The sequence below is a fragment of the Gemmiger formicilis genome, from assembly GCF_018784445.1.
Taxonomy (GTDB): Bacteria; Bacillota; Clostridia; order Oscillospirales; family Ruminococcaceae; genus Gemmiger.
Genome location: NZ_WQOH01000017.1, coordinates 1 through 56,979, shown reverse-complemented (window position 1 = coordinate 56,979; position 56,979 = coordinate 1). Strand labels below are relative to the sequence as shown.

Annotated in this window: 50 protein-coding genes and 5 tRNA genes (1 of these 55 only partly in view); 19 read left to right on the top strand and 36 right to left on the bottom strand. The window is 59.1% G+C overall.

Annotated elements, in window-relative coordinates; all coding sequences use genetic code 11:
• Together GPK89_RS07445 and GPK89_RS07440 are read right to left on the bottom strand one after the other, a co-directional pair.
• Window positions 1-726, bottom strand: the 5' portion of a protein-coding gene (locus tag GPK89_RS07445) for a sensor histidine kinase (protein WP_215692253.1). Its footprint begins 651 nt before the window's first position; only the first 726 of its 1,377 coding nucleotides appear in the window; its start codon is at window positions 724-726; its stop codon lies beyond the left edge, outside the window.
• Window positions 727-728: 2 nt separating this feature from the next.
• Window positions 729-1,433, bottom strand: coding sequence for a response regulator transcription factor (locus GPK89_RS07440; protein WP_215692252.1), 705 nt, complete (start codon window positions 1,431-1,433; stop codon window positions 729-731).
• A gap of 249 nt (window positions 1,434-1,682) precedes the next feature.
• Between GPK89_RS07440 and GPK89_RS07435 the strand changes: the two genes are divergently transcribed.
• The 4 genes from GPK89_RS07435 to GPK89_RS07420 all read left to right on the top strand — a co-directional run bounded on the left by GPK89_RS07435 (window position 1,683) and on the right by GPK89_RS07420 (window position 4,615).
• Window positions 1,683-2,591 carry an ABC transporter ATP-binding protein gene (locus tag GPK89_RS07435; RefSeq protein ID WP_215692251.1) on the top strand — a complete coding sequence of 303 codons (909 nt, stop codon included), beginning with the start codon at window positions 1,683-1,685 and terminating at the stop codon, window positions 2,589-2,591.
• Between the two features lies 1 nt (window position 2,592).
• Window positions 2,593-3,345 (top strand): ABC transporter permease, encoded by a 753-nt coding sequence (locus GPK89_RS07430; RefSeq protein ID WP_215692250.1) that lies wholly within the window; start codon window positions 2,593-2,595, stop codon window positions 3,343-3,345.
• 3 nt (window positions 3,346-3,348) lie between these two features.
• A complete protein-coding gene (locus GPK89_RS07425) occupies window positions 3,349-4,083 on the top strand; it encodes an ABC transporter permease (RefSeq protein WP_215692249.1) in 735 nt (244 codons plus the stop codon).
• Window positions 4,084-4,222: 139 nt separating this feature from the next.
• Window positions 4,223-4,615, top strand: coding sequence for a hypothetical protein (locus tag GPK89_RS07420; protein WP_215692248.1), 393 nt, complete (start codon window positions 4,223-4,225; stop codon window positions 4,613-4,615).
• A gap of 145 nt (window positions 4,616-4,760) precedes the next feature.
• Here the strand turns inward: GPK89_RS07420 and GPK89_RS07415 are convergent, their stop codons facing one another.
• From GPK89_RS07415 to deoD, 8 genes are all read right to left on the bottom strand, one after another.
• Window positions 4,761-6,083, bottom strand: a complete 1,323-nt coding sequence (locus tag GPK89_RS07415; protein WP_215692247.1) for a pyrimidine-nucleoside phosphorylase — start codon at window positions 6,081-6,083, stop codon at window positions 4,761-4,763.
• A gap of 69 nt (window positions 6,084-6,152) precedes the next feature.
• Complete coding sequence (locus tag GPK89_RS07410; protein ID WP_215692246.1) at window positions 6,153-7,145, bottom strand: ABC transporter permease; 993 nt, start codon at window positions 7,143-7,145, stop codon at window positions 6,153-6,155.
• Window positions 7,142-8,257, bottom strand: a complete 1,116-nt coding sequence (locus tag GPK89_RS07405; RefSeq protein ID WP_215692245.1) for an ABC transporter permease — start codon at window positions 8,255-8,257, stop codon at window positions 7,142-7,144. Before GPK89_RS07405 ends, GPK89_RS07410 begins: the two co-directional genes overlap by 4 nt.
• Window positions 8,254-9,768 (bottom strand): ABC transporter ATP-binding protein, encoded by a 1,515-nt coding sequence (locus tag GPK89_RS07400; RefSeq protein ID WP_215692316.1) that lies wholly within the window; start codon window positions 9,766-9,768, stop codon window positions 8,254-8,256. Before GPK89_RS07400 ends, GPK89_RS07405 begins: the two co-directional genes overlap by 4 nt.
• A gap of 219 nt (window positions 9,769-9,987) precedes the next feature.
• The gene (locus GPK89_RS07395; protein ID WP_215692244.1) at window positions 9,988-11,124 is read right to left on the bottom strand and encodes a BMP family lipoprotein; all 1,137 of its coding nucleotides are present in this window, start codon (window positions 11,122-11,124) and stop codon (window positions 9,988-9,990) included.
• Between the two features lie 139 nt (window positions 11,125-11,263).
• A complete protein-coding gene (locus GPK89_RS07390) occupies window positions 11,264-12,427 on the bottom strand; it encodes a BMP family ABC transporter substrate-binding protein (protein WP_215692243.1) in 1,164 nt (387 codons plus the stop codon).
• 62 nt (window positions 12,428-12,489) lie between these two features.
• Window positions 12,490-12,909, bottom strand: a complete 420-nt coding sequence (locus GPK89_RS07385; RefSeq protein WP_215692242.1) for a cytidine deaminase — start codon at window positions 12,907-12,909, stop codon at window positions 12,490-12,492.
• A gap of 1 nt (window position 12,910) precedes the next feature.
• Entirely contained in the window at window positions 12,911-13,642 is a 732-nt protein-coding gene (gene deoD, locus GPK89_RS07380; RefSeq protein WP_215692241.1) for a purine-nucleoside phosphorylase, read from the bottom strand.
• Window positions 13,643-13,746: 104 nt separating this feature from the next.
• On the opposite strand from deoD, the gene GPK89_RS07375 reads away from it, so the two are divergent.
• Both GPK89_RS07375 and GPK89_RS07370 read left to right on the top strand, forming a co-directional pair.
• Window positions 13,747-14,661, top strand: a complete 915-nt coding sequence (locus GPK89_RS07375; RefSeq protein WP_215692240.1) for a 4Fe-4S cluster-binding domain-containing protein — start codon at window positions 13,747-13,749, stop codon at window positions 14,659-14,661.
• 2 nt (window positions 14,662-14,663) lie between these two features.
• Window positions 14,664-16,541 carry a hypothetical protein gene (locus tag GPK89_RS07370; protein WP_215692239.1) on the top strand — a complete coding sequence of 626 codons (1,878 nt, stop codon included), beginning with the start codon at window positions 14,664-14,666 and terminating at the stop codon, window positions 16,539-16,541.
• Window positions 16,542-16,580: 39 nt separating this feature from the next.
• On the opposite strand, the gene GPK89_RS07365 is transcribed toward GPK89_RS07370, so the two are convergent.
• Window positions 16,581-16,970 carry an MmcQ/YjbR family DNA-binding protein gene (locus GPK89_RS07365; RefSeq protein WP_215692238.1) on the bottom strand — a complete coding sequence of 130 codons (390 nt, stop codon included), beginning with the start codon at window positions 16,968-16,970 and terminating at the stop codon, window positions 16,581-16,583.
• A 92-nt stretch (window positions 16,971-17,062) separates the two neighbouring features.
• Between GPK89_RS07365 and GPK89_RS07360 the strand changes: the two genes are divergently transcribed.
• Genes GPK89_RS07360 through udk form a run of 3 tightly spaced genes read left to right on the top strand, consistent with a single transcriptional unit; the run spans window position 17,063 to window position 18,484 of the window.
• Entirely contained in the window at window positions 17,063-17,338 is a 276-nt protein-coding gene (locus GPK89_RS07360; RefSeq protein WP_215692237.1) for a sporulation transcriptional regulator SpoIIID, read from the top strand.
• Between the two features lie 30 nt (window positions 17,339-17,368).
• Entirely contained in the window at window positions 17,369-17,848 is a 480-nt protein-coding gene (locus tag GPK89_RS07355) for a deoxycytidylate deaminase (RefSeq protein ID WP_215692236.1), read from the top strand.
• A 12-nt stretch (window positions 17,849-17,860) separates the two neighbouring features.
• Window positions 17,861-18,484: a uridine kinase gene (udk, locus tag GPK89_RS07350; protein WP_215692235.1), complete on the top strand. Its 624-nt coding sequence runs from the start codon at window positions 17,861-17,863 to the stop codon at window positions 18,482-18,484.
• Window positions 18,485-18,684: 200 nt separating this feature from the next.
• Here the strand turns inward: udk and GPK89_RS07345 are convergent, their stop codons facing one another.
• Window positions 18,685-19,881: a cation:proton antiporter gene (locus tag GPK89_RS07345; RefSeq protein ID WP_215692234.1), complete on the bottom strand. Its 1,197-nt coding sequence runs from the start codon at window positions 19,879-19,881 to the stop codon at window positions 18,685-18,687.
• A 317-nt stretch (window positions 19,882-20,198) separates the two neighbouring features.
• Here GPK89_RS07345 and GPK89_RS07340 point away from each other — a divergent pair.
• From GPK89_RS07340 to GPK89_RS07315, 6 genes are all read left to right on the top strand, one after another.
• A tRNA-Ser gene (locus GPK89_RS07340) sits at window positions 20,199-20,287 on the top strand.
• 173 nt (window positions 20,288-20,460) lie between these two features.
• Window positions 20,461-20,838, top strand: coding sequence for a BlaI/MecI/CopY family transcriptional regulator (locus GPK89_RS07335; protein WP_215692233.1), 378 nt, complete (start codon window positions 20,461-20,463; stop codon window positions 20,836-20,838).
• 2 nt (window positions 20,839-20,840) lie between these two features.
• On the top strand, window positions 20,841-22,748 hold the full coding sequence (locus tag GPK89_RS07330; RefSeq protein ID WP_215692232.1) for a M23/M56 family metallopeptidase: 1,908 nt from the start codon (window positions 20,841-20,843) through the stop codon (window positions 22,746-22,748).
• 4 nt (window positions 22,749-22,752) lie between these two features.
• Window positions 22,753-23,982, top strand: a complete 1,230-nt coding sequence (locus GPK89_RS07325; RefSeq protein ID WP_215692231.1) for a murein hydrolase activator EnvC family protein — start codon at window positions 22,753-22,755, stop codon at window positions 23,980-23,982.
• Window positions 23,983-23,996: 14 nt separating this feature from the next.
• On the top strand, window positions 23,997-25,352 hold the full coding sequence (locus GPK89_RS07320) for a M23 family metallopeptidase (protein ID WP_215692230.1): 1,356 nt from the start codon (window positions 23,997-23,999) through the stop codon (window positions 25,350-25,352).
• Window positions 25,353-25,725: 373 nt separating this feature from the next.
• On the top strand, window positions 25,726-26,172 hold the full coding sequence (locus GPK89_RS07315; RefSeq protein WP_215692229.1) for an Lrp/AsnC family transcriptional regulator: 447 nt from the start codon (window positions 25,726-25,728) through the stop codon (window positions 26,170-26,172).
• A 42-nt stretch (window positions 26,173-26,214) separates the two neighbouring features.
• Here the strand turns inward: GPK89_RS07315 and GPK89_RS07310 are convergent, their stop codons facing one another.
• From GPK89_RS07310 to GPK89_RS07220, 19 genes are all read right to left on the bottom strand, one after another.
• Window positions 26,215-27,156, bottom strand: a complete 942-nt coding sequence (locus tag GPK89_RS07310) for an AEC family transporter (protein ID WP_215692228.1) — start codon at window positions 27,154-27,156, stop codon at window positions 26,215-26,217.
• A gap of 63 nt (window positions 27,157-27,219) precedes the next feature.
• Window positions 27,220-27,303 (bottom strand) — tRNA-Leu (locus GPK89_RS07305).
• Window positions 27,304-27,483: 180 nt separating this feature from the next.
• The gene (locus GPK89_RS07300; RefSeq protein ID WP_215692227.1) at window positions 27,484-29,046 is read right to left on the bottom strand and encodes an MFS transporter; all 1,563 of its coding nucleotides are present in this window, start codon (window positions 29,044-29,046) and stop codon (window positions 27,484-27,486) included.
• 72 nt (window positions 29,047-29,118) lie between these two features.
• The gene (locus GPK89_RS07295) at window positions 29,119-32,118 is read right to left on the bottom strand and encodes a glycoside hydrolase family 3 N-terminal domain-containing protein (protein ID WP_215692226.1); all 3,000 of its coding nucleotides are present in this window, start codon (window positions 32,116-32,118) and stop codon (window positions 29,119-29,121) included.
• Between the two features lie 62 nt (window positions 32,119-32,180).
• The gene (locus GPK89_RS07290; RefSeq protein ID WP_215692225.1) at window positions 32,181-34,100 is read right to left on the bottom strand and encodes a glycoside hydrolase family 2 protein; all 1,920 of its coding nucleotides are present in this window, start codon (window positions 34,098-34,100) and stop codon (window positions 32,181-32,183) included.
• A gap of 173 nt (window positions 34,101-34,273) precedes the next feature.
• Window positions 34,274-35,557 (bottom strand): ATP-binding protein, encoded by a 1,284-nt coding sequence (locus GPK89_RS16595; RefSeq protein WP_215692224.1) that lies wholly within the window; start codon window positions 35,555-35,557, stop codon window positions 34,274-34,276.
• A complete protein-coding gene (locus tag GPK89_RS07280) occupies window positions 35,558-36,265 on the bottom strand; it encodes a LytR/AlgR family response regulator transcription factor (protein WP_215692223.1) in 708 nt (235 codons plus the stop codon). It abuts the gene before it with no gap.
• Between the two features lie 99 nt (window positions 36,266-36,364).
• Window positions 36,365-36,697: a hypothetical protein gene (locus GPK89_RS07275; RefSeq protein ID WP_215692222.1), complete on the bottom strand. Its 333-nt coding sequence runs from the start codon at window positions 36,695-36,697 to the stop codon at window positions 36,365-36,367.
• A gap of 52 nt (window positions 36,698-36,749) precedes the next feature.
• Window positions 36,750-36,825, bottom strand: a tRNA-Gly gene (locus GPK89_RS07270).
• 82 nt (window positions 36,826-36,907) lie between these two features.
• The gene (locus GPK89_RS07265) at window positions 36,908-40,951 is read right to left on the bottom strand and encodes a PolC-type DNA polymerase III (RefSeq protein ID WP_430750600.1); all 4,044 of its coding nucleotides are present in this window, start codon (window positions 40,949-40,951) and stop codon (window positions 36,908-36,910) included.
• A 506-nt stretch (window positions 40,952-41,457) separates the two neighbouring features.
• Window positions 41,458-42,510, bottom strand: a complete 1,053-nt coding sequence (ispG, locus tag GPK89_RS07260; protein ID WP_215692221.1) for a flavodoxin-dependent (E)-4-hydroxy-3-methylbut-2-enyl-diphosphate synthase — start codon at window positions 42,508-42,510, stop codon at window positions 41,458-41,460.
• A gap of 13 nt (window positions 42,511-42,523) precedes the next feature.
• Window positions 42,524-43,615 carry a M50 family metallopeptidase gene (locus GPK89_RS07255; protein ID WP_215692220.1) on the bottom strand — a complete coding sequence of 364 codons (1,092 nt, stop codon included), beginning with the start codon at window positions 43,613-43,615 and terminating at the stop codon, window positions 42,524-42,526.
• A gap of 134 nt (window positions 43,616-43,749) precedes the next feature.
• On the bottom strand, window positions 43,750-44,901 hold the full coding sequence (gene dxr, locus GPK89_RS07250; RefSeq protein ID WP_215692219.1) for a 1-deoxy-D-xylulose-5-phosphate reductoisomerase: 1,152 nt from the start codon (window positions 44,899-44,901) through the stop codon (window positions 43,750-43,752).
• Between the two features lie 11 nt (window positions 44,902-44,912).
• A complete protein-coding gene (locus tag GPK89_RS07245; protein WP_215692218.1) occupies window positions 44,913-45,773 on the bottom strand; it encodes a phosphatidate cytidylyltransferase in 861 nt (286 codons plus the stop codon).
• A gap of 99 nt (window positions 45,774-45,872) precedes the next feature.
• The gene (frr, locus tag GPK89_RS07240) at window positions 45,873-46,427 is read right to left on the bottom strand and encodes a ribosome recycling factor (protein ID WP_215692217.1); all 555 of its coding nucleotides are present in this window, start codon (window positions 46,425-46,427) and stop codon (window positions 45,873-45,875) included.
• 63 nt (window positions 46,428-46,490) lie between these two features.
• Window positions 46,491-47,198, bottom strand: coding sequence for a UMP kinase (pyrH, locus tag GPK89_RS07235; RefSeq protein ID WP_215692216.1), 708 nt, complete (start codon window positions 47,196-47,198; stop codon window positions 46,491-46,493).
• A 207-nt stretch (window positions 47,199-47,405) separates the two neighbouring features.
• Complete coding sequence (locus tag GPK89_RS07230) at window positions 47,406-48,200, bottom strand: sensor histidine kinase (protein WP_215692215.1); 795 nt, start codon at window positions 48,198-48,200, stop codon at window positions 47,406-47,408.
• 94 nt (window positions 48,201-48,294) lie between these two features.
• A complete protein-coding gene (locus tag GPK89_RS07225; protein WP_215692214.1) occupies window positions 48,295-49,116 on the bottom strand; it encodes a hypothetical protein in 822 nt (273 codons plus the stop codon).
• On the bottom strand, window positions 49,116-49,388 hold the full coding sequence (locus GPK89_RS07220; RefSeq protein ID WP_215692213.1) for a hypothetical protein: 273 nt from the start codon (window positions 49,386-49,388) through the stop codon (window positions 49,116-49,118). The genes GPK89_RS07225 and GPK89_RS07220 overlap by 1 nt, the downstream gene beginning before the upstream one ends.
• Window positions 49,389-49,684: 296 nt before the next feature.
• On the opposite strand from GPK89_RS07220, the gene GPK89_RS07215 reads away from it, so the two are divergent.
• The 3 genes from GPK89_RS07215 to GPK89_RS07205 all read left to right on the top strand — a co-directional run bounded on the left by GPK89_RS07215 (window position 49,685) and on the right by GPK89_RS07205 (window position 51,170).
• A tRNA-Ala gene (locus GPK89_RS07215) sits at window positions 49,685-49,760 on the top strand.
• Between the two features lie 200 nt (window positions 49,761-49,960).
• Window positions 49,961-50,392 carry a MarR family winged helix-turn-helix transcriptional regulator gene (locus GPK89_RS07210; RefSeq protein ID WP_215692212.1) on the top strand — a complete coding sequence of 144 codons (432 nt, stop codon included), beginning with the start codon at window positions 49,961-49,963 and terminating at the stop codon, window positions 50,390-50,392.
• Window positions 50,393-50,396: 4 nt separating this feature from the next.
• Window positions 50,397-51,170 carry a sulfite exporter TauE/SafE family protein gene (locus GPK89_RS07205; protein WP_215692211.1) on the top strand — a complete coding sequence of 258 codons (774 nt, stop codon included), beginning with the start codon at window positions 50,397-50,399 and terminating at the stop codon, window positions 51,168-51,170.
• Window positions 51,171-51,241: 71 nt separating this feature from the next.
• On the opposite strand, the gene GPK89_RS07200 is transcribed toward GPK89_RS07205, so the two are convergent.
• Genes GPK89_RS07200 through GPK89_RS07185 form a run of 4 tightly spaced genes read right to left on the bottom strand, consistent with a single transcriptional unit; the run spans window position 51,242 to window position 55,584 of the window.
• Complete coding sequence (locus tag GPK89_RS07200; RefSeq protein WP_215692210.1) at window positions 51,242-52,516, bottom strand: ATP-binding protein; 1,275 nt, start codon at window positions 52,514-52,516, stop codon at window positions 51,242-51,244.
• Window positions 52,513-53,223, bottom strand: coding sequence for a LytR/AlgR family response regulator transcription factor (locus GPK89_RS07195; protein WP_215692209.1), 711 nt, complete (start codon window positions 53,221-53,223; stop codon window positions 52,513-52,515). The genes GPK89_RS07200 and GPK89_RS07195 overlap by 4 nt, the downstream gene beginning before the upstream one ends.
• Complete coding sequence (gene glf, locus GPK89_RS07190) at window positions 53,220-54,332, bottom strand: UDP-galactopyranose mutase (protein ID WP_215692208.1); 1,113 nt, start codon at window positions 54,330-54,332, stop codon at window positions 53,220-53,222. Before glf ends, GPK89_RS07195 begins: the two co-directional genes overlap by 4 nt.
• A 13-nt stretch (window positions 54,333-54,345) precedes the next feature.
• Window positions 54,346-55,584, bottom strand: coding sequence for a nucleotide sugar dehydrogenase (locus tag GPK89_RS07185; RefSeq protein ID WP_215692314.1), 1,239 nt, complete (start codon window positions 55,582-55,584; stop codon window positions 54,346-54,348).
• A 224-nt stretch (window positions 55,585-55,808) separates the two neighbouring features.
• Between GPK89_RS07185 and GPK89_RS07180 the strand changes: the two genes are divergently transcribed.
• Window positions 55,809-56,363 (top strand): type II secretion system protein, encoded by a 555-nt coding sequence (locus tag GPK89_RS07180; protein WP_215692207.1) that lies wholly within the window; start codon window positions 55,809-55,811, stop codon window positions 56,361-56,363.
• A 456-nt stretch (window positions 56,364-56,819) separates the two neighbouring features.
• On the opposite strand, the gene GPK89_RS07175 is transcribed toward GPK89_RS07180, so the two are convergent.
• A tRNA-Lys gene (locus GPK89_RS07175) sits at window positions 56,820-56,895 on the bottom strand.
• Window positions 56,896-56,979: the final 84 nt, after the last annotated feature.

Sequence of the window (56,979 nt, the reverse complement as noted above, 5' to 3'; positions counted from 1 at the left end):
CCCGGCGATCCAGTTCGTCCGCGCGTCGTCCCGCCGGGCAATGATTTCCTTGCGGCGGCGCAGCTGCTCACTGGCGCGGTTGACCGCGTCGGCCAGCTCGCCCGCATAGCCGGTGGTGGGTAGTTCCACCGTGCCGCCGTCGGCAATGGTGTCCAGCCCTGCCGCAATGGCCCGCAGCTGCCGCGCCCCCCGCCAGCTGAAAAAGACGCAGCACCCCACCACAGCGGCCAGCAGCACCCCCAGCGTAGGCAGCAGGCCCGCTGCCGCAGCGTACATCAGGGCGGCACTGCTGTAAATGTTGTACTTCCAGACCGAGCCGCGGGGCTGCGCCGCCACAAACAAACCGTAGTCCGGCGTCCAGCAGAACACCGGCCAATCGTCGAGATACCAGCGGGAGAAGGACGCGATTTCCGACGCTGTGTAGCGTTTATTTAAATTTTTCGGCAGGTCGTACTGCCAGATGACTGTGCCGTTCCCATCCAGCACCATGGCCCAGGCGTAGCCCTGCATCCACTGGGCAGGCGTTTGGGCGGGGTCAAATTGCAGGCCGTCGGCGGTGGGGGTCAGGGCCTCGGCCAGTGTGCCGATGCGGGCACGGTCGTCGGATGTTTCGCCGTAATGCAGGCCCAGATAGACCGTCAGCCCCAGCAGCAGGCTCACCACCAGCAACACCACCGCTGCCGTGGCCAGCACATAGCGGCGTATCATGCGTGTAAAGGTTTTCAACTTCACATCTCCCCTGCCAGTTTGTAGCCGATGCCCCGGGCGGTCACAAGCCACTGCGGGCGGCCGGGATCGGCCTCGATTTTCTCCCGCAAATGGCGGATGTGTACGTTCAGGCTGTTCTCATAGCCGTAGTAGTCCGCGCCCCAGACGGCCTCACACAGAGCGTCGTAGGTCACGATATGCCCGCGCTCATCGGCCAGCTTTTGCAGAATGGCCCGCTCGGTGGCGGTCAGCGCGGCAGTGCCCTCCGCGCGGTGAACAGCGGCGTCCTGCAGGTCCACCGTGACACTGCCCAGCGCTACTGTGCGGGGGCGGCACAGTTCGGCCCGGTAGGCGCGCTGCAAAATATGCTGGACGCGCAGGAGCAGTTCCTGCATCAGAAACGGTTTTGTCAGGTAGTCGTCCGCGCCGAGGCCTAAGCCGAACAGCCGATCGGCGTCGGCATCCCGGGCCGAGAGAAACAGCGCCGGCACATCGGATCCTGCGTGCAGGTCGCGGAACAGCCCGAAGCCGTCGCCGTCGGGCAGGTTGATGTCCAAAATCATCAATTCGGGGCGGCGGCGGGCAAAGGCGGTTTTGGCATCGGCACAGCTGGCGGCGGTGCGCACGGTTTTGTAGCCCGCCGTGTGGAGGTTATCCGCCACAAGGGCGAGCAGGTCGGGGTTATCATCGACAAGGAGAATATCAGCGTCGTAGATGGTGGTCATGGTTGCATCCCTTTACATTGGTGTTGAGAATGTAGGGGCCGCACATATGCGGCCCACGGCTTTTCCTGAAACGGTCATCTGCCATGCGGCTGCGGGCCGGGTATGCCCGGCCCCTACCTATCATACAACGATTCAATCAGCTCCACCATAACACGCCCCCAAATTTAAGTCAAAATTAAGCTGCCCTTACAGCTCCTTTAAGGTCGGCAGTGTATGCTGAAACCACCGAAACAAAAAGGAGCGTTGACAATGCAAACGGTAATTGAGACAAAATCCCTGTGCAAGCAGTACGGTACGCGGATGGCCGTTGACCATGTGGAGCTGCACGTGCCCCAGGGCTGCGTGTATGGGTTCATCGGGCCGAACGGTGCTGGCAAATCCACGACAATGAAGATGCTGCTGGGGCTGATCCACCCGACGTCCGGCAGCGTGCGGCTGCTGGGCCAGCCGCTGACCCGCGAAAGCCGCCTGGCTCTGCTGCGCCAGACCGGCAGCCTGATTGAAAACCCGGCTGGCTACCTGCACCTGACCGCGCAGGAAAACCTGGAAATCGTCGCCGACTTAAAGGGCGTGCCCCACAAAGACATTGGCCGCGTCCTGGATATCGTCCACCTGGCGCAGGACCGCAGCCGCAAGGTGGGGCAGTATTCGCTGGGCATGAAACAGCGGCTCGGTATCGCCATGGCACTGCTGGGCAGCCCGAAGCTGCTGATCTTGGACGAGCCGACGAACGGTCTGGACCCCGCGGGCATCCAGGAAATGCGGGCGCTCATCCAGGATATGCCCGCCGCTACCGGGGCAACGGTGCTGATCTCGAGCCACCTTTTGGGCGAGATGGAGCAGATGGTCGAGCAGGTGGGCATCATCGACCATGGCCATATGCTGTTTGAGGGGCCGCTGGCCGAATTGCAGCGTCACAGCCGGGGCAGCGTGACGCTGCGGCTGCTGGACCCCGCCAAGGCCGCGCCGATTTTGAGGGCGCACGGCATCGCGGCAGACGGCGGCTGCGTTACCCTGCCGCCGCTGCGGGATGACCTGCTGGCCGCGCTGGTGCAGCAGCTGGCCATGAACGGCGCGGGTGTGGTGGAACTGACGCCCCACACCAAGACGCTGGAAGAAATTTTCCTGAGCCTGACGGCCAACGAGGAGGCGGACTGATATGCTAAGCGCATTGCACGCGGAATTTCAAAAGGCGCACCGCCGCCACGATTTAGCGATTTGTCTGGTTGTGCCGGTGGTCGTGTTCCTCTGGACTGGGCGGCTTACTTCCAACGACCCGGAGGAATTGGCCAACGCGTACAGCGCCCTGCTGTACGCCCTGCCGGTGCTCAACGCGATTTTGATGCCAGTGGTCATGGCACTGCTGGCAAGCCGGTTGTGGGATATTGAGGTCAAGGGCAGCACGACAAAGCTCCTGTACACGCTGCAAAGCCGCCGCAGCCTGTTTGCGGCCAAGGCGGCGTTCGGCATCGGCGAGGTCGTTTTGATGGTCGCGCTGGAAATGGGCGCGGCGGTTTTGCTGGGGCGCACGCAGCACTACACCGAGGCGCTGCCGGTGGGGCAGCTGTTTTATCTGGGCGGCTGCACGCTGGCCGTGGATGTGATGCTGTATTTATCCGAGCTGCTGCTGATGCTGGCGTGGGAAAATCCGCTGCCTGCGCTCTGCGTCAGCATTGTAGGGGCGTTGGTAGGGCTGTTCTCGGCGTTTATGCCGCCCATCGTCAGCTATTTTGTGCCGTGGGGATATTTTGTCCCGCTGAGCAGTTACGAGGTCGCCGTCTGGGACCAGGAGACGCACACGGTCCTGTACGGCACACGGCCCTTCAACTGGGGGCTGCTGGCGTTCACCGCGGCGCTGGCGGCAGTGCTGTTTGCAGCGGTCTGGCGCATGATGCGCGACAAGGAGGTATAACGAATGCTGAAACGTTGTATTGTTGCGGAAAACCGCAAGCTGCACGCCTCGCCGATTTGGGCCATGTTTGTGGTGCTTCCGCTGATTTCTGCCGGGTATGGGACCTTCAATTATCTGCAAAATCTCGAGATTCTGACCGAGCAGTGGTACAGTTTATGGACACAGCACACGCTGTTTTATTCGATGCTGTTCTTCCCGGCGATGGTGTCGGCGTATGCTGCCTACCTGTGGCGGCTGGAACATATGGGGCACAACTGGAATTTGATTATGGCCGTGCCGGTGCGGCCGTTTGATTTGTTCCTGGCGAAGTTTTTGGTTGTTGTAAAGCTGATGTGCTTTACACAGGTGTTTGTGTATATTTTGTATCTGGTCTGCGGGCGGCTGTTTGCCGGGTTTACCGATTGGCCGCCTGTCTCCACGTTATTCTTTATGCTGCGCGGCGTTTTGGGCGGGCTGGCCGTGGCGGCGGCGCAGCTTGTGCTGGCAATGCTGATCCGCAGTTTTGCGGTGCCGATTTTCTTAGGGCTGGTCGGCGGCATTATGGGGATGCTGCTGGGCAGCAAAGGCTTTTCCCTGCTGTGGCCCTACTGCCTGATGCAGCAGGGCATGAACGCCAACCGCAGCGAGGATATGCTGGCCGGGAATGCCGTGCCGTTTTTGCTGGCGTGCGCGGGATGGCTGGCGGCGGTGTTTGTGATTGCGGGGGTCGTGTTGGAGAAGCGGGATGTGAAGGCGTAAAGTTTGCCGCCATGCAGGGGCCGCAAGTGGGCGTCTGCCTTACACGCGCGGGCCGGGCATGCCCGGCCCCTACAACTGTGCTTGCCATTTTATCTGCCCTGCTGTATAATGAAACCATCAACAAACAGGAGGGCACGCCATGACTGCCAATGCTGCCGATTTTGCCGGTACCGGATGCGGACGCCGCTATGAAAAAGAGTTGGAAACACATTTCCGCGATTGTATGCTGTTTTATCTGGATGGCCGCATCCGGTTTGAGCGCTACTGCTATGGCGAGGCCGCCTGCCTGGTGTTCAGCGTATGGGCGCACGGCTTTGACGCTGACGGTAAAATTTTGTGGGACCGCGAGCCGGAGTTTGAGAGCCAGCAGACCGCCATCCCCCGCTATCTGACCGACGTGCAGGAAAGTGGAAATGCTTTACAGTTTGATAATGCCCGCAAACGGTACGTGCTGACCGAGGAATTTGACGCGGACAAGGCGAATGGGTACAGCAAATTCAAGGTGTTCTGGCTGAAACGGAAGAAGAAATAAAAAGAGCCTTGCAGCGTGTTGATGCGTTGCAAGGCTCTTTTGTTGTAAAGACCGCGCGGGCGGCATATATGCCGCCTCTACAAGGCTTTTCCGGGCAGGCTTGTAGGGGCCGGGCATGCCCGGCCCCTACGGAGCAGTTAAGGAATCAGAACCGCTCCACACCGTCTGCGGTCACGCGGGCGTAAATCAGCGGCGGGACGGTCGGCTTTTCGGCACGGATGATGAGGCCGCCGCGGTACATTTCCTCGGCTGCGTCAAACAGGCTCTCGTCGTCAGCGTAGAACGTGCAGATGCTCTCCCCCGCTTTGACGTAATCGCCAAGCTTTTTGTGCATCGTGATACCGGCGGCAAAGTCGATGCTGTCCTCTTTCTTGATGCGGCCCGCGCCCAGCAGCACGCTGGCGTTGCCGATCTTCTCAACGTCATTCTTATAGATATAGCCGTCAGCCTGGGCGGTCAGCTCATAGCTGTACTTGGCTTTCCGGAACTTGTCGGCGTCTTTCAGCACGCTGATATCGCCGCCCTGGGCCGCAAACATCCGGCAGCATTTTTCAAAGGCCGTGCCGTCGGCAATGACGCTCTCGGCCAGTTTGCGGCAGGTGGGCATATCGCCCTTGCCCGCCAGCACCAGCATATTGCTGGCCAGCTGCAGGCAGACCTCGGTCAAATCGACCGGGCCTTTGCCCTGCAAAACGGCCATGCTCTCGGCCACTTCCAGCGAGTTGCCGATGTTGTAGCCGAGGGGCTTGTCCATATCGGTGATGAGCGCCGCAACCTTGCGGCCATGGGCCGTGCCGATGGCAACCATCTGGCGGGCCAGCTCCAGGGCACCGTCCAGATCCTTCATGAACGCGCCGTCGCCCATCGTGACGTCCAGCAAAATGGCGTCGGAACCGGCGGCCAGCTTTTTGGACATGATGGAGGAGGCAATCAGCGGAATGCAGCCGACTGTGGCGGTCACATCGCGCAGGGCGTACATTTTTTTGTCGGCCACAGCAATTTTGCCGCTCTGGCCGATAACCGAAATGCCAATCTCGTTGACCTGCTTGAAGAACTCCTCCTGGGTCAGGCTCGTGCGGGTGCCGGGCACAGACTCCATCTTATCGATCGTGCCGCCGGTGTGGCCGAGGCCACGGCCGCTCATCTTGGCAATCTTCACGCCGCAGGCTGCGACGATGGGCGCAATGACCAGCGTCGTCTTGTCGCCGACGCCGCCGGTGGAGTGCTTGTCTGCCTTGATGCCCGCGATGGCGGACAGATCGACCATATCGCCGGAGTGGGCCATGACGTCGGTCAGCATGGCGGTCTCCTCGTCAGTCATGCCGCGCAGGTAAATCGCCATGAGCAGCGCCGACATCTGGTAGTCGGGCACGTCCCCTGCCACATAGCCGTTGACGGCAAAGGCAAGCTCGTCATGGTTCAGCGTACCGCCGTCGCGTTTCTTGGCGATAACATCGTACATTCGCATAATTTTTCTCCTTTTAAAAAGCAGAGGCCACCCGGCAGTTCAACCGGGCGGCCCTGCGTACTGTTGTGATTAACGGCTGCCCTTGTCGTAAGGAATGCCCTCGGCCTTGGGGGCCTGGGAGTTCTTGGAGGTGAAGATCAGCACGATCATCGTGACGATATACGGCAGCATCTGGTAGAAGTTGGAAATTTCCTTGACACCCTCAAACTTCGGCAGGAAACTCAGGGTGGAGTTCAGCGCGGCAATGACCTTGAACAGCGCGAAGAACAGCGACGCGCCCAGGATCGGCAGCGGTTTCCAGTTGCCGAAAATCATAACGGCCAACGCCAGGAAGCCGTAGCCGCCGACGTCGGAGTTGAAGCCGGAACCGGCTGCCACCGTGTAGGCCAGGCCGCCGATGCCGCCCAGGAGGCCGGAAATCAGCACACCTGCATAGCGCATCTTGTAAACGTTAATGCCGACGGAATCCGCCGCCTGGGGATGCTCGCCGCAGGCGCGCAGACGCAGGCCAAAGCGAGTCTTGTACAGCACGATGTAGGCTGCAATGAACAGGACGATGGCGACCGGAGTCGTCAGGTAGAAATACTTGAAGATCAGGTTGTTCCAGAAGCTGGGGCCGTCCACCGGGGCAAGGCCGAAGGTCTCGCGGGTGATGCGCACCCAGTTGGGAATGAAGATGGTGGTCAGGCCCTGGCCCTGAATGGCCCAGGTCATGACGACCGCGAATGCGGGGGCAAACTGGTTCAGCGCTGTGCCGCCGATGGTCTGGTCAGCCTTCAGGTTGATAGCCGCGAACGCCAAGAACAGCGAGAAGATCATGCCGGTAATGCCCGCCACCAGAATGGCAATGAACATCGACAGCTGCGGGTGCGCGGGGCCGAAACCGCTCTGGTCCAGGCCTTGCAGCGTAAAGCAGGCAAACAGTGCGCCAATGATCATCATACCTTCCAGCGCGATGTTGATAACGCCGGAGTGTTCACTGAACATACCGCCCATAGCGACGAGCAGCAGCGGCACTGCGAACAGGATTGTCATACTGATAATGTTAGCAGCGATCATCATTTCGCAGCACCTCCCTTTTCTTTACGGCCGGAGACCGCCTTGGCAATGACGCCGCGCATCAGCAGGGCGAAAGCCGCCAGGTAGATGATAACGGCAATGACGATATCGATCGTTTCGGAGGAGTATGCAGGCTGCATGGCGGCACCGCCGACCTGAATGTAGCTGATGAACAGCGCGGCAAAAATCGTGCCGATGGGGTTGGAGCTGGCCAGCAGGGCGACCGGGATGCCGTTGAAGCCCATGCCGAGGATGGACTTTTCCAGCACGTACTGGCCGGTACCGGCCAGGTAGTAGATGGCGCCGCCAATGCCGGACAGCGCACCGGAAATGACCATGGAAAGCACGATGTTACGCTTGGAATTGATGCCTGCATACTGGGCGGCATCACGGCTGAGGCCGCAGGCTTTCAACTCATAGCCGAAGGTCGTCTTTTGCAGGATGACCCAGACGAGGATGGCAAAAAGAATCGTGATAATGATGGAAATGTTGATCCAGCTGGAATTGCCGAACAGCGCGGCAAACGGCCCCTTGGGCAGGATAGACCCTGGGTTGGCAGCGCTCAGCGCGGCGGTACGGTCCGAGTTGGACGCGCCCCAGCCGGAAGCCAGCATATTGGGCATATTCGCCAGCAGCAAGTTCACCAGATACATACCGATCCAGTTGAACATGATGGCGGTGATGACCTCATTGACGTTGAAATACGCCTTGAACAGGCCCGGGAAAACGCCCCAGATGGCACCGCCCACAGCGCCCGCCAGCAGGCAGACGTACCACGGCATCTGGAACTGAATGGCGCACAGCAGCGAGAAAAATGCACCCATGGTGTACTGACCGGAAGCGCCGATGTTGAACAGGCCAGTCTTGAAGGCAAAGCCGACGGACAGGCCGCACATCATCAACGGCGCTGCCTGATACAGCACCTTGCCCAGCTTGTCCATGCTGGAAAAACCAGTGGTCAGCATGGCTTTCATGCCGCCCAGGGATGCCGAGGGATTCAGCAAGACCAGAAGCACAAAGCCCAGCACCAGACCGATGACGATGGACAAAAGGCTTGCCAGTACGCCTACGACGGCGGGACGCTGCAAAAGCGGCTGTTTATTTTGTTTGCTCATGCTTTCGCCTCCCCTTGCTTTTTGGCGCCTGCCATGTACAGGCCCAATTCTTCCACGGTGGTCTTGCGTGGGTCAAACTCGCCCACGATCTCGCCTTCATAAATGACCAGGATGCGGTCAGACAGGTTCATGACCTCGTCCAGTTCAAGGCTGACGAGCAGGACCGCGCGGCCCTTGTCGCGCTCGGCCACGATCTGCTTGTGGATATACTCAATCGCGCCGACGTCCAGGCCGCGGGTGGGCTGGACTGCGACCAGCAGCTCCGGCTCCTTATCGACCTCGCGGGCGATGATGGCCTTCTGCTGGTTGCCGCCAGACATACTGCGGGCGATGGTGGCAGGGCCTTGGCCGCTGCGCACGTCATACTGCTTGATAAGGCGCTCGGCGTATTCCTGCACGGCGGCCTTTTTGATGAAGCCGTGGTTCTGGAACTCGGGCTGCCAATAGCGCTGCAAAACCATATTGTCCGCCAACGTGTAATCCAGCACCAGACCGTGCTTGTGGCGGTCCTCCGGGATATGGCTCATACCCGCCTTGCTGCGCTCGCGGATAGGGGCGTTGGTGATGTCCTTGCCTTCCAGCTTGATGGTACCGGCGGTGGGCTTTTCCAGACCGGTAATGCCGTAGATCAGTTCACTCTGGCCGTTGCCGTCGATACCGGCGACGCAGACGATCTCGCCCGCGCGGACATTGAAGCTGACGCCGCGCACGGCGTTGTTCTTGTGTACCTTGCTGGGCACAACGAGGTTTTCCACTTCCAGAATCGGCTTGCCCGGCTCGCAGGGCTTTTTCTCGACGGCAAACTGCACGTCGCGGCCAACCATCATCTTGGACAGTTCCTCTTTGGTGGTATCCTTGATATCCACCGTACCGATGTACTTGCCCTTGCGCAGGACCGTGCAGCGGTCGGAAACGGCCATGATCTCGTTGAGCTTATGGGTGATGAACAGGATGCTCTTGCCCTCGGCCTTGAAGCCGCGCATGATATCCATGAGCTCGTCAATCTCCTGCGGGGTAAGAACCGCCGTAGGTTCGTCGAAAATTAGGATTTCATTGTCGCGGTACAGCATCTTCAGGATCTCGACACGCTGCTGCATACCGACGGAAATGTCGCTGACCAGCGCGTCCGGGTCGACCTTCAGGCCGTACTTTTCGCTCAGGGCCATGACCTTTTTGCGGGCCTCGTCCTTCTGCAAAAAGCCGTGCTTCGTATCCTCGACGCCGAGGATGATGTTATCGAGCACCGTGAAGCACTCGACCAGTTTGAAGTGCTGATGCACCATGCCTATGCCCAGTGCGTTGGCATCGTTCGGGTTGTTGATCTTGACTTCTTTTCCGTTTTTCTTGATCGTACCCTGCTCCGGCTGGTACAGACCAAAGAGCACGCTCATCAAGGTAGATTTACCGGCACCGTTCTCGCCCAGCAGGGCATGGATCTCGCCCTTGCGCAGCTGCAGGGTGATATCGTCGTTGGCTTTGATACCGGGGAATTCCTTGGTGATGTGCAGCATTTCGATGACATAATTATCTGCCAATCGTTGCACGCCCCTTTCAATGTGTACGGGCTTGTACACAAATTCTTACTCTATATTATACAGAAAAACTCCGCTGTGCACAAGAGAATCTGCGCAAAAAGTCGTCAGAATTTGTAGAAAACCAACAAAAACCACCCTGCGCGGGGTGCGCAGGGTGGTCAAAAGTCACGCCTTTACAGCATCTGCCGTATCAGATCAGCTCTGGTAGTCCACGGTGATGGTGGTGACAGCGGGCTTGACATCAGCATCGAAGCTGTCGTCGATGGCCAGAGAGCCGTCCACGATAGCAGCGTACATGGTGTCGTACTGCTCCTGGGTGAAGCTGGTGAACTTGCTGGTCGCCATGGGCAGACCAACACAGTTCTCAGCAGCGCCGAGCTTGGTCTCCTTGCCGGAGTAGGTCTCACTGAACTTCCAGCCGTTGTTCAGGGCATCGGTCAGGGCCTCGTTGACAGATTCGGCCAGACCCTTCATGGCGGAGGTGATAACGGTGTCGAACTGACCGGACTGGTCAACGTCAACGCCGATCATCTTGCCGCCGTTGGCCTGAGCAGCAGCGTCGCAGCTCTGGCAGACAGGGCCGCCGCAGGCAAAGACGACTTCGGTACCCTCAGAGTACCAGCCATCCATCTTGTTCTTGACTTCATCGGTAGCAGCGAAGCCGCCGGAGTACCAGTACTTAATGTTGACATCCGCAGCACCGATCTCCTTGGCAGCAGCGTCAGCGCCCTGCACGAAGCCGTAGCCGTAACGGATAACAGCGGGAACGGCCATGCCGCCCAGGAAGCCCAGCTCCTTGTAGCCGTCGTAAACAGCGGCGTAGCCGGCCAGGTAACCAGCCTGCTCTTCCTTATAGGTGATCAGAGCGGTGTTGGCCGTGGGGGTCTTGTCGCCCAGGTCGGCGGTGGAAACGTCCAGGGCCAGGAACTGCACATCGGGGTACTTCTCCTGAGCCTCGGCAATGGCGGAACCGAACAGGTAGCCAGCCACGACGATGGACTTAGCGCCGTCGTTGACAGCGTTGTCCATCTGCTCCAGACGGGCAGCGTCAGAGTCCTCAGTGGGACGATAGTAGTTGGCGCTCAGGTTGTTTGCAGAGCAGAAGTCCTGCACGCCCTGCCAGGTGTACTGGTTGAAGGACTGGTCATCGATGTTGCCAACGTCGGTAACGAAGGCGACATCGGTCTTGCTGCCGGAAGTGCTGGCGGCAGAAGCGGCCTCAGAGGTAGCCTCCGTCGTGGTGCTCGTGGCGGTGCTGGCGGAAGAACCGCCGCAGGCAGCCAGAGAGAGCGCCATGCTGGCAGCCATTACAAAAGCAAGAAACTTTTTCATGGTTTTGATCTCCTTAGGTTGTTTTTCAGTTGCGCAGCGGGGCGAGTTCCCCGCCGCAGTACCTTCAGTATACCGCATCTGCGGCGGCAATTCAATGAAAAAAGATGACAAAAAGAATTACAAAAGCATAACAAAGGGTTTACATGGTCCGATTCACCGTCACATTGGGGGTGTCGGGCAGGGTGTCCAGGTCGGCGTAGGCATCCACTTTGCGCACGCTGGTACGCAGATCCTCGTACAGTTTTCGGTAATCGTCCTGGGTGAAGGTGTCAAACCGCCAAGGCGCACCCGCTTCCAGCGCGACCGCGCCGGTGGTGTAGCCGACCTTCTCGGTCTGGCCCGCGCTCTGGGTGTCCCAGCTGCCATTCGTGAAGAAGCTGTACAGCTCCCGCTGAACGGCGGCGTTATAGCACTTGACCGCGCTTGCCAGCACGCGGCCGCTCAGGGCGGTGTTGTCCACATCGGTGGTGACAGCCTTACCGCCGGTCTGGTTGACTGCGGAGACCGCACCCTCGTACAGGTTGCCGCCGCTGACCACAATGAGCGCTGTACCGTTATTGTACCAGTCCACCATACGCTGGGTGATGGCATCGCTGTTCTCGTCGGTGTCAGTGAACCAGGTCTGTAAGGTCACGTCCTCGCCCTGTAATTCTGCGGCGGCCTCTGCCCCCTGCAAAAAGCCGGTGGCGTACCGCACAATGCCGGGCACCTCCCGCGTGCCAATGAAGCCGAGGGCGGTGTACCCTTCGGTCACGACGGCGTAGCCCGCCAGATACCCGGCCTGTTCTTCCTGGAAGAGGACGCAGTGGACGAGTTCGGCAGTCTTGTAGGCGCTGTAATCGGCGTTGTGGGGTTCATCGTCGAACAGCAGGTAGTGTACATCGGGGTAGTTGTCCTGGATGCGGTAGAGTGCTTCGCCCGCAGCCTCGCCCTGGCAGACGACAAGCCTTGCGCCGCTCTCGGCGGCGGCACGCAGGGCAGTCTCGGCATCATCGGCCGTATTCCCCGCGGCGGCATAGGTATCGGCGGTGTAGCCGTACGTGTTGGCGAAGGTCTGCACGCCCTGCCACAGCATGGCGTCTGCCCCGTTCTCTGTGCCGGAGGGGCCTGTCACCAGTGCAATGGTCTGTCCGCCTGCCGGGATCAGCGTCGGGTCATCGGGTTGGTAGACGAACGTTGCGTCGTTGGTGGGGGCGGTCACGGTATTCTGTTCCTGCGCCGGGTCGGCGGCGTCAGCCGCCTTGCAGGCGGTCAGCCCTGCCAGCAGTACCAGCGTCAGGAACAGTGCTAAGAATTTCTTCATGGGTTAAGGGAACTCCTTTGGTTTTCTGAAAAGCCGCCCCTCAAAGGGGAGCCAAAGAATTTTCACTCCAGATTCGCCGGGCCGAAGCCGTAGGGCAGCAGGTCGCCGAGGGTGGTCACGATGTAATCGTTCTCGTCTTTCGCCATAATGACGGTCAGTTTCGGCCCGCCGAACTCATAGAGCGCCTGGCGGCAGACACCGCAGGGGCCAGTGACGAGGGTGTTCTTCTCCCCCACTTTGCTGCCCACAATGGCGATAGCGTCAAACTCGCGCACCCCTTCGCTGACTGCCTTGAACAGGGCCGTGCGCTCGGCGCAGTTCGTGGGGGTGTAACCTGCGTTCTCGATGTTGCAGCCCTTGAACACGCGGCCATCCCTGGCCCGCAGCGCCGCGCCCACATGGAAGCGGGAGTACGGCACATAGGCAAACTTCTGGCCCTCAAAGGCTTCGCGGATCAGGGCCTGGATCTCAGCTTTTTCCATCTTACTTCTCCAAAAAGGCGTCCACGCCCAGCGCGACCTTCATCATGGCGGTAAAGCTGGTTTGGCGCTGTTCGGCGGTGGTGATCTCCGGCGAGACAAAGCTGTCGGAGATGGTCAGCAGGCAGGCGGCGCGCTTGCCCAGCACCTTCGCGTTGTGGAACAGCGCGAAGCTTTCCATCTCAACGGCCAGGCAGCCCTTTTCGTCGCGCAGTTTTTCCCAGTAGGTGGGCTTGGCGTCGCTGGGCTGGCGGTAGAACACGTCGGAAGAATGGATGTTGCCCTCGATGAGAGGGATGTTCGCAGCCTTGGCGCTGGCACGCAGGGCGTCGTTCAGCTCGGCGCTGGGGGTCTGGATATCGTCGGTGTCGCCGCTCTGGGTCACGGCGTAGTTGCTCTCGGAGTAAGCACCGGTAGCCAGCACAACGTCAAACAGCTTGGCCTTGTCGGTGTAAGAGCCTGCGGAACCGATGCGGATGATGTTCTCAACGCCGTACTGGCTGAACAGCTCATAAGAATAAATACCGATGGACGGCATACCCATACCGCTGCCCATCACGCTGATGGGGCGGCCCTGGTAGGTGCCGGTATAGCCGAGCATACCGCGCACATCGGTGACGACGCGCGGGTTTTCGAGGAAAGTCTCGGCAATGAATTTAGCGCGCAGCGGGTCGCCGGGCATCAGCACGGTCTTGGCAAAATCGCCCTTTTCGGCGCGGTTATGAGGGGTAGACATAAGAGCACACTCCTTTATTTTAGGTTATTTGTAGGTATAGTATACCACACTTTCGCAGTTTGTGGTAAAATTAAATGAAAGATTTTTGTGAAAGAGGGATTCTTATGCAGCTGCCGCACCATTGCACCCTTTGCCCCCGGGCCTGCGGGGCCGACCGCGCCGCCGGGCAGCGGGGCCTTTGCGGGGCCGACGATACCCTGCGGGTAGCCCGCGCCGCCCTGCACCACTGGGAAGAGCCGTGTTTAAGCGGCGACCCCAGCGCCGAAACCGGCAGCGGCACGGTGTTTTTCAGCGGGTGTACGCTGCGGTGCTGCTACTGCCAGAACTACCCCATCAGCCAGGGTGAGGTTGGCAAAGCGATTTCCGTAGAGCGGCTGGCCGAGATTTTTATGAATCTGCAAAACAGCGGGGCGAAAAATCTGAACCTCGTCACGGCATCGCAATACCTGCCCTGGGTCACAGCGGCGCTGGATCAGGCAAGGACCGCCGGATTCTGCCTGCCAGTCGTTTACAACACCGGCGGGTATGAAACGGTGGAGGCCGTCAAGGCGCTGGCCGGGTATGTGGATATCTGGCTGGCGGACTACAAGTATGCGGACGGTGCGCTGGCTGCCGAGCTTTCCGCCGCGCAGAACTACCCTGCCGTGGCCGACGCCGCCCTTCGCCAGATGCTTTTGCAGACCGGTGCGCCGGTGTACGATGCGGACGGCTATTTACAGAAGGGTGTCATTGTGCGGCATCTGGCGCTGCCCGGCCATGCGGCGGACAGCAAGGCCGTTTTGCAGCGGCTGGCCGCACTGCGGGCGGAAACGGGCGTCGCATTTATCCCGAGTTTGATGAGCCAGTTTACCCCTTTTTATAAGGCGGCCGAGCACGGTTTAGGGCGGCGCATCACGACCTATGAGTACCGGCAGGTCATTGACGAGGCCGTGCGCCTGGGCCTGACCGACGGCTATATGCAGGAAAAAAGCAGCGCCCGCGAGGAATACACGCCGCCGTTTGATTTGGAAGGAGTGTAAAGATGCTGCTTTCGATTCTCTATCTTGCTTTATTCATATATGTTGGCCTGCTCTTGGCCCGCCGGGCGGTGCCGGATGGGAGCGCTGCCGTTATTCTGCCGCTGGGCTGCGGGTTTGGCGTGTCGCTGCTGGCGGTGCTGCCTGCGGTGCTTGCGCTGGCGCTGGGCTTCACGCTGCCCGCCGTTCTGCTGGCGGCTGCAGCCGCAGGCGTTCTGGGCGGCGTGCTGCTGCACCGGGGTGTGCGGCTGCGCGGCATGGCAAAAGACGCCGATTGCGGCGCACTGTGGGCCTGCATCCTGCCGGTCGCGCTCATCACGCTGTACCTGCTGCACACCCATGTGCTGCACATGGTAAACGGCGCGTACCACACCGGGCAGAGTTGCTACGGCGATATGCCAATGCACCTGGGGTTCATTAAATATATCGCGCAGAGTGGTGAATTTTTACCGTGCTATCCCCTATTGGGCGGCGAGCACCGGTTCGGGTATCCGTTCTTGTGCGAGACTGTCTCCAGCGTATTTTTGGTGCTGGGGGCGGACCTGCGCACGGCATATCTTCTGCCGATGCTGCCCGCATTTTTGTCGGTGTACGGTATGTTCTGGCAGCTAGCCCACCGGATGACGGACAGCGCCGCCAAGGCGAGCCTTGCGTTTTACCTGTTCTTTATGGGCAGCGGGTTCGGCTTTGTGTATTTTCTCGGCAGTGCTGAAAAGTTTGCGGGCATCTTCACCGGGTTCTACACCACACCGACGAATTTTGTGGAGCAAAACATCGAGTGGGTCAACCCCATCGTCGATCTGCTCATCCCCCAGCGGGCAACGCTGTTCGGCTGGTGCGTGCTCTTTCCCGCCGTGTACCTGCTGTGGCGGTTCTGCTATGAGGGCAAGCGCCGCCTTTGGCCGTGGCTGGCCCTGCTGGCGCTGCCCCTGCCGCTTTTGCATACCCACAGTGCGCTGGCGCTAGTGTTTTTGTGCCTTGTGGGCGGCGTATACACTCTGGCGCAGGGCGCACGGCGGGAGACGCTTTTGCCATGGCTGGGGCTGGCGGCGGTGTGCGGCGCAGCGTGGCTGGCGCAGATGCTGCCCACCGTGCTGGCCCAAAGCCTGGACGGTCAGCACATGCTGCGGCTGCACTTTAACTGGATCAACGGCCAGGACGACGGCACGCTGAAGGACAATTATTTCTGGTTTTACATCAAAAATATCGGGCTTGTGTATCTGCTGCTGGTTCCGGCGTTTATCCACGCCAAGCCCAAACAGCGGTGGCTCTACGGCGGCGGGCTGGCAATTTTGGCGCTGGCGGAGTTTGTTGTGTTCCAGCCCAACAATTACGACAATAACAAACTGCTTTACGTCTGGCATATGCTGGGGTGCATTTTAGCGGCGCAGCTGTTGGTCGATTTGTTTGCCAAGGTTCGTGCCCTGCCCTGGCGGGCGTTGGGGCTGGCGGCGTGCTGTTTTGCAGCCATGTTCGGCAGTGTGCTGACCGTCGGGCGGGAGATTTTCAGCGACTACCAGCATTGGAGCGCGAATGACATTGCACTGGCCGACTATATTGATGCGAACGCCGAGAGCGACGCGCTGTTTTTGACAAGCGACAGCCATGTCACGCCGGTATTTGCGCTGGCCGGGCGGCGGATACTCTGCGGGTCGGGCAGTTATGTCTATTACCACGGCATGGATTACGCCGACGAGTACAGCGCCATGGCAGCGCTGTACGAGCATCCCAACGAGGGCACACTGGCGGCGTGGGATGTGGGGTATGTGCTGTTTGATTCCTCCGTCTACGGCAAATTTGCCGATGCAGACGAGAGTTGGTACGCCGCGCAGTATCCCATCTGGTACGAAAATGACGGATGCCGCGTGTATAAAATTGTATAAACAAGATCCGCGCCGGATGTTTTCCTGCGCAGGCCTTGCCTATTCCCCAAAAATTTCTTTCTGCATTTTCTTTGTCAGCTTGGCAAAAATCAGTGCATACCCGCTTTTGCACAGGCGCATGACCTCTTCCTGCGGCACGGCCCCATCCAGCCGCACGCTGATCCAGTGCCGCTTGTTCATGTAATACCCAGGCAGGATATCCGGGTACTGTCGCTGCAGGAAGTTTCCCTCCTCCGGTGCGACTTTCACCGTCAGCATCGGATGGTTTTGGTATTCCGGGGCACAGTCGCCTGCCGTAGTCAGCAGTGCGGCGAACATTTTGCCGCCCACCATATAGCGATCCCAGCCCCACTCGGGTTTATAATCCCGCACTGCGCCGGGATTTGCCAGCAGCAGGGTATCCAATTCCAGGTAACGCTCAAATGTCATAGGGTTTCCCTCCTTTGTAAAAACAGTATAGCATACTCCGCCCCTCTTTCACATAGGATTTGACAGAAATTCCTATGTGAGGAGGTCAGGCTATGAAGGGCGACCTTGAGGAGCGCGCGGCCGCGGTGGGACGGTATATTGTGGAGAGCGGCGCAACCGTGCGGGCGGCGGCAGCCGTGTTCGGCGTGAGCAAATCCACGATCTGGAAGGACCAGCATCGGCTGCGCCGCCAGAACCCCGGCTTGTGGGCCGAGGTGCAGGCCGTCGTGCAGAAAAACAAAGCCGAGCGTCACCTGCGCGGCGGCGAGGCCACGCGGCGGAAATATTTGCGCGAACCATCTTGCACCGCGCCGCACGGCACAGTATAATAAAGAAAAAGCCAAAAGGACGGTGTACCTATGAAACGGCAGGATTACATCAGCTGGGACGAATATTTTATGGGCATTGCCATGCTTTCGGCCATGCGGTCGAAGGACAACAACAGCCAGGTCGGCGCTTGTATCGTCAGCCCCGAGAATAAGATTTTGTCTTTGGGCTACAACGGTATGCCCATCGGCTGCAGCGACGACGATATGCCGTGGGAGCGCGAGGGCGAGGATCTGGACACAAAATATATGTATGTCTGCCACTCGGAGCTGAACGCAATTTTGAACAGTCCCAACCACGATTTGCGCGGTTCGCGGATGTATGTGACGCTCTTTCCCTGCAACGAGTGCGCCAAGGCCATCATCCAGAGTGGCATCAAGGAATTGATCTATTTATCGGATAAATATCACGACACGCACGCCAGTATTGCCAGCCGCCGGATGTTCAACATGACCGGCGTGAAATACCGCGCGTATGAGCCCACCGGGCGCGAGATCAAATTGGACGTATAAGGAGCTGTGGATATGAAAACCATCATCATCGGCATTGCAGGCGGCACCGGCAGCGGCAAGACGACCCTGACCGAGAAGCTGCGGGATCATTTCGGTGCGAATGAGGTCAGCGTCATCAACCATGACAGTTACTACAAGCGCCACGACGAACTCCCCTACGAGGAGCGCTGCAAGCTGAACTACGACCACCCGGACAGCTTTGACACGCCGCTGATGGTCGCCCACCTGCGGGAGCTGCGCGCTGGCCACCCGGTGCAGGTGCCGGTGTATGACTACACCATCCACAACCGCAGCGACAAGGTCGTTCTCGTGCAGCCCGCGCCGGTCATCATTGTCGAGGGTATTTTGATCTTCGACTCCCCCGAGTTGTGCGACTTGATGGATATGAAGGTGTTCGTGGACACCGACGCCGATGTGCGCATTCTGCGCCGCATCGTCCGCGACGTCAAGGAGCGCGGCCGCACGCTGGACAGCGTGGTCAACCAGTATTTGACCACCGTCAAGCCGATGCACGAGCAGTTCGTCGAGCCGAGCAAGCGCAAAGCCGATTTGATTGTGCCCGAGGGCGGGCACAACCTGGTGGCACTGGAGCTGCTGATCAAATGGGTGGACAATCATCTGCATAATGCAGAATAAAAAATGAAAAGGCAGGCGCAAAGCAGCGTCTGCCTTTTTAGTTCCTCTTTGATGGGAGTTCCCACCGCAGCGGGTGAGGAGTGGGCCGCAGCCTCGCGGCATAAACAGTCAGCTCCCGGCCGCCGCTCCCCTTCTGGCGCTATGCGCCACCTCCCCCGTATCGGGGGAGGCTGTCCTCAAAGGGGAGGCTTTTACTCGAATTACGCCTTTGCCTGGCTCGGATGCGGGACGGGCGGCATTTTTGTAAACAGGGCTTTCAGCGCCAGCGGTGTGGCGACGCTGGACACAACAATCAGCAGGATGACCGCCGTAAAGTAGACCGGGTCAACGACTCCGACTTCCAGGCCCTTCTGGGCAACAATCAGCGCGACCTCACCGCGGGTCATCATGCCGACACCGACCTTGAGAGCATCGCCCCAATTAAAGCGGCAGATTTTGGCCGCCAGGCCGCAGCCGATAATCTTGGTTGCCAGCGCCACAATGACAAAGCAGACGCAGAACAGGAAGATTTCCGGCGTAAGACCGCTGATATCGGTTTTCAGGCCGATGGACGCAAAGAACACCGGTGCAAAGATGACATAGTTGCTGATGTCCACGCGGCGCTCGACGTAGGAGGCGTCGTTCATCGTGCACAGGACGATGCCCGCAATGTACGCGCCGGTGATATCGGCAATGCCGAAGTACTGCTCGGCAATGTAGGCCATAGCGAAGCAGAACGCCAGGCTGACAACGGTGATGCGCTGGGTGTGGGGGTTGCGGGCGTCCAGCCACTTCATGGCGTAGTGGATGATGACGCCCACACCGATGGCGACAAGGAAGAACAGCACAGTCTGGATCAGCACGCCGCCGATGCCGGTGCCCTCGCCGGAGCTGGCACCCAGCACGCAGGTCAATACGATGATACCGATGACGTCATCAATGACCGCCGCGCTGACGATGGTCGTGCCGAGGAAGCTCTTCAAATGACCAAGCTCCTGCAGCGTTGCCACTGTGATGGAAACGCTGGTGGCTGTCATAATGGTGCCGATGAACAGCGCACGGTAAAACTCCGGGCTGCCCACTGCCGCAAAGCCGTAGAACGCGCCATACAGCAGCGTGCCGCCCACCAGCGGCACAAACACGCCCACGCAGGCGATCAGCGTAGCGATGGGGCCGGCACGCATCAGCTCTTTCAGGTTCGTGCCCAGGCCGGTGGTGAACATCAGCAGCACGACGCCGATTTCGGCGAAGATGGAAATGGAATCGCTGGTCTGTACCAAGTTCAGCAGGCACGGCCCGATGAGCAGACCGGCGATAATCTCGCCCACGACCTGCGGGGCCTTGCACTTGCGGGCGACCAGCGCAAAGAATTTGGCGCTCAGAATAATGATCGCCAGGTCACGAAAAATGGAATACATGAAATATCCTCTCCTTTTGTCCGGGTGAAATCGTGCACCCACAGAAATTGGGAAGTCGTACATCCCCGATGCACGCATTTTTGATCTGCAGGGAGGCGCAATGCCCGGAAGATGTTTCACACCTATATAGTTTTAGCACCTTGCACGGCGGTTTGCAAGAGGATAAAACGTACAAAATATGCAGTTCGAGCGCATATTTTGCGTGCATTTCGCCCATCGGGAAAATTTTCGAGAATTTTCTGCAATTTTTGCTTGACATTTGCCGCACCGATTGCTATAATAGCTCATGCAGTCAGGCGCTGCACAACTGAATATGTGGAAAGATGGCTGAGCTGGTCTAAGGCGCACGACTGGAAATCGTGTAGGGCCCCTAAAGCCCTCAAGGGTTCGAATCCCTTTCTTTCCGCTTATGAACCGCCCTCGTGAGTTTTCATGAGGGCGGTTTTTCTGTTGCCCCTATGCCCCAAGTTCCCTGCCTCCTATCTGCGGCGGGGAATTTTTATTGACATTTTTGGTCTATTGTAGTAGACTATAAGCAAGGACAGGTCTATTGCAATAAACCAGGAAGGAGCTTTTCCTATGCTAAACCATGAACCGCTGCGCCTTGCCGAAGGTGAATACCGTTTTGCCTGCCTTGTGTGGGACCATGAGCCGCTGCCCAGCGGGCAGCTGGTGACGCTGGCCGCCGACGCGCTGGGCTGGAAAAAGAGCACGACCTATACCGTGCTGAAAAAGCTCTGCGAACGGGGCGTTCTGCAAAACGCCGACGGCCAGGTGACGAGCCTTATTAAAAATGAAGATGTCCAGCAGGCCGAGAGTGCCGCCGTGGTGGATAAGACCTTTGGCGGCAGCCTGCCGCGCTTTGTGGCTGCCTTTTTGAACACCCAGCCCATCAGCGACGCCGAGGCCGCCGAGATTCGCGCACTGCTCGACGCCGCCCACCGCGAGGAGGGATAGTTATGCGCAGTACCGTGTTCGCGTTTTTGCTGCTCAGCGCCCGGGGCGGCGCTGCCGCGCTGGCGGCCTGGGCCGTCTGTAAGCTGCTGCGCCGCGCCCACGCGCCCAGCCGCCTTTTGTGCTGGCTGTGGCTTGCCGTGGGGCTGCGGTTCGTGCTGCCCTGGGGCATCCCACTTTCCCTGCCCCGCCCGCAGAACACCCAGCTGGCCGCAGCTGCTGACACCGTGCAGGAGTTAGGCGAACTGCCGCTGGTCGCGCCCCCGCCCGCTGTCTCCGCGCCCGCCGCGGCGCTGCCGTGGTACGCCCGGCTGACGCCCTGGCACGCGCTGGCCGCCGTGTGGGCGGTTGGCGTAGCGGTGCTGGCCGTGCGCGGTATCGTTGGGTACATAAAATTGAAATGCCATGTGGCGCTGGCCTGCAAAACATCGGACGGCTGCTACAGCGGGGCCTGCGTGACTGCGCCGTTTACCTTAGGTATTCTGCGCCCGCGCGTCTACCTGCCCGACGATTTGCAGGGAACCGCCCGGCAGGCCGTGCTGCTGCACGAGCAGACCCACATCCGCCGCCGCGACCCGCTGACCAAGCCGCTGTTCTACGCCGTGGCCTGCCTGCACTGGTTCAACCCGCTGGTCTGGCTGGCGTTTTGCACCTTTGAGCGCGACATGGAGGCGGCCTGCGACGAGGCCGCCGTGCGGGGCCGTCCCCTGCCCGAGCGCAACGCCTACTGTGAGAGCCTTCTGCATTTTGCCGTGCAGGGCCGCAGCATACCGGGCAGCCTGGCTTTCGGCCAGGGCAGCGTGAAGGAGCGCATTGTCCATTTGCTGCATTACCGCCGTTTGGGTGCCGGGGCATTGGCCGTCTGCGCCGCCGTGGTGGGTTTGAGCGTAACGGCCTGCATGGTGCGCCCGCAGGTCGAGGATGCCCCCGCCACCGCTGCGCCGCCCGCCACCGCCGAGACGGCAGAGCCGACCCCCACACCCGCACCGACCAGCGTGCCCGCTGTGGCTGCCGCTGCCCTGCCGACATTGGATAACGCTGCGAACAGCCCGCGCTTTATCTGCCCTGTCAAGTACAAATATATTTCCCGCTTTGCCACGAACGGCCACCGGGGCGACGATCTATGCGCTGCCGAAGGCACCGAAATTTACGCCGCCGCGGACGGTGTTGTGCTGGCCGCGCAGGAGCATTACAGCTGGGGCAATTTTGTCGAGATCGACCACGGCGCCGACGCCAACGGTCTGCGCTGGTCCACGCTGTACGCCCACATGCAGTCCTGCGCCGTGCAGGTCGGGCAGACCGTGACCGCCGGTCAGGTCATCGGGTACGTGGGCAGCACCGGCAATGCTACCGGCAACGCCTGCCATTTTGAGATGCAGGTCAATGGCACGCTGGTGGAGCCGCGGTATTTTACCGCCTACGGCGGCAGCGATGCCGCCGAACTGACACAGGAAAAGGCGGATGAAATCTTGGCCGAGGCCGTGCGCCGTGCCGCTTCCGACCAGGTGACTGCCGCCGATGGAGCCGCCCTTTCCGGCGTGGATCTCTTTACCCTGCCGGTCGCGCCCCCGCCGCAGGTCAGCGGCTATGACCCCGAAAACGGCCACCCCGGCATTGACTTTGCCGCCGAGGAAGGCGCGGAGGTTTACGCCGTTGCCGGTGGCATCGTGACCGCCGCCGACTACGATGTTGAAAAGGGCAACTATGTCGTGCTTGACCACGGCGGCGGGCTGGAAACGGAGTATCAGCACATGAAGTCCCTGCTCGTTTCTGCCGGGCAGTCCGTGGTCCAAGGCCAGGTCTTGGGATATGTGGGCAGCACCGGCAATTCCACCGGGCCTCACCTGCACTTTGAGGCACGGCAGGACGGCGCGCCCGCAGACCTGACCGGGACTGCCCTATTAGCGGAGTAACAAGATGAAATACAGGCACTTCCCCGCCGCTGTATTGGCGGCGGGGCTGCTTTTTTGTACCCTTTTTTCGGGTTTTGACGCCTATGCGGATGATAAAAAGGGCGAATTAACGCAAAACCAGGCCGAAGCGCGGCAGGAATATGAAGCCGAACAGGCAGCCTTAAACGAACTAAAAAGCGCCCAGGCGCAGACCGAGAACGAGGTTGCCGCGCTCACCGGGCAGGCGGCGGAACTGGCGGGGCAAATCACCGACGTGACTGCCGCCGTGCAGGCCGCCCAGACCGAATTGGATGTTCGCCGGGCTGCCGCAGAAGCCGCCGGCACGTCGCTGACTGCCAAGCAGACTGAATATGACGCGCGGCTCGCCTTGTGCAAGGAGCAGCTGCGGGCCATGCAGCGGCTGGACGGCGGCGGGGCGCTGTGGCTGTTGGCGCAGGCGAAAAGCCTGTACCAGGTGCTGACCTTTGACACGGTGCTGCGGCAGATGAGCGCCAAAAACAGCGCCGTACTGGCAGAGCTGGACGCCGAGGCCGCCGCGCTTGAACAGGCCCGCGCCGAAGCCGAGACCGCCGCCCAACAGGCTGCCGACGCGAAAGCGGCGCTGGATGCCCAGCAGGCCGCGCTGCAAGCCACGCAGTGCGAGTTGGAGACGGCGCTTTTGGACGCGAACAGCGCCCTGACCGCGCAGCAGGCCGCCGCCCAGGCCCAGGCCGCCGTGACCGACGCCGCGAAAAAAGCCTACGAGGCTGCCACCGCCGCGCTGGACGCCTACGTGCGGGCGCAGAGCCAGCGCTACACCACGGCAGATTTACACCTGACGAGCCTAGCCTTTCGCTGCCCGCTGGACAGCTATGGGCGCATCACGACCCAGTTCGGCGAGCCTGACCCCTGGGGTATCCCCCACCGGGGCACCGATTTTGCTGCGCCGGGCGGCACACCGATTTACGCCATTGCCGACGGCGTTGTCAGCGCCGCGCGGACCATGAACAGTTACGGCAACTGTGTACAGGTCAGCCACGGCACTGCCAACGACGGCCATTGCTATGACAGCCTGTACGCCCACATGAGCAGCATCGTCGTAGCCCAGGGTGACACCGTGCAGAAGGGTGATCTGCTGGGGTACGTGGGCAATACCGGCAATGTTTACGGCGCAGGCGGCGGGTATCACCTGCATCTGGAATTGCGGGTGGACGGCGGCAGAGTGAATCCGTTAGGGTATGTGCCGACATTGTAGGGAGGCTGTCTGCTTTGACTTTCGGGGATGTTTTATATTTTGTCGGCTTCCATGTCGAATACACCGCCGTGCGGGTCGGGCGCGGAACGGCATTTTGGCTGCGGGAGCTGGCCCGGGCGCTGGTGCAGCTGTTGGCCGTGGTGCTGCGGCCCCCGGTGCGGGCGGCGGCAGATTTCCGTGCAGCGCTCATCCACCCGCACCGCCTTGTCGGCCTGCTGCTGCCGCTGGCGGCGGGGGCGGCGCTGGTTTTCTACGTGCGCACCACACTGGCACAGCCTTTTGTGCTTCGGGTCGAGGTTGGCGGCCAAACCGTCGGCTATCTGCCCGGTGAGCAGGCCTTTGAGGCCGCCCGCGCCGACGTGCAGGCCCGCATCAGCGGCGCGGCGGATTGGGATATCCAGCCCGAGTACACCCTTGTCTGGGGTGCGGGCGTGCAGACGATGACCGAACGCGAGACCGCCGACGCGATTTTGCGAGCGGCGGGCGGCGACATCACCGAAGGCACCGCCGTTTACATCGACGGCACGCTGCGGTACATCACCACCGAGGGCGACCACCTGCGCCGCTGCCTGTACGCCGTGCGCCAGCTCTGGCAGACCGAGGGAGTGCAGACAGACTTCGTCCACCCGCTGCGCCTGGTAGACGGCATCTACCCTGCTGTCGCCGTCACGCCCTACGGCACATTACTGGACGCCCTGCGGGACAGCAGGCTTTTGCAGGTCAAAGTCACCCGGTACGAGACGGTAACAAAAGAGCTGCCCTTTGAGACGCAGACCGTCGAGGACGCTGACCTGGATTTTGGCAAGACCGAGACGGTACAGGCCGGGCAGAGCGGCAGCGAGCAGGTCACAAGCGAAATTGTGACCGTGGACGGCGCGGTCGTCAGCTGCCAGGCCGTGGACGTGCAGCTTTTGCAGGCCCCTGTGCCGGAGATCATCCACCGGGGCACACGGCTGAAAAGCGGCATGATCGGCAAGCTCGGCACCGGCAGCTTTCTCTGGCCTGTGCCGGGGTATTCGGGCATCAGCCGGTGGGCTAATCTACCCTATGGCCACCGCGGGGTGGACATCACCGCGCCCTACGGCACGCCGATTTACGCCGCCGACGCGGGCACGGTCATCGCTGCCCAGTGGCACAATCACCCTACCGCGAGCTGGGGCTATTATGTGGAGATTGACCACGGCAACGGCTACAAGACGCTGTACGGCCACATGTCGTCCTTTGTGGTGCAGACCGGGCAGACCGTGACGAAGGGCCAGCTGATCGGCTACGTGGGGGCGACTGGCACCGCCACCGGCAACCACTGCCATTTTGAAATGTATTATAACAATGCACTGATCAGCGCAAGAAATGTGTTCCCGGATATATAAGGCAATACCGTATAATTCTAAGTGCCGATACGGCGAGCGAGGTGCGGCAGCTGCTAAGCCAAAAGCGCAGATAATACTTTGTGTATTATCGAGCATTTTGGCAACGCAGATGCCGTGCCGCAGCCGCCGGAGCGTTACTTAAGCCGTAAGGCGGGAATTATGCGGTGTTGCCATAAAGATAAATGGCTGCCTGCCGGAACACTGCGGGCGGATGCGAGCATCCGCCCCTACAATTCTACAATTCTTTTGCAAAACACTTTACTTTTTACTTTGTATATGGTAAAATTCTTTCCATAGTAAAGCTACAAAAGCTCTCGTTCAGGTGCAATGACGCACACGAACGGGAGCTTTTTGCCTAAAATGAGGTGTTACCATGGATCACATCGACCGCAAGATCATTGACATATTGCAGCACGACGCGCGTATTCCCCTAAAAGAAATCGCTGACCAGGTATTTTTGTCCAGCCCTGCGGTGTCGGCCCGCATTGCCCGGCTGGAGCATTCCGGCACCATCACCGGCTATCAGGCCCAGGTGGACGCACCCAAGCTGGGCTACATGGTCAAGGCGTTCATCAACTTGGACATGGACCCCCAGCGCAAGCCGGAGTTCTACCCCTATATTGAGAGCTGCGCCCATGTGGTGGAGTGCAACTGCGTCACCGGCGATTACAGTATGCTGATTGAGGTTTTGTTCGGCACGACGCAGGAATTGGACCAGTTCATCAACCACTTGCAGCAGTTTGGCCGCACGCGCACGCAGATCGTGTTCTCGACCCCGGTAGAGCACCGCGGTGTGCCGGTGGCGGAGCCGGAGGAATAAAAAACGCCTTTCTCAATGGGGGGGGGTGAAGCCTTTGGGATATTACAGGTATCCCCCGCTGCGCAGCAGGAATATCCAGCCGGTCAGCGTCAGTGCCGAGAGCAGCGTCGTCAGGGCGATGCAGCTCGACGTCAGCACACCCTCGTGGCCCATGTTTTTGCTCATGACATAGGCGCTGGGAGTCGTGGGGCTGCCCAGCATGATGAGCAGCGCAATCAGTTCCTCGTCGCGGAACCCCAGCGCCACCGCGCAGGGCAGAAATACCGCCGCCAGCCCCACGGTCTTGATAAAGGCCGCCGCCAACGTCGGCCCCAGCTTTTTGATGGCCTTGGCCCCCTCAAACGAGGCACCAATGGACAGCAGCGCCAACGGCGTAGTGACGGAGGCAATATTGTTCAACGTTTTGGTCAGCACTGCGGGCAGCGTGAACGGCAGCAGCGCATAGACCGTGCCGGACACGATACCCAATAAAATCGGGTTGGTGGCCACGCCGCGCAGCAGCTGCTTTGGCGTGGGGATACCGCGCTGCTGCGGGGATTCCAGCATCAAAATCAGCACCGCAAAGATGTTGAACAGCGGCACGCTGCCCAGAATCATCAGCGGGGCCATGCCTGCGTTACCGTAGATGTTCTGGATGAACGCCACGCCCAGCACAGCCGCACTGCTGCGGTAACCCGCCTGCACGAACTCCCCCACCAGCGATTTATCTTTGAGGAACCGCTTTGCCCCTGCCCACACAACAAGGATGCCGATGAACGTTGCGCCAAAGCAGAACAGCACAAACTTCGGCTGGAAGTCGTGCAGGATGTCAACGCTGCCCATATCCAGAAACAGCATGATGGGCAGTGTGATTTTAAAGGTCAGCTTATCCGACGCCCTGCAAAATTCCGGCGGCAGAAAACCCCACTGCCCCAACGCGTACCCCGCCACCATGACCAGAAACACCGGCAGCGTCGCATTCAGGCTGAAAATCAGGTTTTGCATCGTGACATCCTTTCTTTTTGAGAAAAAGAGAACTCCCACAGCGAAACGCTGTGGGAGTTCTCTTGGTGCGGAAGATGGGACTTGAACCCACACGTCATAGACACACGCACCTCAAACGTGCCTGTCTGCCGATTCCAGCACTTCCGCTTATTGCAGTGACTGCGAGAGATATAATAACACAATTCACCCCTAAAAGTCAAGCGTTTTGCGAAAGTTTTATCGGAATACACAGCACTATACACACAAATACCGCCGCCCCGGAAGAGATTCCTCTTCCGGGGCGGCGGTGCGTTTATGGAAGGATAAAGAGAATAGCGGTTTTAGGGGTTACGCGCGGTACTCCGCGGGGAGCTGGTCGATGGTGGCATACTTCTCCATGGCCTCTTCCAGCTTCATGCCGTTTGCCACGGCGTCGCGGCGGCAGGCGTTGATAGCCTGGATTTCCTTCATCTTCTCGCCGGTCAGGCTGTAACCCTTCATGGCGATCAGGGTGGCCGCCCAAGCGACCATCGGGATGACACAGAACAGGACGATGACGACCATATTCATACCGGGGGTGTACGGATCGTACTGGGTCGGCAGGCTCTCCAAGCCGATGAAGCTGACCGCCACACCGACAACGGTGGCGGACAGGCTGGAAACGAGCTTATCCACCAAGCTGAACAGCGTACCCATGATGCCGGGGATGTACTTGCCGGACTGGTACGTTTCGTAGTCAGAGCAGTCGGCGACCATCGGGATGGGCATATCCGCCGTAGCATAGTACGCACCGTAGCCGACGCCGAACAGCAGGATGAACAGAACCGTGTACAGGTTGAGCGCCAGACCGTTTTCACCCATGATGGACAGGGTGAAGCCGTCGCCCTTGCCCCAGAGCATCAGCAGGACAAGCACGCCCACATAGCACACCAGCGCCACGCTGACATAGCGCATCAGGCTGGCTTTCTGACCTTTTTTCTGGCTCGTGCGCACGGTCAGCAGGAAGAACGGAACACTAAAGACGTAACCTAGCACCATCATGGGCAGGTACAGCCCGTCATAGTTGCCCATCATACAGCCGTACAGCATGCACAGGACCGTTGTGTTGGTGGCGATAGACAGCGCCAGCTTGCAGCCCGCACCGGCAACCATCAGGCGCTGCATGGGCTTGTTCTCCTTGATGATCTGGACGTACTCGGAGACCTTGAGCTTTTCGGTCTTTTCGCCGCCGATGCCGAAGTACTTGGGCTGATCCTTTTCCCAGATGCCGATGACGGCCAGCAGGGTGAGCAGAATGGAAATGACGATGCCGACGGGAGCCAGCATACGGAAGAAGCCGGCGGAGCCGTAGCCGCCCTCGTAGTTCTTAGCTAGGATGGGCGCGAAGAACTGCATCGCACCCATGCCCAAGAGAGAACCGACGGTGTTGAAGATGGTGAACAGCGGGCGCTGCTTCGGGTCGTTGGTCAGAACGGTCTGACCGGAGCGGGTGCAGCTGGTCTGGAAGGTGTAGCCAATGACCCAGACTGCGTACAGGCCGACAAAGGCAGCATAGCGGGCCCACATCATCGTGTCGGGAATCAGCGGGGTCACACAGTACAGCGCCAGAATGCTGGCAGCCATGATGAGGTTGCCGATGACCATGAACGGGCGGAACTTGCCGAACTTGCCGTTCGTGCGGTCCATCAGTGCGCCGATGATGGGGTCGGTGACAGCGTCAAACAGACGCATACCGGTGACCATGACGGAGGCAAAGATCATGGACAATGCCAGAACCTTGCTGCCGAAGGTCGCGATGTAGGACAGAACCAGAACGTAATACACGTTCGTGGCACCGTTGTTCAGCGGGAACAAGACCAGCTGATAAGGTTTGGCGCGGTTGACACTCTGCGCCTTTGCGTTTTCGCTCATAGGGTTGCTCCTTGTTGTGGGGGAGAATTTACTCAAAAGTCCCCGCCGGGGCCGGCGGGGAGCTTGCGGGGATTACTGGTTGGTACTGTTGTTGTCAGCGGGGGGCTCGGTGGCAGCGGCAGCCTTGGCAGCCTTGCTTGCCTTGATGCGCTTGACCAGCATGACGATGCACAGGACCGTCAGAACGGCCAGCACAACATCGAGGACGATGAGGGCGGTCTGCCACCACGGGGTGACCTTGACGATCTTGGTATCAGCGGTGAAGCCGTTCATCGCGCAGGAGTTGGCGATGACGTACAGGATGCGGTGGGTGGACTGGCGCATGGCCTGGACGACCTCGGGGCAGTCCTTGTACTGGGTGGTCAGTTCGGTAGTCCACTGTACGTCAGAGGAGTCCCAGCTGTCGGTACCGGCCAGTACGCCGTAAGCAGCGTCGAAGGTGCGCAGGGCAATGCCGCGGGCGGTGAACATCGGGTTACCGGAGAAGTCGGTCAGGACGAAGCCGTCGAAGCCCCACTCATTGCGCAGAACGTTGGTCATCAGGCCGGCATCAGCACCGGACCAGACAGCGCCCACACGGGCAAAAGCGTTCATAACAGCCTTAGCGCCGCCCTCGGTGACGGACATCTCGAAAGGCTTGAGGTAGATCTCACGGATGGACTGCTCGTTTGCCCAGGTGGAGATGCAGCGGCACTTGGTCTCGCTGTCGTTCAGAGCGAAGTGCTTCATGTAAACATAAACGCCCTTGGATTGGATGCCGCTGATCTCAGCAGCAGCGATCTTGCCGGAGAGGAAGCCGTCCTCGGAGTAGTACTCAAAGTTACGGCCGCAGTAAGCGTTGCGGTGGGTATCCATGGCGGGGCCGTAGAGGCCGGAAGCGCCCAGATCCATAACATCGTTGCCGATGCACTTGCCGACTTCTTCCATCAGTTCGGTGTTGAAGGTAGCAGCCATGATGTTCTCATCGCTGTAAGCGCAGTGGTTGGTGGAGATACCGGTCAGAGACTGGGTGAAGCCCTGGGGGCCGTTATCGTCCAGGGTGCTGGGCTTGGAAACGCTCTGCACCATGGCGGTGTTGTGGTAGCCCTGGCCGATCAGCTTAGCCATCTCATCAAAGGTAACCTGGTCGAGCAGCTTGTCCCAATCGGGGTCATCGTAGCTCTTGCCAATCATCATGCCCAGGGTCATGCCGTTGTCGGCACCCATGGTGGGCATAACAGCGTCAGAATCGGGGTCAGCGGTATAGTTGCCGGTCATGTTCAAGTCGGCAATCAGAGCCTCGTTGGCTTCCAGGGTAACGACCTGGGGCCAGGTGCCCTGCCAGTCAGAGCGGGACAGGTAGTTAATGCCGTCCATACCGTAGTAGCTGGGGTCGGCATTGTCGAACTGGTTGGTGATGGCCTCACCGGTGACAGCGGAAACGCTGTAGGTGTCCTTGTCCAGGCTGGCAACATTGTAGTTCCAGGCCATATCGGCGTTGCCGTCGGCGGTCATGCCGTTCTCAACGGTGTAGCCCTTGGCGGCCAGCACGTTGTTGATGGCATCGTGAGAATCGTGGGCAGCGGTCAGGTAGTAGTCACCGGCATCCAGGATGTAGGTCTTGGCACCGTTGGCATCGTATGCAGCCAGTTCGCTGCGGGGCACGTTGACGGTAACGGTCTCGGAAGCACCCGGCTCGAGGATCTCGGTCTTACCGAAGCCGCACAGTTCAACAGCGGCCTTCTCGACCTTGTTCTGCTTATCGTAATCGGTGTAGGGGCTCTGGAAGTAGACCTGCACGACCTCTTTGCCTGCCACGCTGCCGGTGTTCTTGACATCAACGCTGACATTGAAGCTGTCGGTAGCGGCATCATAGCTGGACTTAAAGTTGGACCAGTCGAAGGTGGTGTAGCTCAGGCCATAGCCGAAGGGATAAGCAACATTGGCGTTGTAGTCGTAATCGCCAGCGTTGCCCTGGCCCAGGACAGCGTCCTCATAGCGGGTCTCATAGTAGCGGTAGCCGATGTAGATGCCCTCGCTGTAGACGTTGTAGTACTTGTTGCCGTCCAGCATGAAGTCATACCACTCAGCATTGTTGTCCTCGGTAGCGTTGGCGTACTGGGTGCCGTAGAAGTTAACCAGAGAGGGAGCGGTGCTGTTGTCGTTGCAGTAGGTATCGACCAGGTGGCCGGAGGGGTTGACCTCGCCGGTCAGGATGTCGGCAACGGCGTTCAGGCCCCAGGTGCCGGTGTAGCCAATCCACAGGGCGGCGTCGACGCCGTAGCTGTCATCGGTCAGGAAATCACATTGCATAGCGTTGGTGGAGTTGATCAGGACGATGACCTTATCGAAGTTCTCGCGGGCCATAGCCAGCAGGTCTTTCTCCTCCTGTGTCAGTTGCAGAGCGTCGGTGCCATCGGTAAAGCCATCGATGGGCACATCATACATCTCGCCAGCCAGGCGGGTGATGGTGATGATGGCAGCATCGCCATAGGAGGCAAAGCTGTCCTTGACGGCGTCGGTGTAGACATCCATCGGAACTTCGTTGACATGGTAGTCAGAGCGGACGTTGATGCCGGTAGCATCGGTATCCTTGGAGGGGTTGCGGGGGAACTTGCTGCCTTCGCCGGTCAGGTAGAAATCCCACAGGGTGGGGTTGACTTCCAGGCCGTCGGCCTCCAGGGCTTCCTTCAGGGTGGGAGCCTTGGAGGTGTCGATGTCAGCAGAGCCGGTGCCGCAGGTGGCGATGCCAACGCTGGAGTGGCTCAGGGTAGAGATCTTGCTGCCAGCGGCCAAGGGCAGAGCACCGTTGTTCTTCAACAGGACAGCACCCTCGCCGGTGAGCTGCTCGGCGATCTCCTTGTCGTGAGCTTCGAGATCCTCGACAGAGTCGAAGCCAGTCTCGAAATACTTAACACTGTCATCCTTGCCAACAGTCTTGTTGGTAGAGGTCTTGAGCGCGATGTTGACAGCCTGGGCACTTGCATTGGCCAGGTTGGTGCCGACACAGGCTGCACCGAAAGCCACTGCAGAAACGCCGGTCAAGACGCTCCACAGGACAACGCCGCCGCCCTTCTTCTTGTTCTTTGCCATAAATCTTTCTCCTTCTCCTTGTTTTGTATAAAACAACCGCGGAGTGCAGTGTGTTTCCAAAATTACACCCAGTTTGCGCTGGTGGACTTTTTCTTAGTCAGCTTGTAGTCCGGGTTCGGGGCATCGACCTTGCGGAAAACGGCATCGTCGATGCTGTCCCCTGCCACGGCCTGGACCTTCGTCTCACCGTTCAGCTTGACGCGGAACTTGAAGATGTGCTTCCCTGCCTGCTCGGCCAGCTTTTCGCCGTTGACATACAGCGTCACGTTTTTCTGGTTCGAGTAGACCTTGACCTCGATCTCACTCTGGGTGCGATCCACGAAGCGCTTGGAGCAGATGTGCACGAACGGCTCGTCGCTCCACCACGCCTTATAGATATAGAAGCTGTCCTTCTTGGTCTTGCGGTCGAAGGTGATCAGGCCCTTGTGGTTCATGCCCGGCTCGCCGCCCTGGTCGCGGGCATCGGCAGCGAAATCGTACATATTCCACACATGGGTGGCCCACAGCCATTTGTGGCGGTCGAAGCAGCGCAGCATATACTCGTGGTAGATGGCCTGATACTCTTCGGTGTGGTCGCCGCGGTGCGGGTGGTCGCTGTGCAGGTTGGGCATACCCTCGGCACCGTACTCACTGAAGCCTAGCGGGCGGTTCGGGTAGCAGAGGTGGAAGAAGTCCATCCACAAATCATTCAGGAACAGGCCCGGCACGTACCAGCCCAGGTACAGGTTCCAGCTGACCAGGTCAGTGATGTGGGCCACCGGGTTGAAGGGGCCGCACATCGCATAGCAGGCCAGCGTGGTCAGGCGGGTCTTGTCCATCTCGTGGCAGAGATCATTCAGCACATGATGGTTGTCGCGCATATCGCGGTTGTCCTTAGTGCTGATGGTGATCTCGTTGGAGACGCCCCAGCAGACGATGCAGGCGTGGTTGTAGTTCTGGACGATCAGCTCCTTCATCTGGCTGATCGTGTTCTCGCGGCCGTTGGGCATATGCTCGGAAATATAGGGGATTTCGGCCCAGACGACCATACCGGCTTCATCGCAGCGGTCGTAGAAGTACTGGTCGTGCTGGTAGTGTGCCAGACGGATCGTGTTTGCCCCCAGCTCCTTGATGAACTGCATATCCTCGTCGTGCATCTCCCGCGTGATGGCGTTGCCCAGACCCTTGCGGTCCTGATGGCGGGAGACGCCATGCAGCGGATACGGACGGCCATTGAGGAAAAAGCCCTGCTTGGAGTCAACCGAGAAGCTGCGCACGCCAAAGCGCTGGCCGACCTCGTCCTGCACCTCGCCGTTCAGCACGAGACGAACCACGCAGGTGTAGAGATACGGGTCACGGACACCGTCCCACAGGTGCGGGTGCTCGATCGTGACGGTGGTGTCGCTGCCCTTGCCGGAGACGACCTCGCTGCCGTCAGCCTCGTAAACCGTGAACTCAACCTCACCGTCGCCCTCGGTCCAGCTCTTGACATGGATGTCGGCATTGGATCCGTTGACGGTGGGGGTGATCTGCACGCCCGGGCCGCCGAGGTAATCCAGCGCAAGGTGGTTCTTGTTGACGACCAGCAGCGTCACATCGCGGTAGATGCCGCCGTAGAAGGTGAAGTCAGCCTTCTGGGGGTAAACGCGGTCGTTTTTGCTGTTGTCGACCTCGACGGTCAACTCATTGTTCTCGCCCAATACGGTGGTGATATCCGCACGGAAGGTGGAGTAACCGCCATTGTGGCTGGCGACCTCCACGCCGTTCAGCGTAACTCTTGCGCTGGCATTGACACCCTCGAATTGCAGCCAGACCTGCTGGGCAGCAACATCAAAGGCGGGTGCCGCGAACTGCGTTTTATAGGTGCAGGTGCCGCGCCAATAATCATTGCCGCCGTCCTGACCATCGATGTTGTTCCAGGTGTGCGGCAGATCGACGGCGACGGTCTTGCCGTCAGGGCCGGTGAACTGCCAGTTCTTCATCAGCTTGGTCGTGCTTCGCATTGCGCCCTCCTGTGTTGTTTTTTATCGTATTTGTATTGTAGCGAACTGCTAAATTCTTCGCAATAGGTTTGCGAAAAGTGGTATTTCTGGTGTGATATTCGGTTTTCTGCCCACAAAAAAGCTCACCCCATCTTTGTGCAGCTTGCACAAAGATGGGGTGGAAAATTTTACATTCAGCTCTGGGCGGGCGGTAGTACGATTTTGACTGCAAACAACTCGCCCCGGGGTTCGGTGGCCATGCTGCCGCCGTATTTCTGCACCACGCGGCGGGCCACTTTCAACTCATATCCATGGCGGCGTCCATGGTCAGGCTGGCTTTCCGCCGGGTTGGGACCAATGACATTGATAACGCCAAAGCCCTGCCGTTTGCAGACCAGCAGGTCGATCATACGGTGGTCGGCGTCCCGCTGCTGGGCGGCGGCATCGATGGCCTGATCCAGCAAATTTGAGAACAGCGCGTAAAGGTCGCCGGGTTCCAGCGCCGCCAGGCAGGTGCCGTCGGCCACACAGTTCAGCCGGATATGCTGGGCCTCGCACAATAGGCTCTTCTCGGTCAGGACGACATCCACAACCTCGTTGCCGGTGGCAGCGTTGGCATCGTACATCCGGGCGGCCTGCTCGGCTTCGTCCAGGCTTTGGGCCACAGCTTCATCGGGGTGCAGGCGGCGCAGGTCGGCGATCTGGACCTTCAGCTCATGGCATTTGCGGTTGATGATCTGCACGTTCTGCCGCGCGATTTGGTACTGCTTGCGCTGACGGTCGTACAAAAGGTTCAGCGCGTCCATCTCCTTCTGCATCGCCGATTTTTTGAAAAGCTCAGTCTGCAGATAGAGCAGCGTCAGGCAATACAGCTGGGTCAGCAGCGACGGCGCAACCACCGCCGAAGGCTCCAGCCCAACGCGCAGACTGGTATGCAGCGCAAAAAACTGAAAGACAAACATCACACCCAGCAGCCCCGCACTGCTTAATTGCCGCGGGCCAATGTGATAGATTCCATCCTCCGGCATCGTGCGTGCCACCGTATACCGGATAATGATGCAGCAGATAACGGTAAAGCCCAACTGTCCCAGCAGCATCGGCGTACTGTGCAGCGGCAGATGGCGCATTCCCAGCGCCTGCGCCACCCAAATCAGAACACGCCACAGCTCGTAGGCCGACTCCGACGTCAACACGATCCAAACGCTGCAATAGGCACTGGCTGGCCAGTCCAACAGGGTGCAGAGCCGGGTCGATACCATGGCCCAGGTGAAATAGCCCCCATAAATCACCAGCAGCATTACCGGCTTGGTGTGACCACTGTTTGCCCAGAGTATGACCTGCGCAAACGGCACCGCTGCGATAAAATTGATGATGCTGCGCAGCGCAAAGTTTTCACGCCTTTTCAGCGGCAGCCAGTAGGCCAGCTCTGCGCTGCAAAGGCCAACCGCGCAGACCAGCAATGTCAGAAGTGCATCCACTTACAGCGCACCCCCGACATAGGCGGCCAGCGCCCCCAAAAAGGCCGTGCGCTGGCGGCGGCTGATTTCCAGCCGCTGCTCCCCCACCAGCACCAAATCATCCTGCACGCCCTTGACGTAGCGCAGATTGACAAGGTAGCACTGGTTGCACCGGGCAAAGTGGTAGGCAATCAAATCTTTTTCGGCCTTTTGCAGGCTGCCCCTTACCGACCAGGTATCGGCAGTTGTGTGGTAGTGCAAAAGACGGTCACGGGTCTCCAAATACAAAATATCGTCGGTGTCCAGTAATTGCACCCCGCCGCCGACCTGCAGGGCCACCTGCCCGCCGCGCCGCCGCTGGATGCGCTGCAGGGCGCGTTCCAGCTTGGTGCTGAACTGGTAGTAGCTGACCGGCTTGAGCACGAAATCCAGCGCGTCGACCTCGTACCCGCGGATGGCATACTGGGCCATGTTGGTGACGAAGATCAGCACGACCTCGGGGTCAAGCTGGCGGATGCGCTCGGCCGTGGGCATACCGCCCAGGCGGGGCATCTCAATATCCAGAAAGATGATGTCAAAGCCGGGGCGATACGGCTCCACGATCTGGGAGCCATCCGCGAAGGGGGTCACATCCAGCTTGCGACCGCTCTCCTGCGCGTACTTTGCGATAAACCCGCACAGTTCTTCCCGCACGGCGGTGTTATCCTCGACTACGGCGATCTTTGCCATGGCGCTGTCCCCTTTCCTTTACATATATATGTATTATGACAAGATTTCACCAAAAAAGCAACACCCTTTGGCTGAGAAGGTGTTGCTATTGCTAAATTTTCAGCGATCCGGCTCACAGTCCAGGATCGAGGGGATGTTCTCCCAGCGTTCCGGCTCGCTGTGGTAGCGGTCATGCAGCCAGGCCACCGCGGCGTCCAGCCCCACCTGATTGCCTTCAAACTCCTGCGTTTCGATTTTTTCCTCGGCAGTATGTTCAATGCTCCACGGTCCGGGCCAGACCTGGGCCGTCAGGTACTCGACTTTCTTTTTGCCGCTCTCGTCGCTGGGGTCGGGCTTTTTGCCCGGCGTGATGACATAGCGCATCCCGCCCTCGGCCCCGGAATAGGGGTTACCGTTATGGAACCAGTGGTAAATGGGGAAAGCATCAAGCATGGCGGGCACCTCACAACAAAAAATGTCCTGATGCAAGAGCATCAGGACATTTTGGAGCGGGATACGAGTCTCGAACTCGCCACCTACTGCTTGGGAAGCAGTCACTCTACCGGATGAGCTAATCCCGCATCAGTGACTGCTATTATACCGCAATTCAGGTGGGTTGTCAAGGGGGCGGCGTCCCCGACGCCCCGCGGATGGGCAATCCCTTTATATCATACTGAACAAATCCACCTGGCTGGTCTCGGGCAGATTGCCCAGGGCACCGACGGCGCGGAGCTTGTCAAAGACCGACTGCGCCACACCGCTGGCCTGCTGCAATTCCTCCACCGAGATATACTCTTGGCCGTGCATCGTGGCCTGTTCCAGCGCCACAGCGGCGGCATCGCCCAGGCCGCGGATGGCCGTGAACGGCAGACGGACCTTGCCATCCTCGACCACGTACTTGCTGGCGTAGCTTTTACCCAGTTCAATGGGCAAAAATTCGCAGCCGCGCTGCAGCATCTCGTTTTCCAGCTGCAAACTGACAAGGGCGTCATCGTCCTTGGCGGTGCGTTCGTCTTTTGGGATCTTCTCGTTGTCCTTCAGGTGCTGCTTTGCCACGCGGACGCCGCCAACGGCGGCCTCGTAGTCGATATCCGCGCCGCGCACCGTGAAGTACACCGCGTAGAAGATGGCCGGATGGTAGACCTTGAACCACATCAAGCGGATGGCCGCCATCAGGTAGGCCACGGCGTGGGCCTTGGGGAACATATACTTGATCTTTCGGCAGGATTCGATATACCAGTCGGGCACGTCGTGCTCGCGCATGGCTTCCTCCCAGCCGGGCTTAAAGCCTCCTTTGGCGACCTTGCCTTTACGCACGGCCTCCATAATGTCAAAGGACATCTTCGGTTCCAGGCCCTTGCGCAGCAGGTACAGCATGATACTGTCACGGCAGCCGATAACCTCCGCGATGGTACATGTGCCCGAACGGATAAGTTCGTCGGCGTTGCCGGTCCAGACATCGGTGCCGTGGGACAGGCCGGAAATCTGGATAAGTTCGGAGAAATTCTTCGGCTGTGCATCCAAAAGCATCTGACGCACAAAGTTTGTGCCCATTTCCGGGATGCCGAAGGTGCCGGTTTTGGAGCCGATTTGCTCTTCGGTCACGCCCAGCGCTGCCGGGCTGGTCAGCAGGCTGTACACCTTCTCGTCGTTCATCGGGACCGAGTCGATGGGGATGCCGGAGTATTCCTCAAAGAATTTGTAGAAGGTCGGCACATCGTGGCCCAGCTCATCCAGTTTGAGCAGCGTGTCGTGCAGATATTTAAATTCAAAGTGGGTGGTCAGCAGGCCGCCCTTGACATCGTCCGCCGGGTGCTGGATGGCGCAGAAGTCGTAGATATCAAACGTATCCGGCACGACGACCATGCCGCCGGGGTGCTGGCCGGTCGTGCGCTTGACGCCGGTGCAGCCCATGACAAGGCGGTTTTCCTCGGCACGGTTGACGGTCTTGCCGCGCTCCTCGAGGTACTTTTTGACGTAGCCGTAGGCCGTTTTGTCCTGCAAACCGGAGACGGTGCCCGCCTTAAAGACGTTTTCCTTGCCGAACAGTTCCTCGGTATAGCGGTGGACGTGGGACTGGTACATACCCGAGAAGTTCAGGTCGATATCGGGTTCCTTGTCGCCGTAGAAGCCCAGGAAGGTTTCAAAGGGAATGTCGTGGCCTTCGACGATCATTTTTTTGCCGCAGACCGGGCAGTTTTTGTCGGGCAGGTCGAAGCCGTCAAAGTGGATGCCGTCGTTGATCCACTCGCTGTGCTTGCAGTTGGGGCAGAGATAATGCGGCGGCATCGAGTTGACCTCGGAAATGCCGGAGAAGTGCGCCACAGCCGACGAACCGACGGAACCACGGCTGCCGACCTGGTAGCCGCCCGCATTGGAGTAAGCCACCAGACGCACAGCGATGACGTACAAAACCGCGTAGCCGTGGCCGCAGATGGAATCCAGCTCCTTTTTCAGCCGCTTTTGCAGCACATCGGGCAGCGGGCTGCCGTAGTCGCGGGCCGCGTGTTTCCAGGTGTCGTCGCGCAGTTCCTGCTCGGCGCCCGGGATGCTGGGCGGGTAGGTGCCCTTGGGGATGGCGCGCAGGTTGTTGTCGATGGTGGCGGCGATCTTGTTGGGGTTCGTCACCACAATTTCATACGCCTTTTCCTGCGGCAGGTAGCTGAAATCTTCCAGCATATCGGGCGTGGTGCGGAAGTAGAGCGGGGCCTGGTTGTCGGCGTCCTTGAAGCCGTTGCCGGCCTGCAAAACAGCACGATAGATCCAATCTTCCGGCTCTTGAAAGTGGGAGTCGCCGGTGGCGACGACCGGCTTATGCAGGTCCTCGCCCAGTTTTATGACGGTGCGGTTGAAGTTCTTGATGGCTTCGATGGAATCCACCTGACCGTTGCGAACCATGAACTCATTGTTGCCAAGCGGCTGCACCTCAAGGTAATCGTAGTAATCGGCGATGCGCAGCAGCTGCTCATAGGGCTGGCCCGCCACAATGGCGCGGTACAGCTCGCCCGCTTCGCAGGCGGGCGAAAGCAGCAGACCCTCGCGATACTGGTTCAAAAGACTGCGGGGCACGCGGGGCTTTTTGAAGAAATACTGGGTGTGCGCCGCGCTGACAATGCGGTAGAGGTTTTTGAGGCCCACCTGGTTTTGCACGAGGATAATCAGGTGGTAGTATTTCTTTTTCAGCACCTCTTTATTGCCGCCGAGACCGGTGTTGATGGCCTCCACCGTGTGGATGTCCTTCTCCTGCAAGTCGGTCAGCATGACCTCAAAGATGCGGGCCAGCGCCATGGCATCATCGACAGCGCGGTGATGGTTGAAGGGCGGGATCTCCAGATGTTTGTTGATGGTGTCCAGCTTATAGTTGCGCAGGCCCGGGAACAGCGCCTGGCCCATGGGCAGCGTGTCGATATAGGTATTCTCGTCCCAGCTGACACCCGCCTTCTCCCCCGCTTTGCGGATGAACAGCATATCAAAGCTGTGGGCGTTGTGGGCAACGAGGATATTATCCCCGCAGAACTCCTTGAAGGCGCGGATGGCTTCCTCCGGCGTGGGGGCGTCGGCGACCATGGCGTCATTGATGCCGGTCAGGTCAACGACCTTCTGCGGGATGGGCTTGCCGGGGTTGACGAAGGTGCAGAACTTCTTTTCTTCGTTGATCTTACCGTTTTCCACAAAGACCGCGCCGATCTCAGTCAGCCGTTCGGTGTTGGAATCAAGGCCGGTCGTCTCGGTATCGAACACGACAAACGAGCCGGACAGCGGCATCTGTGCCCCGCCGTAAACGGCGGGGATCATATCGTCAACAAAGTAGGCCTCGCAGCCGTAAATCAGCTTGAAGTTCGGGTCCGTCTCGTGGATGGCGTCGGTGGCAAGCATGGCCTCGGGGTAGCCCTGGCAGACGCCGTGGTCAGTGATGGCGATAGCGCGGTGGCCCATGCGGTGGGCCAGGCGGACAATTTTGCCCGGGTCGTTGAAGCCGTCCATTGAGCTGGACTTGGTATGCAGGTGCAGCTCGACGCGCTTTTCGCCGTCGGGGGCAGTGTCCTGGCGCTGCTGGCGTTCAACCTGCAGGACGTCGTAGGGCAGGATGACAAAGTCGTGCTCGTACTTATCGTACATATAGTTGCCGCGCACGATCAGGGTGGTGCCGGGCTTGAGGTTCTCCCACTTGGACATATCGGCGTCCTCGTCGCCCAGGACTTTCAGGTTGACGGAGCCGGAGTAGTCGGTGATGGAGGTAAAGTAGATTTTGCGGCGGCTGCCCTTGACCTCGGTGGCGAAGACATCGCCCCAGACTGTGACCTTACCGCCATCGCCCAGATCGTTCAGATGGCGGATGTCGGCAGGCTTGAAGGTCTTGCCGTAGAACAGCTTGACCGGCTTGTTCGTGAGGGCCAGTCCCTCGATCGTAAAATCGGGCGGCGTCTCCTTGGCCTCGAACTTGACGGCGGGGACTTTCTCCTGCAAGTACTGTTCAAATTCTTCTTCCGTGCGCGCCTTTCCGCTGTTGGCAAGGCGCACGATGGGCAGCGAACCGGTGCGTTCCTGGATGAGTTCGGCCAGCACGCGGGGCAGCTCGACGCTTTCCAGGATCGGGCGGCCCGCGTTGACATGGATGGTGATGCCGTCGTCGCCGAAGGTGACAGGCTCGGTCTTATCCAAAAAGCCGTTGACCGGCATCCCCTGCCCCTTCAGTTCCTCGATCATCAGACGCACGGCCTCGGGGGTGATATTCGGGTAAGCAAAGTAGCTGCGAACCTGCAGTTCATACCCGGCGAACACCTCGGCCAGGGACGCACAAAGACGCCCGCACAGCGCCTGGTCCAGGGGTTCAGCACTGCGCAGGCAGATAACGACCTGTCTTTTTGTGCGGTAAAGTTCCACGCGGTCAACAAGCACGCTGCCGAACGCCGCGCAGAACTGCTGGTCCGCCATAAACTGCGGCCAGACCTGAGTGACAAATGGTTTCAAGGAAATTTTACCTCACAAGTGGATAGCATATTATAGGAGGCGGCGTCCCCGACGCCCCGCGGGCGGATATGGAATCCGCCCCTACGGAGTTTTGGCTTTCCCCTCGGGGGAAGCTGTCCGCGAAGCGGACTGATGAGGGGCAACGCTGCCTATATTACCCGTAAATGGGTTGTTGCGGGTACGCCGCCCCTCATCCGGCCTTCGGCCACCTTCCCCCAAGGGGGAAGGCTTTTGGGGAGTGTTTACATCTTATGGATCTCGTCCAGCAGCTGGCCGACAATATCGCCCTTCAGCATACGGATCTTCTCGCCGCGGATGAAGAGCAGGGCCTCGTCCTTGCCGCCGGCAATGCCGATATCAGCGTCGGATGCCTCACCGGGGCCGTTGACAACACAGCCCATGATGGCGATTTTCAGCGGCTTTTTAAAGTCCTCGTCCCGCAGGCGCTGCTCGACCTCGTTGGCAATCTCGATCATCGGGTACTGGGTGCGGCCGCAGGTCGGGCAGCTGATGATCTCGGGCCCTGCCACGGCATAGCCCACCGCGCGCAGGATATCATATCCGGCGTAGACCTCGTTCTCGGGTTCGTCGGTCAGACTGACGCGCAGCGTGTCGCCGATGCCCTCCATCAGCAGGCCGCCGATGCCCATGCCGGACTTGATCAGGCCCATGCGGTTGCCGCCTGCCTCGGTCACGCCGACATGCAGGGGGTAATCCGTCTGGCCTGCCAGCAGGCGGTAAGCCGCCATCATGCGGGGCACGTTGCTGGATTTAATCGATATAACGATGTTATCAAAGTCATATTTCTGCAAAAGGCGCACATGGTACATGGCGCTTTCCACCATAGCCTCCGGCACAGGCGCACCGTATTTCGCCAGGATGTGCTTTTCCAGGCTGCCGCCGTTGACGCCGATGCGGATGGGCACGTTCTTGGCGTTGCAGGCGTCGGCCACAGCCTTAACGCGGTCGTCGCCGCCGATGTTGCCGGGGTTGATGCGGATTTTGTCTGCACCCGCGTCCAGGGCGGCCAGCGCAGCGCGGTAGTCAAAGTGGATATCAGCCACGACCGGGATATCCACCTTCTCTTTGATGGCGGCCACGACGGCGGCGTCCGCCGGGGTGGGCACCGTCACGCGGACGATCTGGCAGCCGGCCTTCGCCACGCGCTGGGCCTGGGCCACATTGCCCGCAATATCCTTGACCGGCACATTCAGCATAGTCTGCACGGCAATCGGGTTCGTGCCGCCGATTTTGATATTGCCAATCTTGACTTCCTTTTTCAGTTGACGCTGCATCGTTGTTTCTCCTTTATAAGAATCGTGTAAGGTCCTGCAATGTGACCAGAACCATCAGCCACACCAGGGCCACCATGCCCGCTGTGTTGACAAAGCCCTGCACGCTGTCCGGCACAGGATGGCCGGTCAGCCCCTCCCACGCGAGGAAGAGCAGCTTGCAGCCGTCCAGCGCCGGGATGGGGAGCAGGTTGAAAATGCCGACATTGATGGTCAGCAGCGCCATCAGGGACAGCACATCCCGCCAGCCATAGCGCACAGCCTGGCTGACCGCTGACACCGTACCGATGGGGCCGGACAGTTCCTCCATGCCTGCCTGGCCGGTGAACAGTTGCCAGAAGCCGCCCAGGATGGCCCCGCTGTAATAGCGGAACATCTCCCCGGTGACGACGGCGACGCTGTGTACGCTGAGTTTCTGCGCTGCCACGCGGAAATCCGTGCCATAGCTGACGCTGCCGTCCTCGTTCAGCGTGGGGCCGACTGTGACGGCGGGCAGGGTCACGACCTCGCCGTCGCGCAGGACTTTCATCGTGTGGGTCTTTTCGGTGCCGTCAAAGACATCGGCCAGTGTGTAGATGGTCCAGCAGGGCTTGCCGTCCACCTGTAAAATCGTATCGCCGGTCTGTAAAGTCGCGGCACTCTTGGCACCGTCGCTGAAATCGGCGATCGTCGTGCTGCCGAGCCTGCCCTGCGAGAGGACGAGCACGAGCAGCACCACAACGCCGAGGACAAAGTTCATCAATGCGCCGCAGAGCGTGACAAAAAAGCGCTGTCCGGCGGTGGCATCCTCAAACTTCTGGCCGCTGACTGCCAGCGGAAAAAGCGCCGTTTTGCGGGGCGGTTTCGGGGGTATCTCCCCTTCCTCGGCCTCATCGTCATCTTCCGGCGGCGGGGTGCTGAACAGGTTATAGCCGCCCAGCGGCAGCAGACGGATGGAATAGGTCGTTCCGTTTTTCGTTTTGGACCACAGGCGCGGGCCAAAGCCGATGGAGAATTCCTCGACATGGATGCCGCAGTGGCGCGCGGCCATAAAGTGGCCGAGTTCGTGCACCAGAACAACGCCGCCGAACACGAGCAGCGATGCCAGCCCGGTCAGCAATGCAGTCATAGGCACCTCACAAGTAAAGTATTGGACATAGAGTCGTAGGGGCCGGGCATGCCCGGCCCGCGCGTGTATGGCAGGCAGGAGTCTGCCGGAAAGCTGAGGGACGCACATGTGCGGCCCCTACCGGGCAGTTCCAATCAGATATGTGCTTCCACATAGGCTCTCGCCATGCGGTCGCACTCGTGGACGTCGGCGAGAGTGTAGTCACCGCCGAAGGTGTCGCTGTCTACGATGCCCTCGACCAGACGGCCGATATCAAGGAAGCCGATCTCATCCCGCAGGAAATGCGCAACGGCGGCTTCGTTTGCGCCGTTGGCAGCGCAGGGGGCCAAGCCGCCCTTGCGGATGGCCTTCTTGCAGGCTTTCAGGCAGCGGAACGTCTCGTCGTCCGCCGTGCCGATGCTCAGATGTGTCAGCGCAGCAAAGTCCAGTTCGGGCACCGGGCTGGGCAGGCGCTCGGGCCAGGTCAGTGCGTACTGGATGGGAATGCGCATATCCGGCACGCCCAGCTGTGCAATGACCGAGTGGTCGGCAAACTGCACGGCCGAATGGATGATGCTCTCCCGCTGGACGACAATTTGAATTTTATCTTCGGGCAGGCCGAACAACCAGGCGGCCTCGATCAGTTCCAGGCCCTTGTTCATCAGGGTGGCAGAGTCGATGGTAATTTTTGCCCCCATGTTCCAGTTCGGGTGCTTGAGGGCATCGGCCTTGGTCTTGCCGCGCAGTTCTTCGGTCGTCATGCCGTAGAAGGGGCCGCCGGAGGCCGTCAGCAGAATTTTTTCCAGCGTTTTGGCGCTGTGCTGATCCTGTAAGCACTGGAAAATCGCGCTGTGCTCGCTGTCCACGGGCAGCAGGTGTACGCCGTTTTTCCTGACAGCGTCGGTGACGAGGTGGCCGCCGGTGACAAGGCTCTCCTTGTTCGCCAGCGCCAGGTCGTGGCCGCTCTCGATGGCGGCCAGCGAGGCATCCAGGCCCGCAATGCCGACGACGGCATTCAGCACGGTGCCCGCGCCGTCCATCGTTGCCAGCTCCCGCAGGCCGTCCGCACCTTTCAGCAGCTTCGGTGCGTTTGCCTGCCCTGCCAGCGCGGCGGACAGCTTTTCAAAGGCTGCCGGGTCGGTGACGGCAACGTACTTCGGGTGGAACTCGGCAATCTGGGCCAGCAGCTTGTCAACGCTGGAATTGGCCGACAGGCCGAACACCTCATAGCCGTGCATACGGCAGACGTCCAGACTCTGGGTGCCGATGGATCCGGTGGAACCCAGCAGGGTGATAACTTTACTCATTTTGTATTCCCTCACAACAGATAGAAGAAATAGCGTACCGCGATGCAGACGAACGGCGCAATGAACATGACGCTGTCAAAGCGGTCCAGAATGCCGCCGTGCCCCGGGAAAATCGTACCGTAGTCCTTGATGCCGACCTGGCGCTTGACCGACGAGGCGAACAAATCGCCCAGGATGCCCAGCACCGACGCCACCGCGCCCATGCCCAGCAGCACCAGATAGTGGCGCGGCTGTACCTGGATGCTGAGGACGTTGTGTCTGGCGGACAGCAGCGAGTAGACCAGCGTCAGCACACAGCCGGCGGCCATGCTGCCCAGCACGCCGCCCACTGCGCCCTCTACGGTCTTGTGGGGGCTGACGATGGGGGCCAGCTTGTGCTTGCCGAAAGCGCGGCCCGCGAAATACGCGGCCGTATCCCCGCCCCAGGCGAAGCACAGGATCAACAGGATAAAGTAGATGGCGTCATAGCGGTACTGGTCAAAAGGCAGCATCCGCTTTAAGTGGATGAGCGAGTAGAAACAGAACGTAATAACGCCCGAAAAGTAGACAAATCCCGTCAGCTTGCCGAAATCCAGCGTTTTGACATGGGCGATCTGGCAGACGTTGTAAAACAGCACCGTCAAAAATGCGGCGGGCAGCAGCAGGCTGCGCACCATCTGCGAGGTGCTGAGCATGACTAGCAGGGTCAGCGGCACAGCGGCAGCGTAGAGATACCACTGCTTTTTGCCAAAGCCCATGGCGGAAAAAACCTCATGAATGGCAATCAAGCAGATGGCACTGAGTACCAGATCAAACAAAAACGTGTCAAAAAAGCCCAGAACGACAGCCAGGACACCCAGGCCGACAACGGCGGTGATGATGCGGGTCTTCATAAACGGTGGTTCCCTTTCGCGGAATAGATTTTATTGCAATAACAGCCTATGCGGGCATATCCGCAGATATCCCCGCACAGGCTATCGCTCATGAAGGCATCAGACCTCCATGATCTCCTTGTTCTTGTCGGTGCAAGTATCGTCGATGAGCTTGACGTACTTGTCGGTCAGCTTCTGGGTCTCGTCTTCCAGCTTCTTCTGGTCGTCCTCGGTGATCTCGCCGGCCTTCTTCATAGCCTTGAACTTATCCATGGCGTCACGGCGGATGTTGCGCACGGCGGTCTTGGCTTCCTCGCCCTGCTTCTTGACGTCCTTGGTCAGCTGCTTGCGGCGTTCCTCGGTCGGGGCCGGGAACACCAGGCGGATAACCTGGCCGTCATCGATGGGGTTGATGCCGATATCGCTGGTCTGGATGGCCTTGGAGATGGGCTTGAGCATCGAGCGGTCCCAGGGGGAGATGGTCAGGATGCGGGCCTCGGCCACGGCGACGGCGGCAATCTGCTGAATGGGCGTGGGGCTGCCGTAGTAGTCCACGGTGACTTTGTCCAGAATGGCGGGGTTGGCGCGGCCTGCGCGGATGGAGGCCAGCTCATGGACAAGGTGGTTGACGCTGGCGTTCATTTTTTCTTCAAAGGGTTTCGTCGTGCTGCTCATAGGTGATTCTCCTTATTTTTAAAGTAGTATAGGGGGAAAATATGAAATTTTCAATTTCGGGTCTTACTCTTTGACCAGGGTGCCGACCATCTCGCCCTCGCAGGCTTTGGCAATGTTCTCGGGCTTGCCAAGGTCGAACACGAGGATGGGCAGGCCGTTGTCACGGCAGAGGGTGGCAGCGGTGGAGTCCATGACAGCCAGGCGCTCATCCAACACACGGGTAAAGGTCAGCGTGTCGTAGCGCACGGCGTCGGCATATTTGTGAGGGTCTTTGTCGTAGACGCCGTCCACCATCGTGGCCTTGAACATGGCGTCGGCGCTGATTTCCAGTGCGCGCAGGGCGCTGGCGGTATCGGTGGAGAAGATTGGGTTGCCGGTGCCGCCGCCGAAAACGACGATCTTGCCGCTTTCCAGCGCGGCGATGGCCTTGTCGCTGGTGAAGCACTCGGCCACCTGGGGCATAAAGGAGCTGGTCATAACGACAGCGTCCGCACCCTGCTGGTGCAGGGCGTCCTTGACGGCCAGTGCGTTCATAACGGTGGCCAGCATACCGATCTTGTCGGCGTCCATGCGGTCCATTTTGCCGCTGGAACGGCCGCGCCAGAAGTTGCCGCCGCCCACCACAATGGCGATTTGGGTGCCCAAGTCGTGCGCGGCCTTGATGCCCGCGCAGATGGAGGCGATGGTTTCCTCATCAAAGCCGGTTCCCTTGGGGCCGGAGAGTGCCTCGCCGCTGACTTTCAGAAGAATACGTTTATACTGAATTGCCATAAAAAACACCACCTGTAAGTATTTTGGCGGTCTACCCTGCCGTGCAGGCATAGTAAACCATTCTTTTTGTAGTACATTTTACAATAAATCCGGGATAAAGTAAAGCGGTGGAGGAAAAAAAGAGGCCGCCCAAGCTGGACGGCCTGAAACTTTGTTGTGTTGTAGGGGCCGGACATACCCGGCCCGGGCGCATACGGCAGGCATTTCCTACTGGGCGGCTATAATTTTCAGTTCTCTTCGCAGCACCAGCCGCCGGGTCTGCTGCTCGGCGCGGCGCTCCATCGGGGATTCCAGCGTCAGGCCGTCCAGCGGCGGCGCAGCGGGCAGGGTGAAGCAGAGTTCCGTGCCAGGCCCCTCCCCCACGGCCAGACCCCAGCCCATGGCCCGGGCATAGGCGGCAATCAGCGGCAGGCCCAGCCCGCCCGCATGGAGCAGACGGTCGCTCCACTGTCCGTCGGTCAGCAGCGCTTTTGCGTCGGGCGGCAGACCGTGGCCGTTATCGCGGTAGCAGAACTGTCCCGACGCACAGACCAGCGTGATGGCGGCAGCCCGGTCAGCAGCCAGTGTGTTGGAGACAAGGTTCGTCAGCAGACCGTTGAGCAGCGACGCATCCCCCAGCGTGGGAAGCACATCCAGCCCCGCGGCCTGCAATTCTATCGTGAAGGGCAGCGCGTATTGCGCGGCTTCCTCCCGCAAAATTTCGCAGATTTCCCGCAGCTGACCCAGCAGGTCGATGGGCCGCGGCTCACAGGTGCCATGCAGCAATGCCGCCGTGGCCGCGTCCGATGCCTGGTCGCCCAGGCGGCGCAGGCAGAGCAGCTGCGTCTGCAATTCTTCCAGCAGCGGCGTCAGCTCGGCGCGTTCCGCCGGGGTAGCCGTGTGATCCAGACGGTCCTGCAGGACCTCAAAGGCATTCTCCATGCAGTCGAACGAACGGCGGAACCGCCCGCGCAGCCCGCCCCGCAGCGCCAGCAGTGCCGCGTTTTCCTCCTGATGAACCATGGTGGACACCTTCTTTATTTCATTTCAGTTTCAGGGTGCGGTGCCGAGCCGCACGGCACCGACCGCAGGGGCGTATCCCATATCCGCCCGCACCTTATAAGTACTGTTCCGTCTTATCCCGCAAATCTTTCAGCAGCCCTTTGAACAGCTGCCCATTGGAGAGTACACCGTCCGCCGGGCGGCCGCTGCGCAGGCATAACGTCCGGTAAGGTTCTTCGCCCCGCTTTGCCATGGCTGCCGACATACGATTCAGCGCCGAAGTCACGGTGCCGATCTCGATGCCTTCCTCCGCAGCCACGTATTGCTGCAGGCTGCCGATCTGCTGCGGTTTGTCCGCGTACAGGGCGTACAGCAGCATCCGCTCGGCATAGCGGTAGCCGCTCAGCGTTTCGGGCGCGCCGTAGGCATCCAGCACATCGTCGCAGCACTGGCGCAGGTAGTACAGCTGGTGCTCATCCTCGTTCGTGCCCATGCGGTAGACCTCATCAAAGAGATTTTTCATGCCGTAAGGGCGCAGCATGATCTGGTACTGGGAGAACAGCCGCAATGCCTTGCGGGCGGCGGTTTCCTCCGGCACAGGAACCAGCACCAGAACCGCTGGTTCCGGGTCAAGCTGCATCGTGCCGATTTCCTGCAAGACCTCGGTCACGCCGGGCTTGGTCAGCAGCGCGTCCAGCACCAATACGTTGGGGCGCAGCCCGCCGTGCAGCAGTTCCAGCACCTCCTGCCCGGTGGCCGCAATGGCCGCCGCGCGGACTTCATCGCTGTGGGTCTTGGCAAACAGGCTCATCGTATCCCGGTCCAGCCGGGAGCTAAAGGCGAACAGCGCCACCACAGCAGAGGTTTTGGGCAGGTTCGGGGTCTTGCGCGTTTTTCCGCCGGCCGTCTGCGGCCGTTCATGCAACAGTACCGCCATCAGCCCACCGCCGATCCGCAGAGGTCGTACAGGACAGCGGGCACCTGCGCGGGTTCCACCGCATTTTCATACAGAAAACGTGTGAGCATCCCGACGCGTTCCTCCCCTGTATCACACACCATGCACTCCACCGCCGGGGCTGTGTCCCGCTGGGCACGGATGCAGTAGGCATCGGCTTCGCGCAGCAGCGTGTAGGTCACTGTCCCGGCATCTTGCAGGTCTGCCAGCGCGGACAGTTCCCGTCGGTAGCTTGCAATCAGTTTGGCTGGCATAAAGGCTCCCCCTCACATACTTTCGCAGCGTAAACTGCGATGGTTTTATTACCCTACTATAATTCAACCGATGTGCGGGATTCAATCCACACTGCGTATACGTTTTTATACGACAAGTGCAAGATTTGTAGTATTATAGCATTTTATATAGAGATGTGCAAGATAGATACGAAAGTGGTGCTATGACAATATAAAATCGTATGTTACAGGATATGTCCGCCTTCGCACAACAAAATTTGTGTTTCACCCTTGACATTTCCCACAAAAAGGGGTAAACTAATTTAGTCAAATGACGTGGGCCCGTAGCTCAGCTGGGAGAGCGTTCGGTTCGCATCCGAGAGGTCAAGGGTTCGAATCCCTCCGGGTCCACCATAAATCCTCACCGTGTTGTGGTGGGGATTTTTATTTTTACCATAAGATTGCACAAATTTTTAAAGACCGCTTTGCACAAGATTTACAAAACCGGCAGTAGGCAAAATGCCTGCTGCCGGTTTTGTGTATTGACTTTTGGGGAATAAATAGTTATAATTAGAACCGTTCCAAATTGAAGCATTGCAAAGGAGGTTCTGCGCTTGGTCCCGATTTTATCCTACGCGCAGCACTACAAAAAGTACTATACTGTGCAGTTTGAGGGCGCGGCGGCCGCGTATGGGCTGAATCAGCTAGAAATCGACATTCTGCTGTTCCTGCACAATAACCCGGAGCTTTGCACGGCCAGTGACATCTGCCGCTACCGTGCGCTGGCAAAGTCCAATGTGTCTGCGGCGGTGGAGCGGCTGCGCAGCCGCGGGGTGCTGACCGTCTCCCCTGCACCGGGCAACCGCCGCCAGCGGCTGCTGGGCTTTACCGACGAAGGCTGCACGATGGCTGCGGCGCTGGCCGAGATCCAACGCCGCAGCATCGAGCCGCTGTTTGCGGGCTTCACGCTCGAGGAACAGCAGGCCTTGCAGGACTATCTGCGCCGCATGGATGCCAACATCCTGCGCTGTTTACAAAAGGAGTAATCGTATGACATACATTATCAAGTTTATCGTCTGCTTTGCGGCAGGCATCGGCGCGGGGCTGGGCACCGGCTTCGCGGGCATGAGTGCTGCGGCGGTCATCTCCCCCATGCTCATCACGTTTTTGGGCATGGACCCCTACATGGCCGTGGGCATCGCGCTGGCAAGCGACGTGCTGGCAAGCGCGATCTCGGCCTACACCTACGGCAAAAACGGAAACCTGGACATTAAAAACGGTGCCGTCATGATGGCGGCGGTACTCTGCTTCACGCTGGTGGGCAGCTATGTAGCCAGCCTGGTGCCCGGCACGACGATGGGCGGGTTCTCGACCTTCATGACCTTCTTGCTGGGCGTCAAGTTCATTGTGCGGCCGGTCATGACGACGAAAAACGCCATGAACGCTGTCAGTGCCCAAAAGCGGTTCGTGCAGTCGCTGCTCTGCGGCGCGGGCGTGGGCTTTATCTGCGGATTCGTCGGCGCGGGCGGCGGTATGATGATGCTGCTGCTCCTGACGTCGGTGCTGGGCTATGAACTGAAAACCGCCGTCGGTACGAGCGTTTTTATCATGGCATTCACAGCGTTCACCGGCTCGGTCAGCCACTTTGCCATCGGTGGCGCACCCGATCTGTTCTGTCTTGTCTGCTGCGTTCTCAGCACGCTGCTGTGGGCTCGCATCGCCGCAAAGTTCGCCAACAAGGCCGAGCCTGCCACCCTGAACCGCGCCACCGGCGTGGTGCTGGTGATTCTGGGCGCAGTGATTATGGCGGTGAATTATCTGTAAGATTGCCTTTGTCCCATAAAGCACAAAAATCCATCTCAAGCTTCTCGCTTGGGATGGATTTTTCTTTCCTGTTATTTTTGTAGCAACAGTACCCGCAGGGTGAACCACTCGTTCTCCCAATGCAGGGTCAAGGTGCCGCCATGGTTTTCGGCGGCGGCGCGCACGCTCTTTAAATCGTACCCACCATGGGCGCTGCGTTTGGGCAGACCGTCGACGGCCAGCTCTACCGGGCTGGCGCAATAGTTTTCAAACCGCAGCATCACAAAACCGTTCTGTGCATAAATTGCCACGCGGATGAGCCGTTTTTCCGGGTCAGGCTCGGCGGAAACGCTCTCGGTGGCGTTATCCAGCGCCGTTCCGACGATCGTGCATATTTCCCCTGTCGAGAGGAAATCCAACAGCTTGCCGTCGGCTACGCAGGTCATATTGATGCCGTGTTGCTGGCAGTACAGGCTTTTCGCGGTCAGCAGCGTGTCCAAAACCGGGTTGCCGGTCTTGTTCTCGGCCTCATACTTGCGGATGCCGCTCTCCATCTCGGCCAGGGCCGCGTCCTGTTTGGCCTGATCGCACTCGGCACGGATGGCCGCAATCTGCATTTTCAGTTCGTGGTAGCGCCGGTTGATAAGGCGGATGTTTTCTTTGCTCTGTTTGTACTGCTCGTACTGGCGGCGCAGGACATTGTCCATAGCGGTCAGCTCGCTGTGCAGGGCATTCTCCCGCAGCTGCTCATGCTGGACGCTCAAAATCAGCACGCCTGCAAAGTCCACCAGCGTGCGGATGTAGAAAACGCTCATCGTCGCCTCGCCATTGGAGACAAAACTCAGATTGCTGACTGCAAAGACCGTGACCGCCATGACCACCGCCATCAGCATGGCTGCCGTGGTGATGGTCAGCCGGGCCGCCGTAGCTCGGCGCTGTTCAAACAGATACAAAAATCCATATAGTGCCGCATAGACCACCGCCAGCAGCACCAGCGAGAGCGGCTTGCCCGCCCCCTGCTGCGGCCACAAAACGCAATGCAGCTGCCATTCCACGCTGGCGGCCAGCTCGGCCAAAATGAACGCTCGGGCACAGCTGTACCCGGCTTCCAGCAGGTTCATGGCCCGCGTGCCCCACAAGTAGAGATAAATCCACCCGATGGCCGCCGTCATGCAGGGTATCCACCACACCAGCGGCACGTCGCCGGTCAGCTGCAAAAAGACAGCCAGCAGCCCCGCCCAAACGACGGTAATGCTCCAGCAGAGACGTTTGTCCATGCGCGGTGGCATGGCCTGGGCATACAAAACCGCCGCCAGCACCTCTGCCAAGGCCGTGTACAGGCGCGGGATATCCGGCAGTGTCGTCATGCGCCGTTCTCTCCGATGTAATCGGCCAGCGCTTCCAAAAACGCCTTGCGCCGAGGGCGGCTGACCTGCAGCTGGTGCGGGCCGACCTGCACGGTGTTCATCTGCACGCTGGAAACATACGCCAAATTGACCAGATAGCCGCTGTTGCAGCGGGCAAAGCCATGGGGTTCCAGCTTTTCCTCCCAGGCTTTCAGTGCGCCGGGAGCGGAGAAATCACCGTCCTCGGTGTAAAAATGGATGCGGTGGCCCTCGCTCTCGATGTAATAGACCGATGCTTCATCCAGCCGCCGCATACCACCGTCCACCGGCACGGCCAGATACCGCCGCGCCCGCCGGGCCAGCTGGCCAGCGGCCTTTTGCAGTTGCTGCGAGAAGGCAAAATACGGCACCGGCTTCAGCACGTAATCCAGTGCGCCGACGGCGTACCCCTTGATGGCGTACTGGGCCATGTTCGTAATGAAGATGAGCAGCACGTCACTGTCCAATGCGCGGATGCGGCTGGCGGTCTCCATGCCGTCGAGGTGCTGCATCTCCACATCCAAGAAAATAATGTCGTAGACAGGCCGATATTCTTCCAGAATTTCCACACCGTCGGTGAACATCGTCACCTCGATCTGGGCGTCGTACTGGCGCATATAGCGCTGCACATAGCCCATCAGCTGGTCACGGACAGCGGCCTCATCCTCTACGATGGCGACGCGGATCATTGCAGTTCGGTATCGCAGCGATCCAGCACAGCGGCGATGACCTGATCCATGTCGTAGTATTTGTACTCACCCAAACGGCCGCCGAAGATGACCTTCGGCTCAGCGTCGGCCAGCTTCTTGTACTCGGCATAGAGTGCGCCGTTCTTGGCGTCGTTGACCGGATAGTACGGCTCGTCGCCGGGCTTCCACTCACTGCTGTACTCGCGGCTGATGATGGTCTTGGGCAGGTCGTTTCCGTTCTCGTCCTTGCCGAACTCGAACCACTTGTGCTCGATGATGCGGGTCCACGGTGTCTCGCGGTCAGTGTAGTTGACGGCGGCATTGCCCTGGAAACTGGGCTTGTCCAGCAGCTCGTTCTCGAAGCGGACCGAGCGGTACTCCAGCGTGCCGAGCTCGTAGCCAAAGTAGGCGTCGATAGGGCCGGTGTAGACGATTTTGTCCGCCAGTGCATCCAGTTCCGCCTTGTTCTCGAGGTAATCGGTGTTCAGGCGAACCTCAATGCCATCGAGCAGGTTGGCAATCATCTTGGTGTAGCCGCCGATGGGAATGCCCTGGTACAGGGCATTGAAATAGTTGTTGTCGAAAGTCAGGCGCACCGGCAGGCGCTTGATGATGAAGGCCGGCAGGTCCTTACAGTCGCGGCCCCATTGCTTCTCGGTGTAGCCCTTGATGAGCTTTTCGTAGATGTCGCGGCCCACCAGGGAGATCGCCTGCTCCTCGAGGTTCTGCGGCTCGTGGGTGATCTCCTTGCGCTGCTCCTCGATTTTTGCAGCGGCCTCCTCCGGGGTCACAACGCCCCACATCTTATTGAAGGTATACATATTGAAGGGCAGCGAGTACAGCTCACCCTTGTAGTTGGCCACCGGCGAGTTCGTGAAGCGGTTGAACTCAGCGAATTTTGTGATGTAGTTCCATACTTTTTTGTTGTTGGTATGGAAAATATGGGCACCGTACTTGTGGACGTTGATACCCTCGATGTTTTCGGTGTAGATGTTGCCCGCAATGTTCGAGCGCTTGTCCACGACGAGAACGCTCTTGCCATGGGCTTTGGCTTCGTGGGCAAAAATGGCACCGTACAGGCCGGAGCCGACTACGAGATAATCATACATAACTTTTTCTCCCTTAATCGCGGCGGAAAAGGTCGCGGGTGTAAACTTTTTCTTTTACATCGTCCAGGCAGGCGTCATAGCGGTTGGCAATGATAGCCTGGGACTGCGCCTTGAAGGCATCCAGGTCGTTGACGACCCGCGAGCCGAAGAAGGTCTCACCGTCTTTCAGCGTCGGCTCATAGATGATGACCGTCGCGCCCTTGGCCTTGATGCGCTTCATGACGCCCTGAATAGAACTCTGGCGGAAGTTGTCGGAGTTCGACTTCATCGTCAAGCGGTACACGCCGATTGTGACAGGCTTTTCCTGCGCTTCGTCGTACTCGTTGTCCTCGCCGTAGCCGTAGTAACCCGCCAGCCGCAGCACGCGGTCGGCAATGAAATCCTTGCGGGTGCGGTTGGATTCCACGATGGCCTCAATCAGGTTTTCCGGCACATCGGCGTAGTTCGCCAACAGTTGCTTGGTGTCTTTGGGCAGGCAGTAGCCGCCGTAGCCGAAGCTGGGATTGTTGTAGTGGCTGCCAATGCGCGGATCCAGACAGACGCCGTCGATGATCTGCCGGGTGTCCAGGCCCTTGCTCTCGGCGTAGGTGTCCAGCTCGTTGAAGTAGGCCACACGCAACGCCAGATAGGTGTTGGCAAACAGCTTGACGGCCTCGGCCTCGGTAAAGCCCATGAACAGCGTGTCGATGTTTTCCTTGATGGCACCTTCCTGTAAAAGGCCCGCAAAGGTGTGGGCCGCCTCCACAAGGCGCTCGTCGTTCAGGTCGGTGCCCACGATGATGCGCGAGGGGTACAGGTTGTCGTACAGTGCCTTGGACTCCCGCAGGAATTCCGGGCTGAACAGGATGTTGTCCGTGCCGAATTTTTCCCGCACGCTGGCCGTGTATCCCACCGGGATGGTGGACTTGATGACCATGATGGCATCTGGGTTGTACTGCATGACCAGCTTGATGACGGCCTCCACCGCGGAAGTGTCAAAGTGCTGGGTCTTGCTGTCGTAGTTGGTGGGGGCCGCAATGACGACGAAATCCGCACCGGTGTAGGCATTTTCGGCGTCCAGCGTAGCGGTCAGGTTCAGTGGTTTCTCGGCGAGATATTTTTCAATGTATTCATCCTGGATCGGCGACTTGCGGCGGTTGATGAGGTCCACCTTTTCCGGGATGATATCCACGGCCCAGACCTCGTGGTGTTGCGAAAGAAGGGTCGCAATGGACAGGCCCACATAGCTGGTGCCCGCGACCGCGATTTTCAAGTTTTTGTTCATGGTATCGTTCCTCACGCTTTGCGCGTATTTATGGCATATCTTTTAAAAGTATACCATACTTTGCGCGGAAAGTCCATCTTCAGCAAACAAAAGTCTTTTCTACCAATTTTTGCGGCGATATTTTGTTACTTTTACGCATTGACGTCGAATGCGGTTGGTTTTTATACTTATTTTGTATGGATGTATACTTTACTAGGAAAGCTGTGATTTCTATGCGTACCTCCCCTGCCCGCCGCCGCGGTTTCACGCTGGTGGAACTGATTGTCGTGCTGACGATCCTTGCCGTTCTGGCCGCCCTGCTGATTCCGGCGCTGACCGGGTACATCGACAAAGCCAACGAGGCCAAGGTTTTGGCCGAAGCCCGCACCGTTCTGACGGCAGCGCAGGCCACTGTGTCTGAGGCGTATGCCAAGGAGCAGCTTGTGTCCAGCGACGGCGTTATTTATGATAAACCGGCTGATAAGGCTGCTAATGATATGGCAAAGCAAATATGGGAGCTTTCCGAGCTTGACCCCAACAACAAGAAAATCACCTGGCGTTTTACAGTGGCAGGTCTCAAAAACCCTATTCTGACGCCAGGCGTGATCGATACGTTTGAATACTGCAACGGTGCCTACCGCATCACCTACCATGCCATTGGTACGGATGAATACCCCTCCGGCTGGGACAGCGCGGAGAAGGCGACGGCACTGAAGCGGCCCATCCTTGATGATGGTGGCAAACCTCTCTTGGAGTCCAGTGACTACGACCCGGAGCATTGGCATTAGCGCAATGCAGATTTCTTGCGGCGCACCATATCGAAATAAACCCAATGCATTGATGATAAAAAAGCCTTATTGCTTAAACGATATATATAATCAATATCGTTTAAAACGAAATCATTGGAAAAGCTGCCGCAAATATCATAGCCAATATTTAGCGCGGAATCGTCATTTTCTTCTTATTCTGCGAATTTTATTTTGACAATCTTTCTTCCTTCTGGTATAATCTTGCCTTAGATTGTCGCCTCCAAATCTCAAAGGAGGTGAACGCTTGAGTTTTCAGGAAATAATTTTGCTGCTTACTTTTATTGGCAGCTGCATATATGCCACTGTTTCCATCACACTGAAAGTTCTTGAATTTCTCTCAAAATACAAAATCAGCCGCTGACTTTTGTCTAAGTCAGCGGCTAAAATGCGGCAATCATTAAAAAACAGCCTTACGTTTACCGTAAGGCTGTTTTGTGGTGCACCATCGGGGACTCGAACCCAGGACCCACTGATTAAGAGTCAGTTGCTCTACCAACTGAGCTAATGGTGCTTATAAGAGAAGCCGGCATCTACCTATTTTCACAGGCCGTTTCCAGCCAACTATCTTCGGCACAAGTGAGCTTAACTTCTGTGT

Excerpts from the sequence above, each read along its gene's own strand:
- GPK89_RS07440 (WP_215692252.1), bottom strand. The coding sequence starts at position 1,433 with ATGACCACCATCTACGACGCTGATATTCTCCTTGTCGATGATAACCCC.
- GPK89_RS07435 (WP_215692251.1), top strand. The coding sequence starts at position 1,683 with ATGCAAACGGTAATTGAGACAAAATCCCTGTGCAAGCAGTACGGTACG.
- GPK89_RS07430 (WP_215692250.1), top strand. The coding sequence starts at position 2,593 with ATGCTAAGCGCATTGCACGCGGAATTTCAAAAGGCGCACCGCCGCCAC.
- GPK89_RS07425 (WP_215692249.1), top strand. The coding sequence starts at position 3,349 with ATGCTGAAACGTTGTATTGTTGCGGAAAACCGCAAGCTGCACGCCTCG.
- GPK89_RS07420 (WP_215692248.1), top strand. The coding sequence starts at position 4,223 with ATGACTGCCAATGCTGCCGATTTTGCCGGTACCGGATGCGGACGCCGC.
- GPK89_RS07415 (WP_215692247.1), bottom strand. The coding sequence starts at position 6,083 with ATGCGAATGTACGATGTTATCGCCAAGAAACGCGACGGCGGTACGCTG.
- GPK89_RS07410 (WP_215692246.1), bottom strand. The coding sequence starts at position 7,145 with ATGATGATCGCTGCTAACATTATCAGTATGACAATCCTGTTCGCAGTG.
- GPK89_RS07405 (WP_215692245.1), bottom strand. The coding sequence starts at position 8,257 with ATGAGCAAACAAAATAAACAGCCGCTTTTGCAGCGTCCCGCCGTCGTA.
- GPK89_RS07400 (WP_215692316.1), bottom strand. The coding sequence starts at position 9,768 with ATGCTGCACATCACCAAGGAATTCCCCGGTATCAAAGCCAACGACGAT.
- GPK89_RS07395 (WP_215692244.1), bottom strand. The coding sequence starts at position 11,124 with ATGAAAAAGTTTCTTGCTTTTGTAATGGCTGCCAGCATGGCGCTCTCT.
- GPK89_RS07390 (WP_215692243.1), bottom strand. The coding sequence starts at position 12,427 with ATGAAGAAATTCTTAGCACTGTTCCTGACGCTGGTACTGCTGGCAGGG.
- GPK89_RS07385 (WP_215692242.1), bottom strand. The coding sequence starts at position 12,909 with ATGGAAAAAGCTGAGATCCAGGCCCTGATCCGCGAAGCCTTTGAGGGC.
- deoD (WP_215692241.1), bottom strand. The coding sequence starts at position 13,642 with ATGTCTACCCCTCATAACCGCGCCGAAAAGGGCGATTTTGCCAAGACC.
- GPK89_RS07375 (WP_215692240.1), top strand. The coding sequence starts at position 13,747 with ATGCAGCTGCCGCACCATTGCACCCTTTGCCCCCGGGCCTGCGGGGCC.
- GPK89_RS07370 (WP_215692239.1), top strand. The coding sequence starts at position 14,664 with ATGCTGCTTTCGATTCTCTATCTTGCTTTATTCATATATGTTGGCCTG.
- GPK89_RS07365 (WP_215692238.1), bottom strand. The coding sequence starts at position 16,970 with ATGACATTTGAGCGTTACCTGGAATTGGATACCCTGCTGCTGGCAAAT.
- GPK89_RS07360 (WP_215692237.1), top strand. The coding sequence starts at position 17,063 with ATGAAGGGCGACCTTGAGGAGCGCGCGGCCGCGGTGGGACGGTATATT.
- GPK89_RS07355 (WP_215692236.1), top strand. The coding sequence starts at position 17,369 with ATGAAACGGCAGGATTACATCAGCTGGGACGAATATTTTATGGGCATT.
- udk (WP_215692235.1), top strand. The coding sequence starts at position 17,861 with ATGAAAACCATCATCATCGGCATTGCAGGCGGCACCGGCAGCGGCAAG.
- GPK89_RS07345 (WP_215692234.1), bottom strand. The coding sequence starts at position 19,881 with ATGTATTCCATTTTTCGTGACCTGGCGATCATTATTCTGAGCGCCAAA.
- GPK89_RS07335 (WP_215692233.1), top strand. The coding sequence starts at position 20,461 with ATGCTAAACCATGAACCGCTGCGCCTTGCCGAAGGTGAATACCGTTTT.
- GPK89_RS07330 (WP_215692232.1), top strand. The coding sequence starts at position 20,841 with ATGCGCAGTACCGTGTTCGCGTTTTTGCTGCTCAGCGCCCGGGGCGGC.
- GPK89_RS07325 (WP_215692231.1), top strand. The coding sequence starts at position 22,753 with ATGAAATACAGGCACTTCCCCGCCGCTGTATTGGCGGCGGGGCTGCTT.
- GPK89_RS07315 (WP_215692229.1), top strand. The coding sequence starts at position 25,726 with ATGGATCACATCGACCGCAAGATCATTGACATATTGCAGCACGACGCG.
- GPK89_RS07310 (WP_215692228.1), bottom strand. The coding sequence starts at position 27,156 with ATGCAAAACCTGATTTTCAGCCTGAATGCGACGCTGCCGGTGTTTCTG.
- GPK89_RS07300 (WP_215692227.1), bottom strand. The coding sequence starts at position 29,046 with ATGAGCGAAAACGCAAAGGCGCAGAGTGTCAACCGCGCCAAACCTTAT.
- GPK89_RS07295 (WP_215692226.1), bottom strand. The coding sequence starts at position 32,118 with ATGGCAAAGAACAAGAAGAAGGGCGGCGGCGTTGTCCTGTGGAGCGTC.
- GPK89_RS07290 (WP_215692225.1), bottom strand. The coding sequence starts at position 34,100 with ATGCGAAGCACGACCAAGCTGATGAAGAACTGGCAGTTCACCGGCCCT.
- GPK89_RS07280 (WP_215692223.1), bottom strand. The coding sequence starts at position 36,265 with ATGGCAAAGATCGCCGTAGTCGAGGATAACACCGCCGTGCGGGAAGAA.
- GPK89_RS07275 (WP_215692222.1), bottom strand. The coding sequence starts at position 36,697 with ATGCTTGATGCTTTCCCCATTTACCACTGGTTCCATAACGGTAACCCC.
- GPK89_RS07265 (WP_430750600.1), bottom strand. The coding sequence starts at position 40,951 with ATGATCGAGGAACTGAAGGGGCAGGGGATGCCGGTCAACGGCTTTTTG.
- ispG (WP_215692221.1), bottom strand. The coding sequence starts at position 42,510 with ATGCAGCGTCAACTGAAAAAGGAAGTCAAGATTGGCAATATCAAAATC.
- GPK89_RS07255 (WP_215692220.1), bottom strand. The coding sequence starts at position 43,615 with ATGACTGCATTGCTGACCGGGCTGGCATCGCTGCTCGTGTTCGGCGGC.
- dxr (WP_215692219.1), bottom strand. The coding sequence starts at position 44,901 with ATGAGTAAAGTTATCACCCTGCTGGGTTCCACCGGATCCATCGGCACC.
- GPK89_RS07245 (WP_215692218.1), bottom strand. The coding sequence starts at position 45,773 with ATGAAGACCCGCATCATCACCGCCGTTGTCGGCCTGGGTGTCCTGGCT.
- frr (WP_215692217.1), bottom strand. The coding sequence starts at position 46,427 with ATGAGCAGCACGACGAAACCCTTTGAAGAAAAAATGAACGCCAGCGTC.
- pyrH (WP_215692216.1), bottom strand. The coding sequence starts at position 47,198 with ATGGCAATTCAGTATAAACGTATTCTTCTGAAAGTCAGCGGCGAGGCA.
- GPK89_RS07230 (WP_215692215.1), bottom strand. The coding sequence starts at position 48,200 with ATGGTTCATCAGGAGGAAAACGCGGCACTGCTGGCGCTGCGGGGCGGG.
- GPK89_RS07225 (WP_215692214.1), bottom strand. The coding sequence starts at position 49,116 with ATGGCGGTACTGTTGCATGAACGGCCGCAGACGGCCGGCGGAAAAACG.
- GPK89_RS07220 (WP_215692213.1), bottom strand. The coding sequence starts at position 49,388 with ATGCCAGCCAAACTGATTGCAAGCTACCGACGGGAACTGTCCGCGCTG.
- GPK89_RS07205 (WP_215692211.1), top strand. The coding sequence starts at position 50,397 with ATGACATACATTATCAAGTTTATCGTCTGCTTTGCGGCAGGCATCGGC.
- GPK89_RS07200 (WP_215692210.1), bottom strand. The coding sequence starts at position 52,516 with ATGACGACACTGCCGGATATCCCGCGCCTGTACACGGCCTTGGCAGAG.
- GPK89_RS07195 (WP_215692209.1), bottom strand. The coding sequence starts at position 53,223 with ATGATCCGCGTCGCCATCGTAGAGGATGAGGCCGCTGTCCGTGACCAG.
- glf (WP_215692208.1), bottom strand. The coding sequence starts at position 54,332 with ATGTATGATTATCTCGTAGTCGGCTCCGGCCTGTACGGTGCCATTTTT.
- GPK89_RS07180 (WP_215692207.1), top strand. The coding sequence starts at position 55,809 with ATGCGTACCTCCCCTGCCCGCCGCCGCGGTTTCACGCTGGTGGAACTG.